56 protein-coding genes, 1 tRNA gene and 1 riboswitch (1 of these 58 running past the window's edge) are annotated in these 57,671 nt (G+C 46.2%); of the genes, 33 read left to right on the forward strand and 24 right to left on the reverse strand.

Annotated features, from left to right (window positions below; genetic code table 11):
- Positions 1–452: 452 nt before the first annotated feature.
- A complete protein-coding gene (locus tag AACT18_RS03480; protein ID WP_094143316.1) occupies positions 453–1,703 on the reverse strand; it encodes an HD-GYP domain-containing protein in 1,251 nt (416 codons plus the stop codon).
- Positions 1,704–1,951: 248 nt separating this feature from the next.
- A tRNA-Leu gene (locus AACT18_RS03485) sits at positions 1,952–2,036 on the reverse strand.
- Between the two features lie 153 nt (positions 2,037–2,189).
- On the opposite strand from AACT18_RS03485, the gene AACT18_RS03490 reads away from it, so the two are divergent.
- Positions 2,190–2,711 carry an RDD family protein gene (locus AACT18_RS03490; RefSeq protein WP_013855999.1) on the forward strand — a complete coding sequence of 174 codons (522 nt, stop codon included), beginning with the start codon at positions 2,190–2,192 and terminating at the stop codon, positions 2,709–2,711.
- 66 nt (positions 2,712–2,777) lie between these two features.
- On the opposite strand, the gene lptG is transcribed toward AACT18_RS03490, so the two are convergent.
- Positions 2,778–3,848: an LPS export ABC transporter permease LptG gene (gene lptG / locus AACT18_RS03495; protein ID WP_013855998.1), complete on the reverse strand. Its 1,071-nt coding sequence runs from the start codon at positions 3,846–3,848 to the stop codon at positions 2,778–2,780.
- Between the two features lie 3 nt (positions 3,849–3,851).
- A complete protein-coding gene (gene lptF / locus AACT18_RS03500) occupies positions 3,852–4,952 on the reverse strand; it encodes an LPS export ABC transporter permease LptF (RefSeq protein WP_013855997.1) in 1,101 nt (366 codons plus the stop codon).
- Positions 4,953–5,141: 189 nt separating this feature from the next.
- Here lptF and pepA point away from each other — a divergent pair, with 189 nt between their 5' ends.
- The 3 genes from pepA to AACT18_RS03515 all read left to right on the forward strand — a co-directional run bounded on the left by pepA (position 5,142) and on the right by AACT18_RS03515 (position 10,123).
- On the forward strand, positions 5,142–6,650 hold the full coding sequence (gene pepA / locus AACT18_RS03505; protein WP_010318842.1) for a leucyl aminopeptidase: 1,509 nt from the start codon (positions 5,142–5,144) through the stop codon (positions 6,648–6,650).
- Between the two features lie 67 nt (positions 6,651–6,717).
- Positions 6,718–7,167, forward strand: a complete 450-nt coding sequence (locus AACT18_RS03510; protein WP_017043380.1) for a DNA polymerase III subunit chi — start codon at positions 6,718–6,720, stop codon at positions 7,165–7,167.
- Positions 7,168–7,261: 94 nt separating this feature from the next.
- Complete coding sequence (locus tag AACT18_RS03515; RefSeq protein WP_094125736.1) at positions 7,262–10,123, forward strand: valine--tRNA ligase; 2,862 nt, start codon at positions 7,262–7,264, stop codon at positions 10,121–10,123.
- 66 nt (positions 10,124–10,189) lie between these two features.
- On the opposite strand, the gene AACT18_RS03520 is transcribed toward AACT18_RS03515, so the two are convergent.
- Both AACT18_RS03520 and AACT18_RS03525 read right to left on the reverse strand, forming a co-directional pair.
- Complete coding sequence (locus AACT18_RS03520) at positions 10,190–11,152, reverse strand: D-2-hydroxyacid dehydrogenase (RefSeq protein WP_094125737.1); 963 nt, start codon at positions 11,150–11,152, stop codon at positions 10,190–10,192.
- 29 nt (positions 11,153–11,181) lie between these two features.
- Positions 11,182–11,919, reverse strand: a complete 738-nt coding sequence (locus AACT18_RS03525) for an RluA family pseudouridine synthase (RefSeq protein WP_094125738.1) — start codon at positions 11,917–11,919, stop codon at positions 11,182–11,184.
- Between the two features lie 248 nt (positions 11,920–12,167).
- Here AACT18_RS03525 and AACT18_RS03530 point away from each other — a divergent pair, with 248 nt between their 5' ends.
- The gene (locus AACT18_RS03530; protein ID WP_094125739.1) at positions 12,168–13,439 is read left to right on the forward strand and encodes an NRAMP family divalent metal transporter; all 1,272 of its coding nucleotides are present in this window, start codon (positions 12,168–12,170) and stop codon (positions 13,437–13,439) included.
- A gap of 76 nt (positions 13,440–13,515) precedes the next feature.
- Here AACT18_RS03530 and rapA read toward each other — a convergent pair whose 3' ends face one another.
- A complete protein-coding gene (rapA, locus tag AACT18_RS03535; protein ID WP_013855992.1) occupies positions 13,516–16,425 on the reverse strand; it encodes an RNA polymerase-associated protein RapA in 2,910 nt (969 codons plus the stop codon).
- Positions 16,426–16,859: 434 nt separating this feature from the next.
- Between rapA and AACT18_RS03540 the strand changes: the two genes are divergently transcribed.
- From AACT18_RS03540 to AACT18_RS03570, 7 genes are all read left to right on the forward strand, one after another.
- The gene (locus AACT18_RS03540; RefSeq protein WP_026028555.1) at positions 16,860–18,236 is read left to right on the forward strand and encodes a PhoH family protein; all 1,377 of its coding nucleotides are present in this window, start codon (positions 16,860–16,862) and stop codon (positions 18,234–18,236) included.
- Positions 18,237–18,352: 116 nt separating this feature from the next.
- Positions 18,353–19,357 (forward strand): ornithine carbamoyltransferase, encoded by a 1,005-nt coding sequence (argF, locus tag AACT18_RS03545; protein ID WP_094125399.1) that lies wholly within the window; start codon positions 18,353–18,355, stop codon positions 19,355–19,357.
- Positions 19,358–19,815: 458 nt separating this feature from the next.
- Positions 19,816–20,745: an aspartate carbamoyltransferase gene (gene pyrB / locus AACT18_RS03550; RefSeq protein WP_094125400.1), complete on the forward strand. Its 930-nt coding sequence runs from the start codon at positions 19,816–19,818 to the stop codon at positions 20,743–20,745.
- A gap of 16 nt (positions 20,746–20,761) precedes the next feature.
- Positions 20,762–21,229 (forward strand): aspartate carbamoyltransferase regulatory subunit, encoded by a 468-nt coding sequence (gene pyrI, locus AACT18_RS03555; RefSeq protein ID WP_010318833.1) that lies wholly within the window; start codon positions 20,762–20,764, stop codon positions 21,227–21,229.
- A gap of 119 nt (positions 21,230–21,348) precedes the next feature.
- Positions 21,349–21,738: a RidA family protein gene (locus AACT18_RS03560; protein ID WP_047690458.1), complete on the forward strand. Its 390-nt coding sequence runs from the start codon at positions 21,349–21,351 to the stop codon at positions 21,736–21,738.
- 190 nt (positions 21,739–21,928) lie between these two features.
- The gene (locus AACT18_RS03565) at positions 21,929–22,480 is read left to right on the forward strand and encodes a heme NO-binding domain-containing protein (RefSeq protein ID WP_013855985.1); all 552 of its coding nucleotides are present in this window, start codon (positions 21,929–21,931) and stop codon (positions 22,478–22,480) included.
- Positions 22,473–23,420 (forward strand): sensor histidine kinase, encoded by a 948-nt coding sequence (locus tag AACT18_RS03570; protein WP_017047037.1) that lies wholly within the window; start codon positions 22,473–22,475, stop codon positions 23,418–23,420. Before AACT18_RS03565 ends, AACT18_RS03570 begins: the two co-directional genes overlap by 8 nt.
- An 8-nt stretch (positions 23,421–23,428) precedes the next feature.
- On the opposite strand, the gene AACT18_RS03575 is transcribed toward AACT18_RS03570, so the two are convergent.
- The 8 genes from AACT18_RS03575 to mlaF all read right to left on the reverse strand — a co-directional run bounded on the left by AACT18_RS03575 (position 23,429) and on the right by mlaF (position 28,866).
- Positions 23,429–24,175 (reverse strand): 1-acylglycerol-3-phosphate O-acyltransferase, encoded by a 747-nt coding sequence (locus AACT18_RS03575; protein WP_013855983.1) that lies wholly within the window; start codon positions 24,173–24,175, stop codon positions 23,429–23,431.
- A gap of 89 nt (positions 24,176–24,264) precedes the next feature.
- Positions 24,265–25,530 carry a UDP-N-acetylglucosamine 1-carboxyvinyltransferase gene (gene murA / locus AACT18_RS03580; protein ID WP_026029130.1) on the reverse strand — a complete coding sequence of 422 codons (1,266 nt, stop codon included), beginning with the start codon at positions 25,528–25,530 and terminating at the stop codon, positions 24,265–24,267.
- Positions 25,531–25,539: 9 nt separating this feature from the next.
- Entirely contained in the window at positions 25,540–25,794 is a 255-nt protein-coding gene (ibaG, locus tag AACT18_RS03585) for a BolA family iron metabolism protein IbaG (protein ID WP_013855981.1), read from the reverse strand.
- A 13-nt stretch (positions 25,795–25,807) separates the two neighbouring features.
- Entirely contained in the window at positions 25,808–26,116 is a 309-nt protein-coding gene (locus AACT18_RS03590; protein ID WP_010318828.1) for an STAS domain-containing protein, read from the reverse strand.
- Positions 26,113–26,751 carry a phospholipid-binding protein MlaC gene (gene mlaC / locus AACT18_RS03595; protein WP_094125405.1) on the reverse strand — a complete coding sequence of 213 codons (639 nt, stop codon included), beginning with the start codon at positions 26,749–26,751 and terminating at the stop codon, positions 26,113–26,115. The genes AACT18_RS03590 and mlaC overlap by 4 nt, the downstream gene beginning before the upstream one ends.
- Before the next feature lie 35 nt (positions 26,752–26,786).
- Positions 26,787–27,278, reverse strand: coding sequence for an outer membrane lipid asymmetry maintenance protein MlaD (gene mlaD / locus AACT18_RS03600; RefSeq protein ID WP_010318826.1), 492 nt, complete (start codon positions 27,276–27,278; stop codon positions 26,787–26,789).
- A gap of 2 nt (positions 27,279–27,280) precedes the next feature.
- Positions 27,281–28,072, reverse strand: a complete 792-nt coding sequence (gene mlaE / locus AACT18_RS03605; RefSeq protein ID WP_013855979.1) for a lipid asymmetry maintenance ABC transporter permease subunit MlaE — start codon at positions 28,070–28,072, stop codon at positions 27,281–27,283.
- Positions 28,069–28,866, reverse strand: coding sequence for a phospholipid ABC transporter ATP-binding protein MlaF (gene mlaF, locus AACT18_RS03610; RefSeq protein WP_026029128.1), 798 nt, complete (start codon positions 28,864–28,866; stop codon positions 28,069–28,071). Before mlaF ends, mlaE begins: the two co-directional genes overlap by 4 nt.
- Positions 28,867–29,137: 271 nt before the next feature.
- Here mlaF and AACT18_RS03615 point away from each other — a divergent pair, with 271 nt between their 5' ends.
- From AACT18_RS03615 to mgtE, 12 genes are all read left to right on the forward strand, one after another.
- Positions 29,138–30,103 (forward strand): calcium/sodium antiporter, encoded by a 966-nt coding sequence (locus tag AACT18_RS03615; RefSeq protein ID WP_017043395.1) that lies wholly within the window; start codon positions 29,138–29,140, stop codon positions 30,101–30,103.
- Positions 30,104–30,122: 19 nt separating this feature from the next.
- On the forward strand, positions 30,123–31,097 hold the full coding sequence (gene kdsD / locus AACT18_RS03620) for an arabinose-5-phosphate isomerase KdsD (protein ID WP_013855975.1): 975 nt from the start codon (positions 30,123–30,125) through the stop codon (positions 31,095–31,097).
- Positions 31,097–31,651, forward strand: a complete 555-nt coding sequence (kdsC, locus tag AACT18_RS03625) for a 3-deoxy-manno-octulosonate-8-phosphatase KdsC (protein WP_202599046.1) — start codon at positions 31,097–31,099, stop codon at positions 31,649–31,651. The genes kdsD and kdsC overlap by 1 nt, the downstream gene beginning before the upstream one ends.
- Positions 31,648–32,211: an LPS export ABC transporter periplasmic protein LptC gene (gene lptC, locus AACT18_RS03630; protein ID WP_017046456.1), complete on the forward strand. Its 564-nt coding sequence runs from the start codon at positions 31,648–31,650 to the stop codon at positions 32,209–32,211. The genes kdsC and lptC overlap by 4 nt, the downstream gene beginning before the upstream one ends.
- Complete coding sequence (gene lptA / locus AACT18_RS03635; RefSeq protein ID WP_017047032.1) at positions 32,192–32,692, forward strand: lipopolysaccharide transport periplasmic protein LptA; 501 nt, start codon at positions 32,192–32,194, stop codon at positions 32,690–32,692. The genes lptC and lptA overlap by 20 nt, the downstream gene beginning before the upstream one ends.
- A 2-nt stretch (positions 32,693–32,694) precedes the next feature.
- The gene (gene lptB, locus AACT18_RS03640) at positions 32,695–33,420 is read left to right on the forward strand and encodes an LPS export ABC transporter ATP-binding protein (RefSeq protein WP_094125401.1); all 726 of its coding nucleotides are present in this window, start codon (positions 32,695–32,697) and stop codon (positions 33,418–33,420) included.
- 51 nt (positions 33,421–33,471) lie between these two features.
- Positions 33,472–34,932: an RNA polymerase factor sigma-54 gene (locus AACT18_RS03645; protein ID WP_094125402.1), complete on the forward strand. Its 1,461-nt coding sequence runs from the start codon at positions 33,472–33,474 to the stop codon at positions 34,930–34,932.
- 25 nt (positions 34,933–34,957) lie between these two features.
- A complete protein-coding gene (gene hpf, locus AACT18_RS03650) occupies positions 34,958–35,245 on the forward strand; it encodes a ribosome hibernation promoting factor (RefSeq protein WP_013855969.1) in 288 nt (95 codons plus the stop codon).
- A gap of 2 nt (positions 35,246–35,247) precedes the next feature.
- Entirely contained in the window at positions 35,248–35,694 is a 447-nt protein-coding gene (gene ptsN, locus AACT18_RS03655) for a PTS IIA-like nitrogen regulatory protein PtsN (protein ID WP_013855968.1), read from the forward strand.
- 16 nt (positions 35,695–35,710) lie between these two features.
- A complete protein-coding gene (gene rapZ, locus AACT18_RS03660; RefSeq protein ID WP_010318814.1) occupies positions 35,711–36,568 on the forward strand; it encodes an RNase adapter RapZ in 858 nt (285 codons plus the stop codon).
- A gap of 10 nt (positions 36,569–36,578) precedes the next feature.
- Positions 36,579–36,857 carry an HPr family phosphocarrier protein gene (locus tag AACT18_RS03665; RefSeq protein WP_013855967.1) on the forward strand — a complete coding sequence of 93 codons (279 nt, stop codon included), beginning with the start codon at positions 36,579–36,581 and terminating at the stop codon, positions 36,855–36,857.
- Positions 36,858–37,008: 151 nt separating this feature from the next.
- Positions 37,009–38,364, forward strand: a complete 1,356-nt coding sequence (gene mgtE / locus AACT18_RS03670; RefSeq protein ID WP_013855966.1) for a magnesium transporter — start codon at positions 37,009–37,011, stop codon at positions 38,362–38,364.
- Between the two features lie 97 nt (positions 38,365–38,461).
- Here mgtE and pmbA read toward each other — a convergent pair whose 3' ends face one another.
- Positions 38,462–39,805: a metalloprotease PmbA gene (pmbA, locus tag AACT18_RS03675; RefSeq protein ID WP_010318811.1), complete on the reverse strand. Its 1,344-nt coding sequence runs from the start codon at positions 39,803–39,805 to the stop codon at positions 38,462–38,464.
- Between the two features lie 108 nt (positions 39,806–39,913).
- Between pmbA and yjgA the strand changes: the two genes are divergently transcribed.
- Entirely contained in the window at positions 39,914–40,441 is a 528-nt protein-coding gene (yjgA, locus tag AACT18_RS03680; protein ID WP_010318810.1) for a ribosome biogenesis factor YjgA, read from the forward strand.
- Between the two features lie 55 nt (positions 40,442–40,496).
- On the opposite strand, the gene thiQ is transcribed toward yjgA, so the two are convergent.
- The 5 genes from thiQ to mpl all read right to left on the reverse strand — a co-directional run bounded on the left by thiQ (position 40,497) and on the right by mpl (position 46,027).
- Positions 40,497–41,201 carry a thiamine ABC transporter ATP-binding protein gene (thiQ, locus tag AACT18_RS03685; RefSeq protein WP_013855963.1) on the reverse strand — a complete coding sequence of 235 codons (705 nt, stop codon included), beginning with the start codon at positions 41,199–41,201 and terminating at the stop codon, positions 40,497–40,499.
- Positions 41,195–42,790 (reverse strand): thiamine/thiamine pyrophosphate ABC transporter permease ThiP, encoded by a 1,596-nt coding sequence (gene thiP, locus AACT18_RS03690; protein WP_094125403.1) that lies wholly within the window; start codon positions 42,788–42,790, stop codon positions 41,195–41,197. The genes thiQ and thiP overlap by 7 nt, the downstream gene beginning before the upstream one ends.
- A gap of 13 nt (positions 42,791–42,803) precedes the next feature.
- Complete coding sequence (gene thiB / locus AACT18_RS03695) at positions 42,804–43,796, reverse strand: thiamine ABC transporter substrate binding subunit (RefSeq protein WP_094125404.1); 993 nt, start codon at positions 43,794–43,796, stop codon at positions 42,804–42,806.
- 66 nt (positions 43,797–43,862) lie between these two features.
- A riboswitch (TPP riboswitch) is annotated at positions 43,863–43,982 on the reverse strand.
- A 29-nt stretch (positions 43,983–44,011) separates the two neighbouring features.
- Positions 44,012–44,641, reverse strand: coding sequence for a flavin prenyltransferase UbiX (locus AACT18_RS03700; protein ID WP_013855960.1), 630 nt, complete (start codon positions 44,639–44,641; stop codon positions 44,012–44,014).
- Between the two features lie 27 nt (positions 44,642–44,668).
- Positions 44,669–46,027: a UDP-N-acetylmuramate:L-alanyl-gamma-D-glutamyl-meso-diaminopimelate ligase gene (gene mpl / locus AACT18_RS03705; protein ID WP_064625920.1), complete on the reverse strand. Its 1,359-nt coding sequence runs from the start codon at positions 46,025–46,027 to the stop codon at positions 44,669–44,671.
- 273 nt (positions 46,028–46,300) lie between these two features.
- Between mpl and fbp the strand changes: the two genes are divergently transcribed.
- Positions 46,301–47,311 (forward strand): class 1 fructose-bisphosphatase, encoded by a 1,011-nt coding sequence (gene fbp, locus AACT18_RS03710; RefSeq protein WP_013855958.1) that lies wholly within the window; start codon positions 46,301–46,303, stop codon positions 47,309–47,311.
- Between the two features lie 177 nt (positions 47,312–47,488).
- Complete coding sequence (gene ppa / locus AACT18_RS03715; protein WP_010318803.1) at positions 47,489–48,016, forward strand: inorganic diphosphatase; 528 nt, start codon at positions 47,489–47,491, stop codon at positions 48,014–48,016.
- Positions 48,017–48,250: 234 nt separating this feature from the next.
- Here the strand turns inward: ppa and AACT18_RS03720 are convergent, their stop codons facing one another.
- Genes AACT18_RS03720 through tamA form a run of 3 tightly spaced genes read right to left on the reverse strand, consistent with a single transcriptional unit; the run spans position 48,251 to position 54,115 of the window.
- Positions 48,251–48,598, reverse strand: coding sequence for a gamma-glutamylcyclotransferase family protein (locus AACT18_RS03720; protein WP_170899297.1), 348 nt, complete (start codon positions 48,596–48,598; stop codon positions 48,251–48,253).
- Between the two features lie 10 nt (positions 48,599–48,608).
- Positions 48,609–52,406 carry an autotransporter assembly complex protein TamB gene (gene tamB, locus AACT18_RS03725; RefSeq protein WP_094124714.1) on the reverse strand — a complete coding sequence of 1,266 codons (3,798 nt, stop codon included), beginning with the start codon at positions 52,404–52,406 and terminating at the stop codon, positions 48,609–48,611.
- The gene (tamA, locus tag AACT18_RS03730; protein ID WP_013855954.1) at positions 52,403–54,115 is read right to left on the reverse strand and encodes an autotransporter assembly complex protein TamA; all 1,713 of its coding nucleotides are present in this window, start codon (positions 54,113–54,115) and stop codon (positions 52,403–52,405) included. Before tamA ends, tamB begins: the two co-directional genes overlap by 4 nt.
- Positions 54,116–54,282: 167 nt before the next feature.
- Here tamA and msrA point away from each other — a divergent pair, with 167 nt between their 5' ends.
- The 6 genes from msrA to AACT18_RS03760 form a co-directional block, all read left to right on the forward strand.
- The gene (gene msrA / locus AACT18_RS03735) at positions 54,283–54,921 is read left to right on the forward strand and encodes a peptide-methionine (S)-S-oxide reductase MsrA (protein ID WP_088729165.1); all 639 of its coding nucleotides are present in this window, start codon (positions 54,283–54,285) and stop codon (positions 54,919–54,921) included.
- Positions 54,922–55,035: 114 nt separating this feature from the next.
- Positions 55,036–55,587 carry a YtfJ family protein gene (locus AACT18_RS03740; RefSeq protein ID WP_026027808.1) on the forward strand — a complete coding sequence of 184 codons (552 nt, stop codon included), beginning with the start codon at positions 55,036–55,038 and terminating at the stop codon, positions 55,585–55,587.
- Positions 55,588–55,727: 140 nt separating this feature from the next.
- Complete coding sequence (locus AACT18_RS03745) at positions 55,728–56,021, forward strand: DUF2607 family protein (RefSeq protein ID WP_081245139.1); 294 nt, start codon at positions 55,728–55,730, stop codon at positions 56,019–56,021.
- Between the two features lie 81 nt (positions 56,022–56,102).
- A complete protein-coding gene (zrgA, locus tag AACT18_RS03750; RefSeq protein ID WP_176428339.1) occupies positions 56,103–56,798 on the forward strand; it encodes a zinc uptake protein ZrgA in 696 nt (231 codons plus the stop codon).
- Positions 56,799–56,867: 69 nt separating this feature from the next.
- Positions 56,868–57,584, forward strand: coding sequence for an ABC transporter ATP-binding protein (locus AACT18_RS03755; protein WP_013855948.1), 717 nt, complete (start codon positions 56,868–56,870; stop codon positions 57,582–57,584).
- Positions 57,581–57,671 carry the beginning of an ABC transporter permease gene (locus AACT18_RS03760; RefSeq protein ID WP_017046979.1) on the forward strand. It continues 1,169 nt past the right edge of the window, so the window shows 91 of its 1,260 coding nt (coding positions 1–91); its start codon is at positions 57,581–57,583; the stop codon falls past the right edge of the window. Before AACT18_RS03755 ends, AACT18_RS03760 begins: the two co-directional genes overlap by 4 nt.

Below are 57,671 nucleotides of genomic sequence, written 5' to 3' on the forward strand. Positions count from 1 at the left end.
TTTTTGATTATCATCAACGAGTGCCCACACAGATTGATAGGTTTATATTGTTAAAGAGCGTTCTTCTCTGGCTTGCCGAGGCTTCCTTTGAAGAGGCGGCCATTCTAGCGAGATAATAAAAAGTGTCAAACACTTTATTAAATTATTTCGTCTTACCGATTTGACCTACTGATTGGCTGCTGGTTGGGCTTGAACCCTTACTGGCTGTGCCGTGTCAGTGAGGCGGCATTATAGGGAGAACGAAGATGAGTGCAAGCGGTTTTTAGAAAAAAGTACCTTCTGATAGCTCAAGTGAACAAAAAGACACCAAAGCGTTAAATATCGATTAATTAGCGACCTATTTCCCTCTCTAAATCTCCTTGTTATCACCAGAGCATTGAGGTGACACACTTCATATTGTGTGCTTTTCTTCGTCAATGAAAGCTCGCACTGAGGCAGTACAAAGAAGCATATTACTCATCACTATCGAAGAAATAAGAGATTCTAGAGCGTGGGTTAAGATAGTCTCGGATTTTATCCGGAAGTTTATGCGGAAGAATGGCATTAACAATTTTCAAATCTCGATCAGCTAAATCAATAATGGGCGCTTGGGTTCGCGGAACCGAAGGGTCGTAAATCAATACATTAGGATATAGTAAGTGGCTGGCGTTTACGGAGATGACTAACCCAACCATATTGTTAGAAAGCTGAACAACGGTTCCCGGAGGGAAAACGCCCATAAATTTAACCAATACGTTTAAGTTTTCGTTACTATATAAATGATTACAATGCTTATACATATAGGAAAGTGCAATATAAGGAATCTTCTGCTCTGCAACGATATTGGGATGACACAAATTATCAAATACATTCGCGACCGTAATGACCTGTGAAAGCTCATCAATAGCCGCTTCCTTTAAACCAAGCGGATACCCACTGCCGTCATTGAGTTCATGATGCTGTTCTATTACTCTCTTTGCACTTTCTGGAAAGCTATCGATATGACTCGCAATATCCAAACCATACTTAGTATGTAATTTGAGATAATTTTGTTCGGGCTCTGTCAGTGTTGTTTTCTTTCTAACAATCGCGGTGGGAACCTTAATTTTGCCTATATCATGAAACAGCGCAGCAAAAGCAAGTTCTTTGATTTTTTGAGCATCATACCCTTTCGCTTTTCCTATCATCATTGCAATGACCGAAACGTTGAGTGAATGAAAGTAGATGTCTTCAAACTCACTTTTGCCATTCATTAAATGCAGCGTAACGCTATCTTCACTCAGTAGCTTATCGACGATATCTTCAACCAAAATTGAAGCTTCATCTATCGCATCCTCTGGCCGATTGCGTATCTTGTTCATTACCGCACGCATACGGGATAGAGAACGCTCAAACTCTTTTTCACAGTTTAGAACTCGCCTACGATATGCGTTCAACTTTTCAATCCGTTTCTGCTTCTCTTCCCACAATTTTTTAGCCTCACTCTCCATCTCTGAAGATTCTTCTATGGCTTCCGGCTGCGTATTGACAGGTAAGGGTTGAGTATCGCTTTGCGCAGGATTGATATAAACATGTTGAATCCCCAAGTGTTTTATCAATTGAATCTGTTCTTGGGATTTAATCTTAAAGCTATTAAAAAGAAAGGGGTGTTCGTTCCACTTTACGGGCAACTTAATGTGCAGGCCAGGCTGCAATCTATCTACTGTGATTTTTATGCTTGCCACAATTTATATAACACCTTAAGTACTAAGTAGTTAATGAGTTTAAAAGAAGTCACCCAAAAGTTCATCAACTACATATTAGTAGTGTTGATATAAATGTGTATGGCTAGAAGCAAGAAATGTGCGCTGTTCAATATAGAAGTATGTGAAGGCTATCAAAAGAGTCCCATTCATCTAAGATAGTGGACTATTATTTCAAGGACAAAAACAACAAAGCCCCGACTTTCGTCGAGGCTTTGTTGTTTAAATTATGGTACCGGTGGGCGGACTTGAACCGCCACTCCCGAAGGAAACGGATTTTGAATCCGTCGTGTCTACCAATTTCACCACACCGGCATCTTGGGGATTGCCCTTTGATGATTGGCATTATACGTAAGAAAGTTATTGGCGCAATAACAAAATATTGAAATACAAATCGTTTGCCGATATTTTCGCCACAAACCTTCAAGCTGTACGTCTCTTCTCTTTTCAGATCCTCTTCGAGGCTATATGCTGCTGCAATTTCGCGAATACAAAAGATGTTTAGATATGATGAGTAACTCTATTTCTCTACCGCCTGCCGGATTACTACGCCGATTTGGTGCGCTCATTTACGATGCATTAATCATCATTGCTCTTGAGATGATGGCTGCTGGTGTTGTCGTTGCTATATTAGAAGCTCTCGTTGCGTTGAATGTGATGAGCTATGGCTCGTATGCAGATGTCAGCGACCTTCTCACTCGTCATCCCATTTGGAGCTATGTTTACACATTTTACCTTGCCGCTGTCTGGGTCTACTTCTTCGTCTTTTTCTGGACAAGAGCAGGCCAGACATTAGGGATGCGTGCTTGGCGACTTTTGATAATTAACGAACAAGATGGAAATTCAATCAGCGCCACGCAAGCTTTAATACGTTTGTTCACCTCAGGCTTTGGCTTGGCAAACCTCACCGTACCCTTTGATCAACAAAAAAGAGGGTTCCAAGATATTTGGGCCAAAACGAAAGTAGTGGTACTTCCTAAAGTTAATTGAGTCGGAATAACAAAAAGGAAGGTTTGCCCTTCCTTTTTGTTGATAGTTCTTACCTGTCATTTTTATTTAGAGTTTTCGTCTTAACAACATTACGGCAACGCTGAGAAACACCAAACTGGGTGCGACGGCACCAAACACTGGTGGGATACCATAAACAAGACTCAGTGGGCCGAAAAACTCACTGGAAATATAAAATGTAAAGCCTGCAATCACGCCTGACAAAATCCTTGCGCCCATAGTAACGCTGCGCAATGGCCCAAAAATAAACGATAATGCCATCAGCATCATCACAGCAATGGAAAAAGGTTGAGTGATTTTACGCCACAACGCTAGATCGTACCGTGAAGCATCTTGCTCCGACGTTTTTAAATAGCTGACATAATCATACAAGCCACTCAGTGACAACTCTTCAGGCTTGACCGTGACCACTGCTAGTTTGTCTGGAGCTAATGAAGTCGTCCAACGATATTCAGGTAATGTTTGCTTTGTTATCAATACATCATCGCGCATGTCGGTGATTTGAACATTTTTCATTACCCATTGATTGTCTTTATCGTAATCCACCTCTTCGGCAAAAAGGATGTTTTGCAAACTCTTATTGTTATCAAAGCGCCACATATTTAAGCCATAGAGTTTGTTGTCATCAATTTTACCAATAAAGATAAAATCATTCACATCGCGCGCCCACACACCGCTGCGCACTGAAACAATACTACCGCCAGAGAGAGAAAAAGCTCGCAGATCTCGCGCCATCTTCTGCGCTTGGGGTGCTCCCCATTGGCCAAGCAAGGTGACAATGATCATTAATGGCACTGCGGTTTTTAATACCGACATACCGATATTAAGCTTAGAAAACCCCGCAGCTTGCATGACAACGAGCTCAGAACTTGATGCCAACATACCTAACCCAATCAACGCACCGAGTAAGGCGGCCATAGGAAAAAACATCTCGATATCACGAGGAATGCTCAACACCACAAACAGTAAAGCTTGCAGTAAATCGTAGCTTCCTTCCCCGACTTTTCTCAATTGCTCAACATATTTGATAATGCCGGACAAACCAACAAAGGTCGCCAGCACTAACGAGGTTGTCGCAACAATAGTACGGCCGACGTATAAATCTAAAATCTTAAACACGCGTTATGCTGCCTTCTTTAGTCTTAGTTTATCTTTGAAGCGCCGCACTGGCACACTGTCCATGATATTCACTGAAATCGCCGCCAAAAGTAACGCAGCATTGATTGGCCACATACCGATCACCGTAGCAAGTGAGCCATCTTCAATGGCAGACTTGGTTGCGCTGATGGCCATAAAATAGGCCAAATAAATTAAGATTGCAGGTCCCATTTTCGCAAAGCGTCCTTGCCGAGGGTTAACCGCCGACAAAGGGACCACCAGCATGGTGAGTAACGGAATACAAATCACCAGAGAAATTCGCCATTGCAACTCAGCTTTCGCTCTTCGATCCGGGTTGGAAAGCAGATTGGATGTCGGTAACGCCTCCCAATCGCGTCCTTTGGGTTTAACTTCACGCTGGCCAATTAAACCTTCGTATTCGTCAAATTTTGTGATCATATAATCAACGCGTGTTGGCACGCCTTCATAGCGAATCCCGTCATACATGGTGATCATCTGACGGCCATCACTGAGCTCTTTAACATCACCAGAATTAGAGAACATCACACTCGGGAGTATCGAATCCTTTGGTGCAAGCTGCGCAACAAACACATTATGCAGTTTTTTGTTTTCAATATTTTCGATGAAAACCACCGAGGAACCATCCGGTGTGCGTTGAAATTGTCCTTTCTGTAGCAAATCAACGCTATTTTCTGCTGCAAGCTGCTCCATTAATTGTGCTTCTTTATCTTGGCTCCAAGGCGCCAACCAGAATGCGTTAAATGCTGCAGCACCTGAAGTGATCAAAGCCAAATAGAGTGCAGCACGGATCAAAAATTTATTGCCGATGCCAGTGGCATTCATCACCGTAATTTCGCTTTCTGCGTACAAACGTCCAAAAGTCAGTAAGATGCCGATATACAAACTCAAAGGCAGCATTAATAACCCCATTGCGGGCATATTTAAACTTACAATAGATAAGATCATTCGTGCTGGAATGTCACCATCGGAAGCTTCAGCCAAAACGCGAATAAATCGTTGGCTAAGAAACACGAGAAACAGTACGAAAAAGATCGCAAATTGGCTCTTGAGTGTCTCGCGGATCAAATATCTAACAATAATCACGCTGAAATTACCTATACAAAACTTGTTTTTTTGATTGAATCACTATAATTTCCCGTTGAACCTTTTATTTTTAAAATTTTCACTAACTGTTAGGCGTTCAATTAAAAGTAGATCCAAACTCGGATTCAACCACTAAGAGCGCATTATCTAACATTTAGTTCTATTTGTCTTCAGGATGTAGGAGTACGCATGGAGTTCAGTGTAAAAAGTGGCAGTCCAGAGAAACAACGTAGCGCATGTATCGTTGTTGGAGTGTTCGAACCACGCCGCCTTTCTCCAGTAGCAGAGCAGCTTGATAAAATCAGCGACGGCTATATTAGTTCACTACTTCGCCGTGGTGATCTCGAGGGTAAACCCGGCCAGATGCTACTGCTGCATCAAGTCCCTGGTGTTCTGTCTGAACGCGTTTTACTGGTAGGTTGTGGTAAAGAGCGCGAATTAGGCGAACGTCAGTACAAAGAAATCATTCAAAAAACCATCAGCACACTGAACGAAACGGGTTCAATGGAAGCCGTATGTTTTCTGACTGAACTACACGTTAAAGGCCGCGATACTTATTGGAAAGTACGCCAAGCGGTTGAAGCAACGAAAGATGGTCTGTACACCTTTGATCAATTCAAGAGCGTGAAACCGGAGACTCGCCGCCCACTGCGCAAACTTGTCTTTAACGTACCGACTCGCCGTGAGCTTAACTTAGGTGAGCGCGCGATTACACACGGCCTTGCGATTGCATCCGGTGTGAAAGCGTCGAAAGATCTTGGCAATATGCCACCCAACATTGCCAACCCAGCTTATCTTGCATCTCAAGCGCGCCGCTTAGCGGACGACTACGAGAGCGTCACCACCAAAATCATTGGTGAAGAAGAGATGGAAAAGTTGGGCATGACCTCTTATCTCGCCGTCGGTCGTGGCTCAAAAAATGAGTCGATGATGTCGGTCATTGAGTACAAAGGCAACCCAGATCCAGATGCAAAACCAATTGTGTTGGTGGGTAAAGGCCTAACGTTTGATTCCGGCGGTATTTCATTAAAACCAGGCGAAGGCATGGATGAAATGAAGTATGACATGTGCGGTGCGGCGTCAGTCTTTGGCGCAATGAAAGCATTGGCTAAATTGAAATTGCCATTAAATGTCGTGGGTATCTTAGCCGGTTGTGAAAACATGCCAGGCAGCAATGCCTATCGCCCTGGTGACATTCTCACGACTATGTCTGGCCAAACGGTTGAAGTACTCAATACCGATGCCGAAGGTCGCTTAGTTCTATGTGATGCACTCACTTACGTTGAGCGTTTTGAACCCGATTGCGTGGTAGATGTGGCAACACTAACTGGCGCTTGTGTGATTGCATTAGGTCACCACATCAGTGGCGTGGTTTCAAACCACAACCCATTAGCGCATGAATTGGTTAATGCTTCAGAACAAGCAAGCGATCGCGCATGGCGTCTACCAATGGCCGACGAGTACCATGAGCAGCTAAAGAGTCCATTTGCTGATATGGCAAACATCGGTGGTCGCCCTGGTGGTACGATTACCGCTGGCTGCTTCTTATCTAAATTTGCTAAGAAATATAACTGGGCGCATTTGGATATTGCTGGCACGGCATGGAAGTCAGGAGCAGCAAAAGGATCAACAGGTCGTCCCGTCTCATTGCTCGTCCAGTTCTTATTGAACCGCAGCGGCCAAGAGTCTGAGGAATAACCTCAAAATGTGAAAAGGGCCGCAAGGCCCTTTTTTGTTGATGAGCGATTAGATAGTAGGTGACAACATGCAGCGAGCCACCTTTTACATTGTGAACGAAGAAAGCCCTCAAGCAACGCTGGCAGGCTTTGAGCAATATGTCCTATTTCTGGCTCATCACTTCGCCAAACAAGGGGCAAAAATTTATCTGCATTGTGATGATAAAACTCACGCTGAACAGTTTGCTGAACATTTATGGCAAGTGCCTGCAGAACAGTTTGTCGCGCACAATCTGGTGGGTGAAGGTCCGAAATACTCAACTCATATCGAGATTGGCTACCCCAACGTCAAACCCAATTGGAATCGTCAACTGGTAATAAATGTGGCGGATAATCATACAACCTTTGCGAACGCCTTTGCTGAGGTGGTAGACTTCGTCCCCTGCGAAGAAAAAGCAAAGCAACGAGCACGCGAAAGGTATAAAATCTACCGTCAAGCTGGCTACCAATTGCAAACAATCGAGATCCAACATCCATAGGTCAAACCTTATAGTTAAGGCGATCTTTAACAAGATCCTTCACTTATGAAGTTTGACTAAGATTAACCATTCACAGTATCCATTTAAGAGCACTATGGAAAAGACATATAACCCAACAGCAATCGAACAAGCTCTGTATCAGACTTGGGAAGAGAACGGCTACTTTAAGCCTCACGGTGATACATCAAAAGAAGCGTACAGCATCATGATCCCACCGCCGAACGTCACTGGTAGCCTTCATATGGGTCACGCATTCCAAGACACCATTATGGATACTTTGATCCGCTGCGAACGCATGAAAGGCAAAAATACCTTATGGCAAGTGGGTACAGACCACGCCGGTATTGCTACCCAAATGGTGGTTGAACGTAAAATTGCTGCTGAAGAAGGCAAAACCAAGCATGACTACGGTCGCGAAGCGTTTATCGACAAAATTTGGGAATGGAAAGGCGAATCAGGTGGCACCATCACTAAACAGCTTCGCCGCCTTGGCGCATCGGTAGACTGGGATCGTGAACGATTCACTATGGATGCGGGCCTATCCAATGCCGTTCAAGAAGTGTTTGTTCGCCTTTACCAAGAAGATTTACTCTACCGTGGTAAACGTCTTGTGAACTGGGATCCAAAACTGCACACTGCAATTTCTGATCTAGAAGTAGAAAACAAAGACGTCAAAGGTCACATGTGGCACTTCCGTTACCCACTGGCTGACGGCGTAAAAACAGCAGACGGTAAAGACTACATTGTTGTTGCGACCACTCGTCCTGAAACCATGCTGGGTGACACAGGTGTAGCGGTTAACCCTGAAGATCCACGCTACCAAGCTCTGATCGGTAAAGAGATCATGCTGCCAATCGTCAATCGCCGCATTTCTATCGTGGGCGATGAGCACGCAGACATGGAAAAAGGCACAGGCTGTGTGAAGATCACCCCTGCTCACGATTTCAATGACTATGAAGTCGGTAAGCGCCACCAACTGCCGATGATCAACATTTTCACCTTTGATGCCAACATTCGTGACGCCGCCGAAGTGTTCAACACCAATGGTGAACCAAGTGACGCTTACAGCAGCGATCTTCCTGCTAAATACCAAGGCATGGAGCGCTTTGCGGCACGTAAAGCCATCGTAGCTGAATTTGAAGCTCTCGGCCTGCTTGAAGAAATCAAAGATCACGACCTCACCATTCCTTACGGTGACCGTGGTGGTGTGGTTATCGAACCGATGCTGACCGACCAATGGTACGTACGCACAGCGCCACTAGCGGAAGTCGCAACCAAAGCCGTTGAAGATGGCGAGATTCAATTTGTGCCTAAGCAGTACGAAAACATGTACTTCTCATGGATGCGTGACGTGCAAGATTGGTGTATCTCACGCCAACTTTGGTGGGGTCATCGTATTCCTGCTTGGTATGACAACGACGGCAACGTTTATGTCGGCCGTAACGAAGAAGAAGTGCGCGAACAAAACAACCTAGCACCAGTGGTGGTACTGCGCCAAGATGATGATGTATTGGACACTTGGTTCTCCTCTGCTCTTTGGACTTTTGGTACACAAGGCTGGCCAGAAAATACTGAGGCACTAAAAACATTCCACCCGTCTGACGTTCTTGTTACTGGTTTTGACATCATCTTCTTCTGGGTTGCACGCATGATCATGATGACCATGCACTTCTGTAAAGATGAGAATGGTAAACCACAAGTGCCATTTAAAACTGTTTATGTCACAGGCCTTATCCGTGATGAAAACGGCGACAAAATGTCAAAATCTAAAGGCAACGTGCTTGATCCTATCGACATGATCGATGGTATTGATCTTGAATCTCTGGTTGAAAAACGTTGTGGCAACATGATGCAGCCACAGCTTGCAGCCAAGATCGAGAAAAATACACGTAAAACCTTTGAAAATGGTATCGAACCTTATGGAACCGACGCACTGCGTTTCACGCTAGCAGCGATGGCTTCAACCGGTCGTGATATCAACTGGGACATGAAACGCCTAGAAGGTTACCGCAACTTCTGTAACAAACTCTGGAACGCGAGCCGTTACGTGTTGATGAATACCGAAGATCTTGATTGTGGCTTCAACGCAGGTAGCGAGCTTGAGTATTCGTTAGCCGATAAATGGATCGAATCTCAATTTGAATTGACGGCTAAAGAGTTCAACAACCATATCAACAACTTCCGTTTAGATATGGCGGCAAATACCCTTTACGAATTCATCTGGAACCAATTCTGCGACTGGTACTTAGAGCTGACTAAACCCGTATTATGGAAAGGCAGTGAAGCGCAGCAACGCGCAACGCGCCGTACATTAATTACGGTATTAGAGAAAACATTACGCCTCGCGCACCCAGTAATCCCGTATATCACTGAAACTATTTGGCAAAGCATTAAGCCATTAGTGGACGGCGTTGAAGGTAACACCATCATGCTGCAAGCGCTGCCTCAGTATGATGAAGCTAACTTCAACCAAGCAGCGCTGGATGATATCGAATGGGTGAAAGCCTTTATTACTAGCATTCGCAACCTACGTGCCGAGTACGATATCAACCCAGGCAAACCTCTTAACGTGATGCTAAAAGCCGCCAACAAGCAAGAAGTGGCACGTTTAGAAGCGAACAAAGCGGTACTGTTGTCACTGGCTAAACTGGAGGCACTACGCGTTCTTGAAGAGGGTGAAGAGACTCCTGCTTGTGCAACGGCGCTGGTTGGTCAATCTGAACTGATGATCCCAATGGCTGGTTTGATTGATAAAGATGCGGAGCTAGAGCGCTTAGCAAAAGAGATTGCTAAAACTCAAGGCGAAATCAAACGCATTGAAGGCAAACTCAATAACCAAGGGTTCGTCGCTAAAGCACCCGAAGCCGTTGTCGCTATCGAGCGTCAAAAGCTGAATGGCTATCAAGATACCTTGGTTAAACTGGAAGAACAGAAAGCGACCATAGCCGCGCTATAATCGCGATTGCGTTATCATTAAAAAGGTCGGTGTGAAAATACCGACCTTTTTTATTTATTCACGCCATCAGCAGACGCGATTTTTGTGCTCTCCACGCTCAAACGCGGCAATGTTATCCATCAAAATCGTTGCCAATTGTGAAATAGCTGAGTCACTACCCCATGCCACGTGCGGTGTGAGCAACAAATTTGGCAAATCCATATTGGCTAGTAAGGGATTTGTTTTATCCGCTGGTTCTCGACTGAATACATCCACTCCAGCGCCAGCAATTTGCCCAGATTTCAATGCTGTCACAAGTGCTTGCTCATCAACCAAACCACCACGGCCTGCGTTAATCAACAATGCATTAGGCTTCATCATCTTTAATTCGTTCTCACCTATCAGGTTTCGGGTTTGCTCGCTCAATGGGCAATGTAAACTCACAACATCCGCCTCCGCTAACATTTGTTCAAAGGGCATAAAACCTTGTCGGCATAACTTGGCCCCCTTTCGTTCAGAAAATATCACCTGCATGCCTATCGCTCGTGCTAACGTTGCAGTTGCCTGTCCGAGCGCGCCACTCCCCACAATACCAAGCGTTGAACCTGCAACATCCCCTATCGGATGAGTAAAAAAGCAAAATTGTTGATTGCGCTGCCACTCACCATTGGCAATATCTTGATGATAAGCAAACAAGTTACGCCTTAAGGCATAAATCATCCCAACTACATGTTCCGGAACAGAACGGGTGGCATAGCCTTGAACATTCACCAGTACGATGCCTGCTTCACGACAGTAATCGACATCGACATTATTGACGCCTGTGGCCGACACAGCAATCAAGCGCAATTTCGGACATTGTGAGAGTAGCGCCCTATCCAGCACCACTTTATTGGTGATTACGATATCGGCTTGAGATAGGCGATCGAGCGCTTGTTCGGCAGAAGTAAAGTCAAACTCAAGCCAATGATGAGCAAAAGGTAAGCTCGGCAATCGAATATAAGCAGGGATTGTGGCCCTATCGAGAAAGACAACCGTGGGTAGTGACATATTAGCTCCTTGTCGCCACCCACATCACACTAAGGTCGGGGCAACGTTTTGTAATCTGGTAATTTTCGCTCAGGATCAAAGTGTTGCAAAATTTGCTCTTGTGCTTCGGGATAAAAATCACAGCCGACAAAAATATTGCGCAGCCAATGACTCTTTGGGTGATAAAAACTGAGCTCTGCGGCATGCAGCGCTAAGCGATCGGAAAAATCTTGCGCTTCTTGCGGGGCATAAAACTCATCACCCACAATCGGATAACCCAAAGCTTGCATGTGAACACGTAATTGGTGCGAACGGCCAGTTACGGGAAGAAGACGTACAATTGTCGTTTTTTCTTCTCTTTTCGCTACTTGATATAAAGTTTTTGATGGTTTCCCATCTTCAAAGCAGACTTTCTGTTTAGGCCGATTTGGCCAATCGCAAATCAGGGGCAATTCAACCGCCCCCTCGTCAAGTTCCATTACGCCCCACACGCGAGCGTAATAAATTTTATGCGTTAAACGGTATTGAAACTGCTTTTTCAATGCCCCTTCCGCGTATTTATTTTTTGCCAGCACCATCAAGCCAGAAGTCGACATATCCAAACGATGCACAACTTGGATCTCTGGATATTGCTCAGCCAAACGACTCCACATACTGTCGTGATGCTCAGGCAAGCGTCCTGGAACCGACAGCAGACCTGAAGGTTTATTCACCGCGAGAATCTGATCATCTTCATAGACAATATCAATCCAAGGATCTGTGGGCGGCGTGTATTCAAGCATAGCCATCGAAGGTTTCTCCTAAAAAAATCGGCGCATTATAACAACCTCTCCGCCAAGCCAATAGAGAAGAGTCATCTTAGTTTCGTTAAATCACGAAATCGTCAGTAAGTTAGCCTTGCTTAGAAATATCACTTGAAATGTAACTTAAAATTGACAGATTAACTGGGTGTGATATTGATTGATGAGCTTGACATTAAAGTCAGCTTCAAAAGCAAAAATTATAAATAACACAACATCAAGTCTAAGGAACAAGAATGGAACACAGCGTCCCTTATCAATCGGCCAAACGTTTAACCCTGCCACAACTGCTTCGTTCACTCGGGCCGGGCATTATGATGGCAGCAGCAGCCGTCGGCGGCTCTCATCTCGTCGCGTCAACTCAAGCAGGTGCAATTTATGGCTGGCAACTCGCAGGCCTCATTTTGCTGGTCAACTTATTAAAATACCCCTTTTTTAAGGCTGGCATTCAATACACCATGGGGACAGGCAAAAGTTTAGTACAAGGCTATGCTCATCTCGGGCGCGCTTACTTATGGGTTTTTGCCCTCTTAAGCGTGGTATCGGCCATTATAAACACCGCCGCGTTACTGCTGTTTAGCGCCAGCTTACTGGCCTATTTTGTCCCTTTTGAGCTAGGCAATATTGTTCTTTCCGTGATTGTGCTGACCACTTGTTTGCTGATCCTTTTTGCAGGCCACTTTCGCGCGCTCGACTCACTTTCTAAAATTATTATGGCAGTACTGACAATCGCCACCTTACTCGCCGTGGTGATTGCCGTCGCAACCCCAGCGCAGATAGTGGTAGAAACCATTTCACCTTCACCTTGGACACTCGCCGCGATCGGTTTTTTGGTGGTGACAATGGGCTGGATGCCCGCACCCATTGAGATTTCGAGCATCACTTCGGTGTGGCTCAAGCGTCAATGCCAAGAGCAGCAAGTGACGCCGCAATCCGCACTATTTGATTTCAATGTGGGCTATATCGGTACTGCAATCTTGGCGATTGTATTTTTGGCGCTTGGTGCCTTAGTACTACACGGAACAGGCGTTGAGCTCTCTAAATCTGGCGTCGGCTTTTCGCATCAATTGGTCGGATTGTACGCTTCAACCATAGGTGAGTGGTCACGTTATTTAATTGCAGTGATCGCCTTTTTCTGTATTTTTGGCAGTACCATCACCGTCATTGATGGCTATTCACGAGTGATTGCAGAATCACAACGTCTTTTGCAAAACAAAGAGAGCCAAAGCCCACGTTGCTACCAAGCTTGGGTCCTCGTGGTATCGGCTTTAGCGCTGGCCATCATTGCCTTTTGGGCTTCTGCACTGATGCCAATGCTGAATTTTGCGATGATCATGGCATTTATGACCACGCCAATTTTTGCGCTGCTCAACTATATTCTGGTGACTAAAACACCTTTACCGGCTGAACTCGCAGTAGGAAAAAAACTCAAAGCACTGTCTATCGTAGGGCTTGTTTATCTGTTTGGCTTTTTAGCGCTATTTATTTGGTGGAAGTGGCTTATGTAACAGCAGATAAAACAAAGGCCTTATGAAAAAGGCCTTTATTGTTTTTAATGTCCGCCACAAGGGCCAAGTAAAGGGATCAGTTATGCGTCACAACGATTAAACGCAACGAATCCAGTTGGAATTGCGCTTTACCGATGTAACCGCTTAACTCGTTAATCTGCTCTTCAATCGCGCTGATCTCTTCATCACGAATGTTCGGGTTGACTGCTTTAAGCGCCAATAAGCGCTCCAGTTCACCGTTTAAGCTCGACTGCATCTCTTTCTGCGCTTGTTCACGAATCGCTTCAACACGGCTCACAACTTGGCTTTCACTGGCAGCAATTAAGCTATGCACATCATTTTGTACCGACGTAACGAGCTTGCTGGCCAAATGACGATTCACTGGGCTTAATTGGCGGTTGAAGCTTTCAAACTCAACTTGCGCGGAGAGATCATTACCACGCGCATCCATCATCAAACGGATCGGTGTTTGAGGAAGGAAGCGGCTGATACCACTGCGTTTTGGCGCTTGTGCATCCACCACATAGATCAACTCAAGTAGCAAAGTCCCAACAGGCAGAGCTTTATTTTTCAGCAGAGAAACCGCCGATGTTCCCACGCCTTCGCTCATCAGTAGGTCGATCCCGCCTTGAATCATCGGGTGTTCCCAACTGATGAAATTCATATCTTCACGCGATAATGCCGTATCACGATCAAAAGTGATGGTCGCTCCTTCATACGGCAAACCGGGGTAGCTTGGCACCATCATGTGCTCTGATGGTGTGACCACCAGCGCGTTTTCACCCCGATCATCTTGGTTTAAACCGATCGCATCAAATAAGCTCAAAGCGAAAGTAACCAAGTTAGTATCGCCATCCGTTGATGCTATACTTTCGACGATTTTCAATGCTTTTTCGCCACCGTTTGAATGCATTTCAAGCAATCGGTCACGCCCTTGTTCAAGCTGAGCCTTCAACGTTTTGTTGAGCGTTGCCGACTGTTCAATGATCTCATCCAACGTATCGATATTTCCCGAAGCCAGCATGTCAATCAGATCATCGGCATATTTATCATACACAGCGCGGCCTGTTGGGCAGGTTTCAGCAAATGCATTCAAGCCTTCATCAAACCAACGCGCCAAAATCGCTTGCGATGTGCCTTTAAGGTACGGCACATGGATATCGATATCACGGTGTTGACCAATACGATCCAAACGGCCAATGCGTTGCTCTAAAAGATCTGGGTTAAACGGCAGATCAAACATCACCAACTGGTTAGCAAATTGGAAGTTACGCCCTTCAGAGCCGATTTCACTACAGATAAGCACTTGCGCGCCACCCTCTTCTTGTGCGAAATAAGCGGCGGCTTTATCACGTTCTAAAATCGACATACCTTCATGAAAAACGGTGGCGCGAATGCCTTCACGCTCACGCAGTGCTTGCTCCAGTTGTAACGCGGTGCTAGCGCGAGAAGCGATCACTAAAATCTTTTCGCTGCGTTTTTCTTTCACTTTTTCAAGCAGCCAATTCACGCGAGAATCGAACTGCCACCAACTTGCATCATCGCCTTCAAACTCTTGGAAAATCTCTTCGGGGTAGAGCATTTTCATCGCGCGAGCCTGAGCACTGAGCTTACCGCCGATCATGCCAGCCACTCGCATCGAGGTGGTGTATTGCGCGGGGATTTCCATCGGCATCAAGTGCACATTACGCACAGGGAATCCTTTAATCGCAGCGCGGGTGTTTCTAAACAGCACGCGGCCAGTGCCATGGCGATCCATCAGATTATCAATCAGCTCTTGGCGAGCAGAGGCTTTGCTCTCTTCATCGGCATCGCTTTCAATAATGCGAAACAGCGGCTCAACATCTTGTTCTGAAAGTAGCTCAGTTATTTGGTTTTTGGCTTCGTTTTGCAACTTCTCACCCGAAAACAGGGCACTGACGGAATCGGCTACGGGCGCATATTGCTCTTCTTCTTCAACGAACGCCTCGTAATCGTAAAAACGATCGGGATCGAGCAAACGCAAACGCGCAAAGTGGCTTTCACGGCCCAATTGCTCCGGCGTTGCCGTTAGCAGCAATACCGCTGGGGTGTTTTGCGCTAGCCCTTCGACCACTTGGTATTCGCGGCTTGGTTTATCTTGGCTCCATTCTAGATGGTGCGCTTCATCCACCACCAATAGATCCCACTCCGCCTCAAGTGCTTGTTCAAAACGTTGACGACTTTTACGCAGAAAATCGAGCGAACAAAGCACATATTGCTGAGTATCAAAAGGGTTGTGTGCTTCAGCGAACGCTTCAACACAGCGCTCCTCATCAAAAATGGAGAAATGAAGATTAAAGCGACGCATCATCTCCACCAACCATTGGTGCTGCAAGGTTTCCGGCACCACAATCAAAATACGTTCCGCACGGCCAGAAAGCACTTGTTGATGAATGATCATCCCCGCTTCAATGGTTTTACCTAACCCCACTTCATCAGCTAATAACACGCGGGGCGCATGGCGACGGCCAACCTCATGTGCGATATAAAGCTGATGAGGAATCAGGCCCGCGCGCATGCCACATAAACCACGCATTGGGCTTTTGTGTTGTTGATATTGGTTAGTCAGGGCGCGATAACGCAACACAAAGTTATCCATGCGATCAATTTGACCTGCGAACAATTTATCTTGCGGTTTGTTGAAACGGATTTGGTGGCTTAAGAAAATTTCACGTAGCGCCACGCCGCTTTCATCGTTGTCTTCGCGCGTGCCGAGATAAGTGAGTAGTCCTTGTTCTTCAACAACTTGCTCAACGCGTAGCGACCAGCCTTCTTGGCTTTCAACCACATCGCCGCTATTGAACGTCACTCGTGTTACCGGGGCGTCACTGCGTGCATAAACGCGGTTTTCTTCTGATGCAGCAAACATCAAGGTCACAGTACGCGCATCAAGCGCTACCACAGTACCTAAACCAAGATCACTTTCTGTATCGCTTATCCAGCGTTGCCCCAAAGCAAAACTCATGAATCGACTACCTTATTTATTTGGAATGGATTGTATCGATCTGCTACCACGTGAAGGCAACTCCTAATTATGATTGTTGTTGGAGTGTGGTGCAGAAAAAGGTCGCTAATCTTACTTGATGGCGTGATACAGGTCACGTGTAAAGCGAAGGATAACCAAGATTTTTTTCTTCAACTTTTGGTTGACATCAAACTGTAAGAAATCGGTGGCATTTGTAGTAAACAAGGTTGCTATACTTGTTGTAACGATGCTTGCTTTGCCAGTCAAAAGGATGACTCTGGCACGAAGCATGCAGACCAAACAGACAATGAGTATCAACACAGGCTTGCAGTAAGTCATCGAGCAATCGAGTCACTACCGGCATCCATTGATCGATAACCTCTACTTGCTGGCATCTTTTGTTAAGCACGCTGCACAGCAGCAAGGAGACGCTTATGGGCGATACCGATCGGAAACTGTTTGTACTTGATACCAACATCCTGCTTCATGAACCTTTAGCCATATACTCCTTCCAAGAGCATGACGTGGTCATTCCGATGACCGTTCTTGAAGAACTTGACCGGATCAAAGACAGTAAACGCGATGTTGCACGAGATGCGCGGGTCGCAATTCGTGCTTTAGAGCACTTATTCCACGATGCCACCCCAGACGAAATTACCGAAGGTATTCCATTTTCTAAAGAGGCCAGCAAGACGGGAACTATCTCGATCCTTGCCGACTTTGAGTTGCAAGAAACCGTCAAAGCCTTTGCTGACAAAGCTGGCGACAACCGTATCCTCAATGCTGTTCTTTACCTGCAAGCGAAACGAGCGCCACGCGCTGTGGTTCTCATCACCAAAGACATCAACATGCGATTGCGCGCTAAAGGTGCAGGCGTGCGCTATGTTGAGGATTACCGCACAGACCAACTGATTGATGATGTGCAGTACCTGACCAAAGGCTTCCAAGTTCGTGAAGGAAACTTTTGGAACAACGTCGATGAAGTTGAGAGTAGAACCGTCGGCGGAAAAGCCTTCCATACGCTAGATAAGGCGCCGTTTGACCCGACCTTTATTAATCAATATGTCATTGATGAAGAAAGCGATTTTTCGGCGCGCGTGCATGAAATCAACACAGACAGAATTACGCTGCTTGATATTGGCCGCGAGAGAATGATGCACCGCAAAGCGTGGGACATCACCCCGAAAAATATCTACCAAGCGATGGCTCTTGATGCCTTGCTTGATCCAAGCATTGATTTGGTGATTTTAACCGGAGCCGCTGGTAGCGGGAAAACGCTGCTCGCGATGGCCGCCGCTCTTGAACAAACCATTGAGAAGAAGATGTTCGATAAGATTATCGTCACCCGTAACACGCCAGATATCGGAGAATCGATCGGCTTCTTACCCGGAACAGAGGAAGAGAAAATGATGCCGTGGCTGGCGGCGGTTACGGATACATTAGAAGCCTTGCACAAAAACGATCACTGCACCGAAGGTTCACTCAAATACATCTGCGATAAAGCCAATATCCAGTTTAAATCGATCAACTTTATGCGTGGGCGCTCAATCCAAAATGCCTTTGTGCTACTCGATGAGTGTCAAAATTTAACCGCTTCTCAAATCAAAACTATCATCACGCGCTGTGGTGAGGGCACTAAAATTGTCTGTTCTGGTAACTTAGCGCAGATTGATTCCCACTACTTAACCCCGGTGACCTCGGGTTTGACCTACATGGTTGAGCGCTTTAAAAACTTCGAAGGCAGCGCCAACATTCACTTAAACGGCGTCGTTCGCAGCCGCTTGGCCGAATTCGCTGAAGAGAATTTATAGTCACATTAGGCGAGATATTATTAATATCTCGCCTTTATTTTAAAATAATTATTCACAAATTTAGCATTTATATGTTTTACTAAGGCCATTCATCATTCACCGTTTAGGACTGGGATATGGCTTTCAATTTACGCAACCGCAACTTTCTCAAACTGCTCGATTTCACGCCGAAAGAGATCCAATTTCTGCTCGATCTCTCTGCTGATCTCAAAAAAGCGAAATACGCCGGATCAGAACAGAAAAGATTAGCGGGTAAAAATATTGCGCTGATTTTTGAGAAAGCCTCAACACGGACGCGATGTGCATTTGAAGTGGCCGCGTTTGATCAAGGCGCTCAAGTCTCTTACATCGGGCCATCAGGGTCGCAAATTGGTCATAAAGAGTCGATGAAAGACACCGCGCGCGTACTCGGAAGAATGTACGATGGCATCCAATATCGCGGTTTTGGACAAGAAATTGTCGAAGAGCTTGGCGCACATGCTGGCGTTCCTGTATGGAACGGGCTCACCAACGAGTTCCACCCAACACAGATTTTAGCTGACTTTTTAACCATGATTGAGCATGGCCGTGGTAAACAGTTGCACCAAGTGTCACTAGCTTATCTAGGCGATGCACGCAATAACATGGGCAATTCACTGATGGTGGGCGCAGCAAAAATGGGCATGGATATTCGCCTCGTCGCACCCAAACAGTTTTGGCCAGAAGCATCACTCGTCACCACTTGCCAAAAAATTGCCGAGCAGACGGGAGCCAAAATCACGCTCACTGAAAATGTACAAGAAGGCGTGCAAGGATGCGATTTTCTCTATACCGACGTTTGGGTTTCCATGGGAGAATCAGCCAGTGCATGGGATGAACGCGTGGCCTTAATGACGCCTTACCAAATCAATATGAATGTGATTAAGCAAACTGGTAATCCACAGGTAAAATTTATGCACTGCTTGCCTGCGTTTCATAACGACGAAACCACTGTAGGTAAAGAGGTGGCGGAAAAATATGGTATGAAAGGTTTGGAAGTCACCGAAGAGGTGTTTGAGTCTGAATATTCGATTGTGTTTGATGAAGCTGAAAACCGCATGCACACCATCAAAGCTGTGATGGTCGCGACTCTCGGCGCTTAAAAAACAAGGCAACAATGGATCGAAGCCCGATGAACTTACATGAGTAAGTGATTCGGGTGAGTGAAAGCAGCTAACGCAGCGACAGTGCCAAAGCGACTTTTAATCCTCAAAATCATTGGTGCTGTCGCAAGGCGGCAAGAGAACGAAGCCCGATGAGCTTACATGAGTAAGTGATTTGGGTGAGTGAATGCAGCTAACGCAGCGACGGTGCCAATGATGAAGAGGATTGTGAGGTAATCGCTTGCGCTCACACAACGAAAGCGTATAATTCCCAGCAATTTGTCTGAGGGGTAGCCATGAAAACGGACGTTGTTATTCACATCTACAACGCAATTCGATTCAATGTAGGTCAGCGTGCTGACTTACTGGGCGCGTTATTTTTCCCCCCTCTTGATTTTTAAAGCCTCCCTATTGGGGGGCTTTTTTATGGCTACTAGAAAATTATAGGGAAGACGACCATGGTGAATTCGCTTTATCAAAAGCACATTATTTCGATTCCGGAGCTCTCTCGTGACGAGCTGGAATTGATTGTGAAAACCGCAGGCCAACTCAAAGCGGAACCAAAACCAGAGCTGATTAAGCACAAAGTGGTGGCAAGCTGCTTTTTTGAGCCGTCGACTCGTACTCGTTTGTCTTTTGAAACTGCTATTCAACGCATCGGCGGCAGCGTGATTGGCTTTGATAATGGTGGCAATACGTCACTGGCGAAAAAAGGCGAAACATTGGCCGATTCAGTACAAGTGATCTCCTCTTATGTGGATGCGTTTGTGATGCGCCACCCCCAAGAAGGCGCAGCGCGTTTAGCCTCTGAATTTTCAAACGGCGTTCCTGTGATTAACGCTGGCGACGGCGCTAACCAACACCCAACTCAAACACTGCTTGATTTGTTCACCATTGCCGAAACACAAGGCCGTTTAGATAACATTAATATTGCCTTTGTTGGCGACTTGAAATATGGCCGTACCGTCCATTCTTTAACCCAAGCTTTGGCTAAATTTAACCACATTCGCTTCTTCTTTGTTGCGCCGGATGCGCTGGCTATGCCTGACTATATTTGCGAAGAGTTAGATGATGCAGGCATTGAGTACAGCCTGCACACCGATATGGAAAGCGTTATTCCACAGTTAGATATTCTGTATATGACGCGCGTCCAAAAAGAGCGCTTTGATGAATCAGAGTACGCGCACATTAAATCGGCGTACATTTTGACAGCCGCCATGCTTGAAGGTGCGCACGATAACTTAAAAGTGCTGCATCCGCTTCCGCGCGTGGATGAAATCACCGTCGATGTGGACAAAACGAAGCACGCTTACTTCTTCCAACAAGCAGAAAACGGGGTCTACGCCCGTGAAGCTTTGCTGGCGCTTGTGTTAAACGAAACCCTGTAATAAAGGAGCCCCAACCATGACTAAAGAGACTCAATTGCAGGTTGAAGCGATTAAAAACGGCACGGTTATCGACCACATTCCTGCGCAAATCGGTATTAAAGTATTAAAGTTATTCGATATGCACAATTCTCATCAACGTGTCACGATTGGCTTAAATTTACCCTCTTCCGCGCTGGGCGCAAAAGATCTGCTGAAGATTGAAAATGTGTTCATTAATGAAGCCCAAGCCAATAAATTAGCACTTTATGCACCGCATGCGACTGTCAACCAAATCGAAAACTACCAAGTGGTGAAAAAGCTAGCGTTGACACTGCCTGAGCAGATCAATGATGTTTTTGCCTGCCCAAACAGCAACTGTATTTCCCACAATGAACCGGTCGAAAGCAGCTTTAAGGTTTTCGAAAAGAAAAACGATATTCGTTTGAAATGTAAGTATTGTGAGAAAGTTTACTCACGTGAGATTGTGACCGAACGCGAGTCATAATTAACCCCATTTAAGTCTATCGATGCCTCACTTTAGTGGGGCATTTTGCACTTTACCTGCCGTTTCTTTAAAGGCAAACTGACGCCTACCCTTCCCATAAAAACAGATGGAACACAATCATGACTAAAGTACTTCATACCGAATCCGCTCCTGCCGCAATTGGCCCTTATGTACAAGGTGTCGATCTTGGCAATATGGTGCTAACTTCAGGGCAAATTCCAGTCAACCCAGTCACCGGCGAAGTGTCAGCAGATATCGCAGTGCAGGCTCGTCAATCTCTCGACAACGTAAAAGCCGTGGTGGAATCTTCTGGCTTAACAGTTTCTGACATCGTAAAAATGACTGTATTTGTTAAAGATCTGAATGATTTTGGCACGGTGAATGAAGTCTACGGTAAGTTTTTTGATGAACATAACGTGTCAAACTACCCAGCGCGTTCATGCGTAGAAGTCGCTCGCTTACCCAAAGATGTGGGTATTGAAATTGAAGCGATTGCGGTACGTAAGTAAGCATTGTTCATAATCAGCACAGTTTAAGCACCACCAGCATGCCACTCTGACGTGAATGTGCTTTTTCAAACCTCGAACCCCGTTCGAGGTTTTTGTTTAATCCAAAAAATCAATTTTTACACCTCATACTTGCTACTTTAGGGTTAGTCACCAACACTTATCGTACTTTTGAACCGTTCGAGGTCGTGAGATGCAAGGGATTATCTATACCGTTCTTTCTGATTTAGTCATCGAAAAATTTGGCGCACTGTTTTGGGATCAAATGCTGGAGGATTTAAAACCTAGCTCTCAAGGCATCTACACCGCTGGAGAGCAATACTCCGATGACGAACTGCTTGCAATGGTGGCTTATTTGAGCGAGCAGAAAAACATCCCCACCGATGATTTAGTCCGGCTTTATGGGCAATACCTATTTTCTCGCCTGTACAACAGCCTTCCTGAAAATTATCCAAATAAAAACAACTTATTAGAGTTTTTGATTTCGGTCGATCAAGTGATCCATAAAGAAGTGAAGCGGCTCTACCCTGATGCCTATTTGCCGCAATTTCAATGTAAAAGCGAGGGCGATCGATTAACCATGTATTACACCTCGAAAAGAAAATTGTGCGCTGCGGCAGAAGGACTCATCATCGGCGCTTCAGAACAATTTGGTGAAGAAGTCGAAATCGAGCAGCCCCAATGCATGCATCATGGTGCTTCATTTTGTGAAATTGTTGTCACCTTTAAGGGTAAACATGAGTGAAATAGAGCAATACCAACGCATTTATGAGCGTGAGCGTCAGGCTCGTTTGCTGGCAGAGCGGTTACTGCAAGAAAAAAGCCGCGAGCTCTACGATAAAATTTTAGAGCTGCAAGAGACTCTAGATCAACTTCATAGCGCGCAAGCACAGCTTGTACAATCAGAAAAAATGGCCTCCGTCGGTCTGTTGGCGGCTGGCGTTGCTCACGAGATCAATAACCCAATCGGTTTTTGTCTGAGTAATTTAAATACGCTGCGTGATTACTCTCACGCCTATATAGGAATTGTCGCTTTGGTAGCACAGCACAAAGCCGAAATTGCTAACACGGATTTCTACCGCAATTATCAAGATTATTATCAACGCCATGATATTGGTTTTGTCGAAAGTGATTTAACTGACATGCTTCAAGAGACTTCGGGTGGATTGCTCCGCGTAAAAGATATTGTCACTAGCCTACAAAGCGTTTCTCACTCCAGTGATGGCCGATTTGTCGAGTGTGAGTTAAATTCGTGTATTGAATCAACACTACACATGGTCTGGAACCAATTTAAATATACGATGGAGGTCGAGCAGCGGTTGGATGAAGCTTTGCCGAAAATCAATGGGATATCAGCAGAGCTACAACAAGTGTTTATGAACCTATTTATTAACGCCTCTCACGCTTGCGAAGCACAAGGAAAGTTAACGATTAGCACAGATTCTGTGGTCGAAAAAGGGAAACGCTGGGTGAGGGTGACAGTGGCAGATAATGGGCATGGCATGAATCAAGACATCATCAACAAGGTGTTTGATCCTTTCTTCACCACCAAACCTGTCGGCGTAGGGACGGGTTTGGGTTTATCGATTTCATACAGTATTGTTGAAAAGCATGGTGGGAAAATGCAGGTCGAATCTGAAGTGGGACAAGGCACCACCTTCATACTTCTTTTTCCCACCATTTAGTAAAGCGGTTACTGACTGCGTGATGTGACTTTCTTACCATCAAGCATCGCGACCTCTTCATCCAGCTGCGCTAATTTGGCCATCATCTGCTCACGGCATAATGTCGCTAATTCCCGTAAATTTTCTTTTCCATATCCTTCAATACTGATCGGTGGCAGCATCTCAACAATCACATGACCATTGTCCCAACGGTTAAGCTTAATATCATTAGTTGAGCTGCAAACGATGGGGATAATCGGTACACCTGCGCCAATTGCCGCATGAAATGCACCCATTTTAAAGGGCAGCATGCCACGGCCACGCGAGCGAGTACCTTCTGGAAACATCCACACAGACACATCACTGGTTTTTATGCTATCGACAACTTGATCAATGGTGCCTTTGGCTTTGTTGCGATTGGATCTATCAATTAAAATATTCCCTGCTAACCAATACAACTGACCAAACACAGGTGTCCAAACTAAACTTTTTTTCCCTACTGTCACGACTTTCGGCGTTACCGCCGCAGCAACAGTACACAGATCCCAGTTATTTTGATGATTCGCAATGTAGATGTGCTGGCCGCGTTGATAAGCATCTTCAGGGATACGCAGTTCTAATTTAATACCCATCAATTTTGACATGCGGGCGAATAAACGCCCAAACGTAAATACATGTTTGGGATTACGTGGGCTAAGTAAACAGTAGCCACATCCAAAAACAAACATCACAATGGCAAACAGTGCGACTGCCAATAGACGCAAAAGAGCAATCATTTCAGTTCTCCATGGAACAAAGATAAAAAATGAGCAAGGATAAAAAAGCCGAAACCCAGAGATTTCGGCTCCATTGCATGAGCGAGAGTTCAACTGCTGACTTGAATGCGCTCAATATTAGCGCCAAGAGCCGACAGTTTATCTTCAATTCTTTCGTAACCGCGATCGATATGGTAGATGCGATCAACGATGGTTTCACCTTTTGCGATACAACCAGCAATCACTAGGCTGGCTGAGGCACGTAGATCGGTCGCCATCACCTGCGCGCCACTCAACGATTCCACATCACCACAAATCACGGTATTCCCTTCAATCTCCGCTTTTGCTCCCATACGCATCAGTTCAGGAACGTGCATAAAACGGTTTTCAAAGATGGTTTCAGTGATCTTGCCACCACCTTTTGCCATCATATTGAGTAGGGTAAATTGTGCTTGCATATCGGTTGGAAAGCCAGGATGAGGCGCAGTGCGAATCGAAACCGCCTTAAGCTCTTTTCCGGTCATATCAAGGCTTATCCAGCCCTCACCCGTTTCAATCTCAGCGCCCGCTTCTTCCAGTTTTGCTAACACGGCCTCTAACAAATGCGAGTGAGTGTTGTGGCAAACAATTTTTCCGCGAGAAACAGCCGCCGCGACTAAAAACGTGCCCGTTTCAATGCGATCAGCCACAACAGCGTGTTTACCACCACCCAAACGTTCAACACCTTCAATGGTAATGGTATCGGTGCCTGCACCGGACACTTTTGCACCCAGCTTATTCAAAAACAGTGCGGTATCGACAATTTCAGGCTCACGCGCAGCGTTGTCGAGCACGGTTGTGCCTTCGGCAAGGGTTGCGGCGCACATAATGGTAATGGTGGCACCCACGCTCACTTTATCCATGACGATGTGTGCACCTTGTAGACGACCTTCGACACTGGCTTTCACGTAGCCATCTTCTAAGGTGATGGTGGCACCAAGCTGCTCTAAACCATGGATATGCAGATCGACAGGACGAGCGCCAATGGCACAACCTCCAGGTAGCGAAACTTGGCCATAACCAAAACGAGCCACTAATGGACCGAGAGCCCAAATAGAAGCACGCATGGTTTTGACTAAATCATACGGCGCGCAATATTCATCAATTTGACTAGGATCGACATGAACTGAGCCATTACGTTCGACTTTAGCGCCTAAACGTTTGAGCAGTTCCATTGTGGTATCAATATCGCGAAGGTGTGGCACATTGGCCACTTCTACTGGCTCAGAGGCCAAAATAGACGCAAATAAAATAGGCAGTGCAGCGTTTTTGGCACCTGAAATGGTCACTTCACCTTGAAGAGGTTGTGTTGACCCAATAACTCGAAACTTTTCCATCAATAAACCTTACAGCGACATCAACTTTTTATCACGAGCCCACTCTGTTGGTGTGAACGCTTTAATAGAAAGGGCATGAATGTCGTTTCTTTGAATGTACTCCATCAGTGGAGCATAAATAAGTTGTTGTTTTTTAACGCGACTCATCCCTGCAAAACAAGCATCAACAGCGATAACTTCATAGTGGCTACCTTCACCTTTGACGTGGATCTCTTCAAGGTTTAGTGCTTGTTCTAATAACTGTTGTACTTTTGCGCTATCCACAATGTTCCCCTGCTTAATTCTTTATATGTTGAGCCATTAAACGATCAATGTTGCTCAATTGGAATAGTGTGCGCAGTTGCTCTGGCACGAAACTGAGCATTATATGACAGTTTCGTTTTTTTGCATGCTCTATTAGGTGGATTAACATCACCATTCCGGCAGAGTCTATGCGCTCAACGTTTTTCAGTTCAATCTCAAACTGTGTACTCACCGGGTTCCATTTTTGGATAAACGCCCATAAATCAGGCACATGCTCTCTGTCTAATGCGCCCGACAAAGCCGCAATCGGCATATCAGTTTGATGCCACTGCGGATGAATCATTGCGCTTTACCTTCAAAACGGATCGGCTGATCCGCCAATTGTTGCAGTTCATTGGCAACCGCTAAGATGCCATCTTGGCGAATTTTACCGCTCCATTCAGATTGCTTACTGGAGAGCAAACTCACTCCTTCTGCAATCATATCAAAGACTTGCCATTCGCCATTTTTCTCTTTGCGCAATTTAAACTCAAGTTTGATGTTAGGTCGTGGCGTATCAATAATATCCACCTTCACGCTGGTAATGCGTTTATCATCCGACACCGCCTGTTCAGGCTCGAACTCAATAATTTGGTTACTGTATTGAGTCAATACTTGCGCATATGCACTGACAAGATAGGCACGAAATGCGGTGATGAAAGTGGCGACATCTTCACGCTTGGCCCCTTTTAAGTTTGGCCCCAATAACTTCAGTGCCGCATACTGCTCATTGACGTAAGGCATCAGTTCTTGTTCCACGATCTCTTTCAAATATTCAGGATGGTGGTGAATCGCTTCTTGTTCGGCTTTCAAACGAGTAAATGCCGTTTCAGACACCTGCTTCATCATGGTATAGGGCTGGGTTTTATCCACATTGGCCGCTTGCACAAACATGGAGGCAAAGAGGGTAAATACAAAAATCAACGTCCGTTTAAACACTGTTTTTATAAACTCTGTTGTTATAAACACTGTTGTTACTCCTTACCTTTTTCTTGTGAGCCACCACCGACGCTATACAGCACTTGGCCAATCAAATCTTCTAATACGAGGGCGGATTTTGTGTCTTCAATTAAGTCGCCCTCTTTTAACATCTGTTCATCTTCAAAGACAAAACCGGGCACAAGCCCAATGTACTGCTCGCCAATCAATCCAGAAGTTAGAATTTGCACACTCGACGTTTCTGGAAATTGATCATATTGACTGTTAATAGCCATAGTAACCACAGGCAGCAAACTCTCTCTATCGAGTTTAATCTCGGCCACTCGCCCAACGACTACACCACCCACTTTGACTGGCGAGCGCACTTTTAAACTACCGATATTGTCAAATTCAGCTTTCAATTGGTAAGTATGGTTGGAACCCAACCCTTTTACGTCAGCGACCTGAAAAATCATCACCAGAATTGCGCAAATTCCAGCAAGGACAAAGCTACCGACCCAAAGTTCTATTTTTCGTGTTTGCTGCATGATTAATTCCCAAACATCAATGCGGTGAGTACAAAGTCTAGCCCTAATACAGCTAAAGATGAATGCACTACGGTTCTTGTGGTGGCACGGCTAATACCTTCCGAGGTTGGAATAGCATCGTAACCGTTAAACAGTGCAATCCAAGTCACTGTGATGGCAAACATCACGCACTTGATCATACTGTTGCCAATATCTTGTCCTAGCTCTACCGATGACTGCATCGCAGACCAAAAACTGCCGTGATCAATCCCTTTCCAATCCACGCCAACAAGCTGGCCTCCCCAAATGCCGACCGCCATAAAAATCATCGCTAGCAACGGCATTGATATTAGCCCAGCCCAAAAGCGAGGAGCGATAATACGTTTGAGCGGATCAACCGCCATCATCTCTAAACTGGAAAGCTGCTCGGTGGCTTTCATCAGGCCGATCTCAGCGGTAAGTGCAGAACCAGCACGCCCAGCAAACAGTAGCGCAGTCACCACGGGCCCAAGTTCACGCAATAAAGAGAGCGCGACCATCTGCCCAAGGCTACCTTCCGCGCCGTAATCGACCAAAATCACATAGCCTTGCAGGCTCAACACCATGCCAATGAACAAACCAGAAACGACAATAATCGCCAGCGACTGAACACCAACACTGTAGAGCTGCTTCACTAACAATGGAAAATTCTGAATAGGCCGTGGGCGGCTCACTAATGCGCCAAACAGCATCAAGCTAGCTTTGCCAAAGGCTTGGCAAAATTCGAGCGTACGGCGACCGAGCCCTTCAATCCAGTCAGTCAATGTAGACATCATGAGAATAAATCCTTTTCTAGGCTTTGCGCTGGAAAGCGAAATGGTACTGGGCCATCAGCCTCGCCTTGTAAAAATTGTTGTACGCGAGGATCGCTATTTTGATAAAGATCGTTTGGCGTTCCTTTGGCAATCACTTTGCCGTCAGCCAGCAAATAAACCCAATCGGCAATGCTCATCACTTCAGGAACATCATGAGAGACCACTATCGAGGTCACCCCTAAAGCTTGATTCAAATTGCGGATCAATTCCACCAGCACGCCCATGGTGATCGGGTCTTGCCCCACAAACGGCTCATCATACATGATCAGTTCCGGATCCAGCGCAATCGCGCGCGCTAATGCAGCCCTTCTTGCCATGCCACCGGATAATTCGCTCGGCATGAGCAAGGCGGCACCGCGCAGACCAACCGCTTCTAATTTTAGTAAAACTAATGTCTTAATCAGCGATTCATCTAATTGAGTGTGTTCACGTAAAGGGAAAGCCACATTATCGAACACATTTAAATCGGTAAATAACGCGCCCGACTGAAACAACATGCTCATTTTTTTACGAGCTTGATACAGCTTTTTGCGACTGAGCATCGGGATGTTTTGTTTGTCGAACCAAATCTCACCTTGTTCAGGAAACAGTTGTCCGCCAATAAGACGTAGCAAAGTGGTTTTACCAATACCCGATGGCCCCATAATGGCGGTAATTTTTCCTTGCGGAACACTGAGACTCACGTCATCGAAAATCTTCCGTCCTGAACGGGAGAAGGTTAAATTCTTGATTGTGACAAGATCGTTGATTGGCATCATGAGTGTTTCACTATTGTTGTCCGCCCCAAAATGATGGGCAATCATAAGCATAACGTTCTAAAATTAAAAGCACTGTTCAATTACATCCTAAAGTAAAGCATCATCTTTCGCCAAAACAATCTTCCGGTCATTTATTGATGGATAGCTAACTAAACCATGAATTGAACGTAATTAATTGGATCTTCAGCTTCCCTTTTCGCAACCAACACGTCAAAATTAGCGGTTAATTGCATCATTTTTTCACTCATTTCATTAATTAGGTATAATCATGATCGAAGCGGTAGCGTTTCTCATTGTAGGTTTGGTGTTTTTAGTCTGGAGCGCTGACAAGTTAGTCTTTGGTTCTGCCGCGCTTGCTCGCAACTTCGGCATCTCGCCATTAGTGATCGGCATGACTATTTTAGCAATGGGATCATCAGCACCAGAGATGATGGTATCGGCAACGGCCGCTTTGGATGGGAAAACCGATACTGCTGTCGGTAACGTGCTCGGTTCTAACATCGCTAACATTGCTTTGATCTTGGGTATTACAGCACTCATCAAACCGCTTTCCGTCAGTTCTGCGGTACTCCGCCGTGAACTGCCGCTGATGATTGCGGTCACACTACTTGCTGGTGCGTTATTGTGGGATAACCACTTAGGATTCTATGAAGGTGTGTTGCTGTTTGCACTTTTCGCCGTGTTTATCATCGCGATGCTCCGCATTAGCCGTAACGAGCAAAAACATGGTGACGCGCTGCTTACCGAGCAGGAATCTGAAATACCGCAGGGCGTGAGCAACGCAAAAGCGGCTATTTGGGTAGTGATTGGGCTTATCATTCTGCCGATTGCTGCCAGCGTGTTAGTCGATAACGCCGTCATTATCGCTAAGTTTTTTGGCATGAGCGACTTGGTAATTGGCTTGACGATCATCGCTGTTGGGACCAGCTTGCCAGAATTGGCCGCCTCACTCACAAGTGTGTTGAAAGGCGAAGATGATATGGCTGTGGGCAACATTATTGGCTCGAACGTATTCAATATTCTTGCCGTAATGGGCTTACCCGGCATTCTTAATCCATCGATACTCAGTGAGCATGCGATGGGACGCGATTTTTGGGTAATGCTTGGCGTATCTCTGCTACTGGTTGCCATGGCTTTAGGGAAATCGCGTAGTATTAACCGCATTGAGGGAGGCGTGCTCTTCCTCGCTTTTATCGGATACCAAGCTTATCTACTTATGAATATGACCGCTTAACCCAAACTCGGAGTATCGAATGTCGAATCAGTTTGATTATCGCAGTGTTGCACAGCAAGTTCTCGCCACCGAAATGGCGGCTTTACAGCAGCTAGAGCAATACTTTGACGACTCATTTTGCCAAGCGTGTGAAATGATCATTGCCAATGATCACGGCAAAGTGGTGGTGATGGGTATGGGTAAATCAGGTCATATCGGTAAAAAAATTGCCGCGACCTTAGCCAGTACTGGCACTTCGGCATTTTTCGTACATCCAGGAGAAGCGGCGCACGGTGATCTTGGTATGATCGAGCGTGGCGACATCGTAATTGCTATTTCAAACTCTGGCGAATCCTCGGAAATTTTATCACTGTTTACTGTGCTAAAACGGCTCAATATTCGCATCATCAGCATGACAGGCAACCCGTCATCGAATATGGCAAAGTTGGCCGATCTTCATTTGCAAATCACAGTCCCACAAGAGGCATGCCCGCTTGGCCTTGCGCCAACCTCCAGCACCACCGCAACGCTAGTGATGGGCGATGCGTTAGCCGTCGCACTCTTGCAAGCACGCGGCTTTACCGCTGAAGATTTTGCGCTGTCTCATCCCGGTGGGGCTTTAGGTCGAAAATTGTTGCTCAAGCTCTCTGATATCATGCACATTGGCGATGCATTACCAACAGTGCAACCAAATGCATTGATCCGCGATGCCTTACTTGAGATCAGTCAAAAAGGCTTGGGGATGACCGCGGTAGTAGACAGCAACATGCAGCTTATTGGCATCTTTACTGATGGCGATTTACGCCGCATCTTAGACAAACGAATCGATATTCACAGCGCAGCAATCAGCGAGGTGATGACGCAAAACCCAACGGTAGCAAACCCTAACATGCTCGCGGTCGAAGGGTTAAACCTAATGCAAGATAAACGAATCAATGGCTTGATGCTGTGCGAAAATGGCACATTGGTCGGTGCATTAAACATGCACGATTTGCTCAAAGCAGGAGTGATGTGATGACCATGATTGATACACTCTACGGCCCGGTCTCACCGCCTATTCTCGACATAGCTAAGCAGATAAAACTGCTGATCTGCGATGTGGATGGCGTCTTCTCTGATGGCTTAGTTTATATGGGCAATCAAGGCGAAGAGCTAAAAACCTTCCACACTCGAGATGGCTACGGCATAAAATCATTGATGAATGCTGGCATTGAAGTGGCGATCATTACAGGTAGGCAGTCAAAAATTGTCGAAAACCGTATGGCCGTATTAGGCATTACACTGGTTTATCAAGGTCAGGATGACAAGGTCAAAGCCTATAACGACATTTGTCGCCAGCTCAATATTGCCCCAGAACACACAGGGTATATCGGTGATGACTTGATTGATTGGCCGGTAATGGAAAAAGTCGCGCTGAAAGTCTGTGTCGCGGATGGTCACCCGCTATTAGTTAAACGCGCAAACTACGTGACCCATATAAAAGGTGGGCATGGCGCTGTACGCGAAGTGTGTGATTTGATTTTGCAAGCTCGCGGTGAGTTAGATGTGCACAAAGGCTTAAGTGTATGAGTTTATCTCGTGTCCTCTATGTGATACTGATTTTTATCGCATCGTGGTCAGCCTATTACTTGTTCGATAAAGAACAAAATACCGATATACAAGTTGCTCCGAACTTGGAGTTACCGTCGTTTAGTGGAAAAAATCTCGACAACACCACCTATAACGAGCAAGGTATCCGCAGCTACATCATTCAATCGACGCATCTGGATCATTACGCAAAAAGTGGCGACACCATTTTCGAGTACCCGATACTCAAAGTCTTCCGTGATGGTATTTTGCAAGAGTGGGAGATTACCGCTAAACGCGGCGTACTCGATGAAGAGCAAGTACTCACACTGTATGACGACGTACTGGCAAAAAACCTATTAGCAGATTCTAGTTTTGATACGCTTTCAACCATTAAGATGAGCATTCAACTCAATAATCGCGATTTTTGGGCCGATAATCAGGTCGATTTGGTTGGGCCACAATTCGAAACACAAGGACAAGCGATGAAAGGCAACTTTGCCGACAATACCGCTATTCTTTATAACCATGTGCAAGGTAGATATGAAACTCTCACACCTTAGTCTTATTGCTTGTTTAGCGATTTCTGGTCACGTATCCGCGTTGTCTACCGACAGTGCTCAGCAGATTTATCTGAATGCAGACAGCCAACTGCTCGACATGAAAAGCAACCAAATGACACTCCTTGGTAATGTCAATCTCAAACAAGGCAGTATCAATATCAACGCCGACAAAGTGATTGTAACCCGTGATGCGAAAGATGGCTCCATTCAAGAAATTGAAGGATATGGCAACCTCGCCACTTTTTCGCAATTAACCGACGATGGCAAAACCTTGTATGGTGAGGCGAAAGAGCTCTATTACAAATTGGCCGAAGATCAGTTGACGATGATCGATCAAGCCATGTTGTCACAAGACGATAGCATCATCCGTGGTACGAAAATTCGTTACAAAATTTCGTCACAGAAACTGATGGCTGATGGTAACTCTAACGAGCGAGTATCGACCGTGCTTCAGCCGCAAGCCACTACGACACAAGAATAATTATGGCCACACTTAAAGCAGAACATTTAGCGAAAAGCTATAAAAAGCGCAAAGTCGTCTCTGACGTCAGCTTGCAAGTAGAATCGGGGCAGATTGTTGGCTTACTCGGCCCTAACGGCGCAGGAAAAACCACATCGTTTTACATGATCGTCGGTCTTGTCGCTCGTGATGAAGGTAAGATCAGCATTGATGATCACGACATCAGCATTTTACCCATGCACAGTCGCTCACGCTTGGGGATCGGCTACTTACCTCAAGAAGCGTCTATTTTTCGAAAATTATCGGTCGAAGATAACATCATGGCGGTACTTGAAACCCGTGAATCGATGACCCGTGAAGAGCGCCAAGATAAACTCGAAGATCTACTAGAAGAATTTCACATTCAACATATCCGCCATAGTGCGGGGATGGCGCTATCGGGTGGTGAACGTCGTAGAGTTGAAATTGCCCGCGCTCTTGCCGCAAACCCACAATTTATTTTGCTTGATGAACCCTTTGCAGGGGTCGACCCCATTTCCGTTATCGACATTAAAAAGATCATCCAACACCTGCGAGATCGTGGCTTAGGCGTTTTAATCACAGACCACAACGTTCGAGAAACATTGGACGTCTGTGAAAAAGCCTATATTGTAAGCCAGGGTCGTTTGATCGCAGAAGGTACACCACATGACGTGCTCAATAATGAAGAGGTAAAACAAGTTTATCTCGGTGAACAATTCCGTCTATGATTAAGTAGAGAGTGACATCAATTCTAAAAATAATAAGGTAACTGGCACTGAATGAAACCCTCATTACAACTGAAGCTCGGCCAACAATTAGCGATGACACCGCAGTTACAACAAGCCATTCGTTTGTTGCAACTCTCCACATTGGAACTCCAGCAAGAGATCCAAGAGGCTCTAGAGTCTAATCCATTATTGGATGTTGAAGATGCCTATGAAGAGAATGCCACCGCCGATGTTCATAGCATCAATGAGGAGAAAGAAACCAGTGCTGAGGTGTTAGATATTGAGCCACAAGACAGCTCTGACTTAATTGAAAAATCCGAAATCAGCAGCGAGCTTGAGATCGACACCACATGGGATGATGTCTACAGCGCGAACACAGGCAGCACAGGGATCGCCCTTGATGATGACATGCCCGTGTACCAAGGTGAAACAACGCAAACCCTGCAAGATTATCTACTGTGGCAATTAGATCTCACACCGTTTAGCGACACCGACCGCAGCATTGCTCTTGCCTTGATTGACGCCATCGATGACTACGGTTATCTCACCGTTTCTTTGGATGATATTTTAGAAAGCTTTGCCGATGAAAATATCGAGCTTGATGAAATTGAAGCCGTTCGTAAACGTGTTCAGCAGTTTGATCCCCTCGGTGTGGCTTCAGTCAACCTTCAAGACTGCCTGCTTTTACAATTAGCGACCTACCCTGCCAGTACCCCTTGGTTAGAAGAAGCTAAACAGCTGCTGATCCAACACATTGATCTGCTCGGCAACCGTGACTACAAGTTGATCATCAAAGAAACCAAGTTAAAAGAAGAAGATCTGCGAGAGGTATTGCAGCTCATTCAACAACTTGACCCAAGACCGGGAAATAACATTTCAACCGAGCACGCCGAATACGTTGTGCCTGACGTGTCTGTTTACAAAGATCACGGCAAATGGGTGGTCACAATAAACCCAGATAGCGTACCAAAACTTAAGATAAATCAACAGTATGCAGCATTAGGCAAAGGTAACAGTGCCGATAGCAACTACATTCGCAGCAATTTGCAAGAAGCAAAATGGCTTATTAAGAGTTTAGAAAGTAGAAACGAGACACTGCTCAAAGTTGCCAAGTGTATTGTTGAACATCAACGTGATTTCTTTGAGTATGGTGAAGAGGCGATGAAGCCAATGGTACTCAATGACGTTGCTTTAGCGGTAGAAATGCATGAATCCACCATATCAAGGGTGACAACGCAGAAGTACATGCATACTCCGCGTGGTATTTTCGAATTGAAATACTTCTTCTCCAGCCATGTCAGTACCGACAGCGGGGGAGAGTGTTCATCGACTGCAATACGAGCACTGATTAAAAAACTGGTGGCCGCTGAAAATACAGCCAAACCATTAAGTGACAGTAAAATTGCAGATCTACTGGCTGACCAAGGGATTCAGGTAGCTAGACGGACGATAGCTAAATACCGTGAATCGTTGGGCATTGCTCCATCGAGTCAGCGCAAACGCCTACTGTAAGGCACAAAATAGAGAAGGAAAGTCTATGCAAATCAACATTAATGCCCATCACATTGATCTGACCGATTCAATGCAAGACTATGTAAACTCGAAGTTTCAAAAACTTGAGCGATTTTTTGACCATATCAATAACGTACAGGTTGTTTTACGTGTTGAAAAAGTACAACAGATCGCTGAAGCTACGCTCCACATAAATCAAGGTGATATCCACGCCGTAGCCGACAATGAAAATATGTATGCTGCCATTGATAGTTTAGTGGATAAACTCGTAAGACAACTCAACAAGCATAAAGAAAAGCTAAGTAGTCATTAATCATGCAATTAAGCGAAGTACTCTCATTGGACTGCACGAAAAGTGCGGTCCAATGCACCAGTAAAAAAAGAGCCCTAGAAATCATTAGCGAAATCGCTGCTGAATATTCAGGTCAAAATTCAACCGAGCTGTTTGAATGCATGCTCAGCCGAGAAAAAATGGGCAGTACTGGTATTGGTAATGGCATCGCCATTCCTCATGCAAGAATGACCAACAGTGATCGTGCCATTGCCGTTTTGCTGCAGTGTGAAGAACCGATTGAGTTTGATGCTATTGATAATCGACCTGTCGATCTACTATTTGCGTTGCTCGTTCCTGAAGAGCAGTGCAAAGAGCATTTAAAAACGCTCGCTTGTATGGCCGAGCGCCTCAATGACAAACAAGTTTTAAAACAGCTTCGAAGTGCACAAAGCGATCAAGAGCTGTACGACATCATGACTAACCAATAACCACCGAGCCGAAACTATGCGTTTAATCGTTGTGAGTGGTCAATCAGGCGCAGGGAAAAGCGTTGCTTTACGAGTACTGGAGGATCTCGGCTACTATTGTGTCGATAACCTTCCCGTCAACTTGTTGGATGCGTTTATTCAATCAGTCCAAGGCAGCAAACAAAATGTCGCAGTGAGCATTGATATCCGTAACTTGCCCCAAGAGCCTAGTTTGGTTGCGGATGTTTTAGAGCAGCTAAAACAGAATAACGATGTTAGTGTGCTGTTTCTCGATGCCAGTAAAGAGACACTACTCAAGCGCTACAGCGAAACGCGTCGTATCCATCCTCTCTCATTAAACGCCGATAAACCTTCACTTGCGCAAGCGATTGAATTGGAAAAGTCGCTGCTTGCGCCGCTCAAAGAGCAAGCCGATTTAGTGCTCGATAGCAGTAATCAATCGCTGCATGAGTTGAGCGAAACCGTACGCATGCGAATTGAAGGACGTGAGCGCAAAGATCTGGTGATGGTCTTTCAGTCTTTTGGCTTCAAATATGGACTACCCAGCGATGCAGACTACGTGTTTGATGTGCGTTTTTTACCCAACCCACACTGGGAACCCGATCTTCGCCCATTAACTGGCCTGGATGCACCAATTAAGTCGTTTCTTGAACGCCATAGTGAAGTAATTGAACTTAAACAACAAATTCAAAAGTTTGTTGAATACTGGCTGCCGATGCTCGAAAAAAACAACCGTAGTTATCTCACAATTGCGATTGGTTGCACCGGTGGTAAGCACCGCTCCGTTTACCTGACTCAACAGCTTGGCGAGTACTTTGCTCAATTGGGTCACCAAGTACAGATACGCCATACATCATTAGAAAAACAGCAATAGGAGCGATGGTATGCCACTATTAAGTAAAACGGTTTTAATCCAAAATCGCTTGGGCCTTCATGCTCGTGCAGCCGTTAAGCTGGTTGAACTGTCGCAATCTTTTGATGCGGTGGTCACCATTCAAAGTGAAGAAGGAAAAGAAGCCACTGCAGATAGTGTAATGGGTTTATTGATGCTCGAATCCGCACAAGGTCAATACATCACCATCAATGCTGAAGGCTCACAAGCAGAGCCTGCTTTGCAAGCGGTTAGTTCGCTGATTGAACATAAATTCGATGAAGACGAGTAAGCACAAGGCTTACACTCCACTCTCCCACAGACAGCGCATGCGCGCCCCTGATAGTCAAAATAAATTCAGTGCTTAATAAGAACTTATTAAATAAGGCCTAGAATTAAGTTACTATTCAACACATTGTAAGAATCCTAAGTAGGGGGAAACCATGGCCGAGCAAATTGAATTTGATCAAGCTCACCTAACCCTCCAAGAAGTCAGCGAAGCTTTAGAAAATGGTCGTTTTGTCCATGTCCGTCGCCAATTGCAGGACATGGAGCCAGAAGATATTGCTCACCTCTTAGAAGCCTCTCCACGTAAAAGCCGGGAGGTGTTATGGCAACTCACCGACCCAGAAGACTACGGTGAAATCCTTGATGAGCTCAACGAAGACGTCAAAGATGCCCTAGTTTCCAAAATGGCACCCGAAAAACTGGCAGAAGCGACCGAAGGCATGGACACCGATGACGTGGCCTATGTACTGCGTAGCTTGCCAGATGACGTGTCACGCGAAGTGCTTTCGCAGATGGACAGCGCTGATCGCCAGCGCGTTGAAACCGCGCTCTCCTATTCAGAGGAAACAGCCGGCGGGATCATGAATACCGACGTGATCACCATTCGTGGTGACGTTGATATTGACGTGGTTTTACGCTATTTACGCATGCGCGGCGATCTGCCCGAAGCAACCGATGCACTTTACGTGATTGACGATGAAAGTAAGCTGATTGGGCATCTCTCACTCACCACTCTGCTGACCACACAACCAGATATTCCAGTGAGTGAAGTGATGGATGATGCCGATGAGGCGATTTTAGTCACCACCAGCGACTCAGATGTTGCCAGCCTGTTTGAACGACGCAACTGGGTGTCCGCGCCTGTGGTGGATGAAAACCAGCACTTGGTCGGTCGTATCACCATTGATGACGTCGTTGACATCATTCGTGAAGATGCCGAACACTCAATGATGAGTATGGCTGGTATGAACGATGACGAAGATACCTTTGCGCCGGTAGTCAAATCCGCACGTAAACGGACCATCTGGCTTGGGGCAAATGTTTTGGCCGCCCTCGCCGCTGCTTCTGTTTCCAACATGTTTGAAGCAACACTGGATCAAATGGCCGCCATTGCCGTGCTAATGACCATAGTGCCCTCAATGGGTGGTGTCGCAGGTAACCAAACCGTGGCCTTGGTCATTCGTGGTTTAGCCTTAGGACATATCGGTGACAGTAACCAACGTGAATTGCTATTCAAAGAAGCCGCGATCGGTTTTTTAAATGGCATCATGTGGGCCACCATCATTGGCGGCATTGTGGTGGCATGGAAAGGCAATTGGATGCTTGGCGGCATCATTTCCGCAGCAATGATGGCCAACCTACTCATTGCCGGGATCGCCGGCGTCACCATCCCAATTTTACTGAAAAAAATGAAAATCGACCCGGCTCTTGCTGGCGGAATGGCGTTAACAACCGTCACCGATGTGGTTGGGCTTTCGGTCTTTCTCGGCTTGGCGACCATTTTGATGTAGCCCTATTTTGATGTAACCCTATAGTGATACATACCCAAACCACCCATAAAAAAAGCTTGGTTGTTATACCAAGCTTTTTCATATTCAGCTTAAGCGATTATTCGCCCGCAATTTTCATCGATTCAAGTAAAATAGACCCAGTTTGGATTTGCGAGCGTGTTTCGACATCACTCCCTACCGCCACCATTTGCTGGAACATATCTTTCAAATTACCCGCGATAGTAATCTCAGATACAGGGTATTGAATCACACCGTTTTCAACCCAGAAACCAGCGGCGCCACGCGAATAATCACCTGTCACTGCATTAACACCTTGGCCCATCACTTCAGTGACTAACAAACCTGTACCCAACGCTTTGAGCATCTGCTCAAAATTTTGCCCTGTGGATTGAACATACCAGTTATGGATGCCACCCGCGTGACCAGTTGGAGTCATCTTCATTTTACGAGCGGCATAGCTGCTCAGAAGATAAGTCGAGAGCACGCCATCAGTAATGATTTGGCGGTCTTGAGTAAATACCCCTTCACTATCAAATGGGCTTGATGCCAACGCACGTAATACATGGGGTTTTTCGGCAATATTGAACCAATCGGGTAAAATTTTCTCGCCTAACTTATCAAGTAAAAAGGAAGATTTACGATACAAGCTGCCACCACTGATCGCCATCACCAAATGGCCAATCAAACCTGTCGCTACATCTGCGGCAAACATCACCGGAACTTTGCCCGTCTTCAGTTTTTTTGCATCTAAACGGCTGATGGTTTTTTCTGCAGCTTGTTGCCCGACCAGCTCTGGCGACCATAAATCGTCGCGGTGACGTGCAACGGTATAGCTATAATCACGCTCCATCTCACCATTTTTACCCTCACCGATCACGCAGCAGCTAATACTATGACGGCTAGAGGCATAACTCGCGAGCAAACCATGGCTATTACCATACACTTTCACACCGTAATGGCTGTCATAACTTGCGCCATCACTTTGTTTGATCTTGTTGCTGTAAGCTAACGCTTTCTCTTCTGCAGCAATGGCAATTTTAGCGGCCATGTCCGGGTTAGGTTCATCCGGATGGAAGAGATCTAAATCAGGAATATTTCGCACCATTAACTCTTTAGGTGCAGGGCCTGCATAAGGATCTTCAGAAGTGTAAAGCGCAATATCAAGCGCTGCAGCGACCGTCTGCGCAATTGCTTTTTCACTGAGATCTGACGTCGACGCACTGCCTTTACGTTGCCCACGATACACAGTGATGCCTAATGCCCCATCACTGTTAAATTCTACGTTTTCAACTTCACACATTCGCGTCGAAACACTCAGGCCGGTACTTTTGGTGATCGCCACTTCGGCAGCATCAGAACTGAGCGCAGCCATCTCTAATGCCTTAGCAACCGCCGCTTCAAGTTCGATGCGCTGCTGAGCAACTTGTTGTTTTACGTCCATATCTCATCAATTATTAGCAAACAATGTCATTAGGATAACAAGAATTTCGCTTTCTCCCCACGATTCTTGCTAAAATAGCTGACATACATAACTCAATAGATGAAGAAAATGGCGCGTAAGAATCAAAAAGCTCCTTGGGAAGAAGAAGAGGAGATCATTTGGGTTAGCAAAACCGAAATGAAAAACGACATGACTGAGCTACAAAAACTGGGTGAAGAGTTGGTTGCTCTGAAGCCGTCTCAGTTAGCAAAAATTCCGATGTCTGAAGATTTGATGGATGCCATCAAAGATGCTCAGCGTTTTAGCATGGAAGCCAGACGCCGCCAACTGCAATACATTGGAAAAATGATGCGTACCATCGATGCCGAACCGATTCAAGCGGCATTGGATAAACTGCGTAACAAGCATTCACAAAATACCGCCATGCTGCATAAGCTCGAACAGATGCGTGATCGTATTGTGGAGAAAGGTGACAGCGCGATTGAAGATGCGATGGCACTCTATCCAGAGATGGATCGTCAACGTCTGCGCCAATTAGCGCGTCAAGCAAATAAAGAGAAAGCCAACAGCAAACCACCAAGAGCATCACGAGAGATTTTCCAAGTGCTCAGAGAGCATAACGATAAGTCAGTTTAACCTGTCATAATGCTGATTAGACGCAAAAACCTCACCGAAACGTGTGAGGTTTTTTTTATTCCCCTGCACGCACAAAATCACTGAGCTGCGCGTCTGCGTGTTGCGCGGAAAGTGCCTCAATGCGATCACTCACTAACACATGTCCTTGAGCCATAAACGCAAAATGGCTCGCAATCGCTTTGGCATCACTGATATGGTGCGTCACCATCACTACAGTGATCTCTCTTTCTGCGGCTAACTGCTTAACCAAAAGCAGCATCTCTTCTCTGAGTAGCGGATCCAAGGCGGAAAAAGGCTCATCCAGCAGCCAGATAGGATGTGGTTGTACAAAACAGCGCGCCAGAGCAACTCGTTGACGCTGCCCCCCTGAGAGCTGCTCAGGCAAGCGATCAAGTAGCGCAGCCAAACCCACTTGCTGCGCGGCACACTCAACCAATGCCTTTTGCGAAGTGGTTAATTTCAGCCCCGGATGTAACCCAAGGCTAATATTTTCACGCACAGTGAGATGGGCAAAAAGATTGTGCTCTTGAAACAGCATCGAAAAAGGACGCAAGTGTGGCTCCTGCCCAAGTAAGGATTGCCCTTGCACTTGGATATCGCCGCTTTTCGGTGCAATAAAGCCCGCAACTAAGCTCAGTAAAGTCGACTTGCCCGCGCCACTTGGCCCCATCAAAGAGAGAATCGCCCCTCGCGGTACAGAGAGCGAAAATTCAAACCACTCCTGTTGATACTCATAGTGTACGGCCTTGAGTTCTAACATTGCTTTACCTTTGAATATGAGTGAAATAACCGCTCAATGAGGGCAAAACAACCCACACTGAGTAGCAACAGCGTAAGGGAAACCACCGCCGCCGCTTGCATTTGGTAACTGCCCAGCAGTTGGAACAGGTAAAGCGGTAAGGTTCTAAACTCTTGGCTACCAAATAGAGCAATCGCACTTAAATCCCCCATTGAGAGCAAAAAGCTGATCGCAAAGGCATGCGCTAAGGGTTTACGCAACGCACGCAGCTCAATCACTTGCAAACGCTGCCACCCTTTAATGCCAAGGCTGGCACATAACCATTGATATTGCTGCGCGATATGCAGCATAGGTTGCGCCAATGTTTTCAACACATATGGCAATGCCATTAAGCCATTGACGAAAAAAACCACCCAATACGCTAGGCTAAATGCATCGGTCCAGATACGCAGCAACAGAAAAAGCCCGGTGCTGATCACAAGCCCAGGCGTGACCAAAATAATCGCGCCAATCAACTCTAGTTGGTCCGCCTTACGGTTGTGCTGCTGCAGGCGCCAAGCGCGAGTCGTGATGAGTATGGCAACCCCAGCCGAAACAGCAACCACGCTTGCCAATAACGCCACTTGCAGTGAAGCCCAAAGCGCACGCCAGAATTGTTCATCGCTCAAGACGTGAAAAAGCTGCGAATTTAAACCACTCAAGATGACCATCACCAGCGGCGGAAGTACTAACAGCAAGGCAAGGAAGATCCATGCGCCGTCCCAACATTGCGCTTTTCGATTGTCTCGACTAACCACATAATCACTCGCTTGACGCCCTGTTGTGATGGCTAACGGCTTCGCTAAGCGTGAAATAGACAGAGATAACATTCCGCATAACAACATCTGCCACAGCGCAAGCAGCGCGCCGGCTTGTAAATCAAAATCAAATTTGATCGCCTGATAAATCGCCAGCTCAATCGTGGTTGATTTAGGACCGCCGCCAAGTGCCATCACAGTGGCAAAACTGGTAAAACAGAGCATGAACACCAAACCACAGACATGAGGAAGCTGCTGACGCAAACGCGGCCATTCAACCCAACGAAATTTGTGCCAATGACTCATGCCAAGATGCGCGCATAACTTATGTTGTTCAGCCGGGATCGACTCTAACGCTTGCAGCAATAAACGGCTGGCATACGGGAGATTAAAAAACAGATGCGCCAGTAAAATACCGTTTAATCCGTAAATGGAAAACGGCAGTTTGCTATCAAACCACGCGAGCAGCGAGGCGAGCAGACCGCTATTACCATAAATGGCCAACAAACCAAATACGCCCACCAGCACCGGAAGCACTAAGGTCGTTGCAAACAATTTGATCAGCAGTGCACGTCCGCAAAATCGACGACGGTAAAGTGCGTGAGCAACAGGAACCGCGAAACCAACACTGAGCAGCATCGACAAGCTGGCTTGGTAAAAACTAAATTGAGTAACATGGCGATAATACGGGTCTTGCCATACGTGCATCACATTTAAGCTGGGTGCTTGTAACAGTAACGCCACCAACGCACTGATGACAAGGGTCGCGACAAGCATCGCAACCCCAATGCCTATTTTAGGAATAGCATTCAAACTTTATCGAACCTTAAAACGTTAAGGCGGTTTGCCACTCACGGATCCACGCTTTACGCATCTCAGACACCTCTTGTGCGCTAAAGGTAAGCGCCTTTGGTGGCACAACCAGCGTTTCAAAACCTTTCGGTAGCGCGACAGACGTCACAGGATACATCCAGTTTCCGGTTGGCATCACCGACTGAAATTGATCACTTAAAATAAAGTGCATGAACTCATCGGCCAATTTGCCGTTATCACTGTGTTTTACTTTCGCAGCGACTTCCACTTGCATGTAGTGTCCTTCGGCAAAATCGGCAGCCGCGTACTTAGCGTCATTTTCCGCAATCAAATGATAAGCTGGAGAGGTGGTGTAAGAGAGCACCAGATCGGACTCACCTTTTAGAAACATCGCATAGGCTTCTGACCAACCTTTGGTGACTGTCACCGTCTTATTGGCGAGCTGTTGCCATGCTAAATTGGCTTTCTCACCATAGACAGATTTCATCCACAGCAGTAAGCCTTGACCGGGTGTTGAAGTTCGCGGATCTTGATAAATCACTTTAAGATCATCGCGCTTTTCTACCAACTCTTTTAAGCTTTTTGGTGGGTTTGCTAATTTCTCTTTATTGTAAACAAAGGCAAAATAGCCGTAATCATAAGGAACAAATGTTTCATCACTCCAACCACCGGGTAGCGTGACTTGGCCCGTCTCGACATTATGATCTGCCAATAAGCCAGTCTGTTTGGCCTCGGCCATTAAGTTGTTATCTAAACCGAGTACGATGTCTGCTTTACTGTTATTACCTTCAAGACGCAAACGGTTTAGGATCGATACCCCATCATCGAGTGCCACAAACTGAAGCTCGCAAGCGCATTGTGCTTCGAATGCTTTTTCAATCGCCGGTCCCGGGCCCCATTCTGATGCGAACGAGTCATAGGTATAAACGGTAAGGATATTGTCAGCGGCATGCGCTGAAAAAGAGGTGATGGTGGCAAGTGCAATGGTATTAAGAGTGGTGTTCAACTGGTCGCTCTCCTTGGTTGAGCGGCACAGGCTTGAGGAGGATGAGAATATTCCATTATTCCTATTCTGAGATCCTAACCCAATTCCTACGCCAGCATTATCTGGTTCAGGTTTACGGGTCCCAAGCTCACGCTTGATCTCAGCAGCATTCATTGAGATGAATGATTTGCTCCCCGTTGAGTGAGGTGGATTGTAATTGGAATTAACGCAATAAGCTACACCGTTGGGCGTGAGTCATATCCCCAACGCGGCACAAGCCCTTGTTCAACGCCTAAATGGTCCAAAATACGCGCTACCATAAAATCGACCAAGTCTTCAATTGACTGCGGCTGATGATAAAAACCGGGGGCTGCGGGCATAATGGTGACGCCCATTTGCGACAACTTGAGCATGTTTTCTAAATGTAAGGTGGAAAACGGAGTTTCGCGCACCACTAACACCAGTTGGCCACGCTCTTTCATCACTACATCGGCAGCACGTTCGATCAAATTATCGGACATGCCATGGGCAATCGCCGCAACGCTGCCTGCCGAACATGGGCACACCACCATCTGTTTTGGCGCAGCAGAGCCCGAAGCCACTGGAGAGAACCACTCTTCTTTGCCGCACACGACAAGCTGTGAGGCATCGCAGTGTAAATGTTCCACCAACGCTGCTTTGGCTGCCTCAGTCCCACTGGGCAACTTCAAACCGTGCTCGGTTGCAAGCACAACGCGCGCGGCCGAAGAGATCAGCAGATACACTCGGTAATCTGCAGCCAATAAACACTCCAACAGACGAAGTCCGTAAGGAGCACCTGAAGCGCCAGTAAAGGCTAAAGTGATGGCTTTCTGTTGTGTTGTCATAACTCTCTATTTCGTTTGTCGCTGGCATTACATGGCTTGATTTAATGCAAGTAGAAGCTTGTTATGAATACCTTCAAAGCCACCATTGCTCATCACCAAAATGTGATCGCCCGGCTGGGCTTCCTGCGCAATTTGCGCGACGAAAGCATCAATATCATCATTCACTTGCGCTGGTTGTGAGCATTGATCAGCTACATCCTGCACCGACCAAGCAAGATTGTTCGGCTGATAGAGATAAACTGAATCGGCTTGCTGTAATGACGCCGCTAAAGTTTGCTTATGTACACCCAACTTCATCGTAGCCGAACGAGGCTCTAAAACCGCGATAATTTTCTGATCGCCTACCTTGTTACGTAAACCACCCAAAGTAAGTTCAATGGCCGTTGGATGATGAGCAAAATCGTCATACAACGTAATACCGTTCACTTCGCCTTTGAGCTCTAAACGACGTTTGGTATTGATAAATTTGCCCAAAGCTTGACAGGCTAAATCTGGAGTGACCCCCACGTGACGCGCCGCGCCAATCGCCATTAAGGCGTTATCGACATTATGATCGCCAACCAAATCCCAAGTTACGCGCCCCACGCGTTCATTGTCAAAGAACACATCAAATTGCGAACCATCACGCGTGATTTTTTCAGCTTTCCACTGCGCTTGCTCACCGGTAAACTCGGTTTCGCTCCAGCAGCCACGTGCGAGAACATCCGCTAATGCACGCTCTTTTTGCGGAGCAAAAATACGACCATTGCCCGGAACAGTACGCACTAGATGATGAAATTGGCGCTTAATCGCTTCAAGATCGTCAAAAATGTCCGCATGATCAAACTCTAAGTTGTTCAACACTAAAGTGCGTGGGTGATAATGGACAAACTTAGAACGCTTATCGAAAAAAGCGCTGTCATATTCATCGGCTTCAACCACAAAAAACATGCTTTCGCCCAAACGCGCAGAAATACCAAAGTTGCCAAGTACGCCTCCCACCAAAAAGCCCGGTTGGTAACCGCAATCTTCTAAGATCCACGCCAACATGCTCGACGTGGTGGTTTTACCGTGTGTACCAGCCACCGCAAGGACCCAGCGGTCATGCAACAGGAACTCTTGCAACCATTGCGGGCCAGAGGTGTAACGCAAGTTGTGGTTCAGCACATATTCAACACACGGATTGCCGCGACTCATGGCGTTGCCAATCACCACCAAATCAGGCTTGGGCTCTAATTGGGCAGGGTCAAAGCCTTCGATAATCTCGATACCTTGAGACTCCAATAACGTACTCATCGGTGGGTAAACGTTGGCGTCGCTGCCGGTAACTTTATGACCTAATTGCCGCGCTAAAACGGCAACACCGCCCATAAACGTACCGCAAATCCCAAGAATGTGAATATGCATAAATCCTAGCCTCGCACATGGCGTTGTGAGTGATTGTCTCCATTATCACCATCCATTTAAGAAAAGCGAGCATGTTTGCAACTTCTAAAAAGTCGACAAACAAATTGAGATCTCAATCTGTTACTTCATTACCATTAAAAAGATCTAAGCCCTAAAATCGCAGTGTTACCCAAACGTTATCAAATGGGTGCCTCGTTTCGGCCGACATCCCAACAAGAGGATGCGTTGTGAAACAATCACTCCCCCCCTATATAGCTATGTTAAGGAAATAACATGTCTGAGATTCGCACTCTTGGCGAGTTTATTGTTGAGAAACAACATGACTTCCCCCACGCAAGCGGTGATCTTTCATCTCTGTTGTCCTCTATTCGTCTTGCGGCAAAAATTGTTAATAGAGAAATCAACAAAGCAGGCCTTGCTGATATTACCGGTGCAGTTGGTACGGATAATATTCAAGGCGAAGAACAACAAAAACTCGATGTGTACGCCAACGAAAAATTTAAAGCGGCGCTTGAAGCGCGCGATCAAGTATGTGGTGTCGCCAGTGAAGAAGAAGATGAAGCGGTTGCGTTCAGCAAAGAGCTCAACAAAAATGCAAAATACGTGGTGTTGATGGACCCGCTGGACGGCTCATCCAACATCGATGTCAATGTCTCTGTCGGCACGATTTTTTCTATTTATCGCCGCGTATCGCCAGTCGGCACGCCACCAACACAAGAAGACTTCTTACAACCCGGTAATAAACAGGTTGCGGCTGGTTATGTTATTTACGGCTCTTCAACCATGTTGGTGTATACCACTGGCAACGGCGTGAATGGCTTTACTTATGACCCGTCACTCGGCACCTTCTATCTTTCACACCCCAATATGATGACCTTCGATGATGGTAAAATTTACTCCATCAATGAAGGTAACTACATCCGCTTCCCAACTGGCGTCAAAAAATACATTAAATACTGCCAAGAGAATGTGCCTGAAGATAATCGCCCTTACACGTCACGTTACATTGGTTCGCTAGTGGCGGATTTTCACCGTAACCTGCTCAAAGGTGGGATTTATCTATACCCAAGCACGCAAAGCCATCCAAACGGCAAGCTGCGTCTATTGTATGAATGCAATCCTATGGCGTTTTTGATTGAACAAGCAGGCGGTATTGCTTCTGACGGTGTCAATCGCGTGTTGGATATTAAGCCGACAGAACTGCATCAACGTGTGCCATTCTTCTGCGGTTCAAAAAATATGGTCCATAAATTGGAAGAGTTCTTGGAACTCAATCGCGATTAAATCAGCTCAATGAGCGCCTAACTCTAGGCGCTTTTTTTATCGATAAATATGAGGCAAGACTCTCTTTTTACGGTTTACACCGTTTCCTATTTACCGCTAAAGTTGCAACACAAGCGTTTACGTTCTGTTAATCAACCCAAAACAATTCAAGTCCAGCGACGAAAAAGGAAATGCTAAATGAGCTTAAACAACGTTCCGGCAGGAAAATCACTGCCTGATGATATTTACGTGGTGATTGAAATTCCAGCCAACGCCGACCCAATCAAATACGAAGTCGACAAAGAATCTGGCGCGGTATTTGTGGACCGTTTCATGTCTTCACCTATGTTCTACCCATGCAACTACGGTTATGTGAATCACACCTTATCGCTCGATGGCGATCCTGTCGATGTGTTGGTGCCCACCCCTTACCCGCTCATGCCAGGCTCGGTGATTCGCTGCCGCCCAGTTGGCGTATTGAAGATGACCGATGAGTCTGGTGAAGATGCCAAAGTGGTGGCGGTTCCTCACTCCAAGCTCACCAAAGAGTACGACCACATTCAAGACGTAAATGACCTGCCAGCACTACTGAAAGCGCAAATTACACAGTTCTTTGAACGCTATAAAGAGCTTGAAGCGGGCAAATGGGTCAAAGTCGATGGATGGGAAGATGCCGCTGCCGCGCGAGCTGAAATCCTGACTTCATTTGAACGCGCCCAAAAATAGCCACCATAATTAAACAGTCACGATAGTTATATACCCAAACAACTTGGAGTTGCAGGTAGGCGGCAAGTGAGTGAGTCCCCATGAGCATAGGCAAACTATGTGATTGGGGTGAACGAACGTAGCCAACACCGCTGCAGCTTCAAGTAGGAAGGGTATAAGTGTCGTTATAAATAAAAAGCCACATCCTGCTAATATGCGGTGTGGCTTTTTTATTTCCATTTTCAACGCCGTTCGTTAAACCCGTTGGCACCAGTCTCCAGAATTAATCACAGCAGTAAGACGGCTGTGATCTTGATAGAGATAAATCCACGCACGGCCAAATGGGGTTTCGATCGTTTCACGGCGATATTCGATGGGAATATCTTCTAAAAGATCGAGTTTTGCTAGTGTTTGCTCATCCACTCGATATACCTCACCAACTATCGATTGCTGTCCCTGAGCCAAGCCAGGATATGGACCTAGATCATACAGCGCATAGTCAGCTGGCGTGTAGAACGATCCTAACATTTCGCTTGTCTCAAGCAGATGCGCATTACTTTCACCACGGCGTAATGTGCCGTAGACAAAAACCAGATGTTGCATATGACTGTCCCTAGTTAAATTCAAACTGATACAAAAGATCCACCGCGCTATCTAAGCCGGATACCGCTTCAACGTACAAATCCCTCATCAAGCGGTAACGCACGGTAAATTCGCCCACCGAGCTGAAAATACCAACACCATATTTCACTTGTAGCCCCGGTAAAATATAGCCGCTTACCGTCACTTGTGAATCATCACCGGAACCGGCCGTATCCAATTGCAGATCTTGCACACCGAAGGCTTGACCAATTTCGCCCACCACCTTACCGCTTTGTGCCAAGCTCAAACCAATTAGTGCAGTGGTCATCGCATTGCCACCCGCCTCGCCATCAATATTCTGACCACGAAGTAGGTAAGAAAGTGCATTGGCTTGTGGCATCGCGGGTTCTGAAAAAATGGAGACTACGGGTTCATCGGCAGAGCCGGTCACTTTTACCCCTGCAATCACGCCATCTTGTGTGTTATCTGGGTTGCGCACCGCTTTAATCGAAACATAAGGTTGATCAACCGGTCCATTCATTAAAATTTTGCCTTCTTGGATCAGCAAATCTTGTCCAAAGGATCGATACGAACCATTTTGGATATTTACCTCTCCAGTAATAAAAGGGCCTTTATCCTTTTGCGCCACATTGAGGCGGCCAATCAAGCCGCCTTGCAAACCAAAGGCACTGAGCCGGAAATCATCACCAATCGAGATGTTTACATTCGTTTCAACGTTAAATGGCATGGCGCTTTGCTCGCTGACAGGCTGTAAAGCTGCGTCCAATATCACTTGATCTTTGGAGACACCAATCGCGCTCGGAGGCAACTCTTCTACCACGATACGTCCCCAAGGCAGGTTAATATTCCCCGTCACGGTTGCCAGCTGAGGCTCCAATGTGATGCTCATGTCTGGGATAACTTTAATCTTGACGATAGGCGGCAGATCCACCAATAGCTCATCGGCCAACACACGCAGGTTGGCACGCCACTGCTCCATTTTCTGCCAGTCGGCATCCCCCTTGATACTCAACTCGCCATCCGCAGTTTGAATCGCAGCATTGAGCAAGGCTTGGTAACCATTAAAGTCCATCGCCACTCGGCCCGAGGTAACATCCAGCGGCGAAATATCGCCTTTGACGACAATGTCATCCACCACCACGCTGCCTATCACTTTCGGGTGCAACATCGGCCCACTGAAGGCAAGTTGACTGCTAATCTTCGATTTCGCTTGGCTATAATCCCCAAGCAGCGGCTGTAGAAAATCAATATTAAAAGTGGAAAGCGTTAATGCGCCATCCATCATTTTTTCTTTTGCCATTAGATCCGCAATGGTGATTTGCCCCGACAGATCGCCATTATCGGTCACATCCACTAGCCAACGAGCAAACAGCTTGTTCTGTTCAAGCGTACTTTCAATAGTGACGCTATCCCAACCTAAAGTAATGGCTTGGTCGATGTGCTGCGTGACTGCACCTTGGCTTAAGCTGAGTGACACTTTCGCTTGAGGCGCAGTATTGGGCGCCCATTGAGCTGTGAGACTGACATCGGCTTGGCCTTTAAGTTGAGTCTCTTGCGGTAAAAACATTGCGATTTGCTGAAAATCAAAATGGTTGAGAGAAAGCTCGGCCGCGCCACTTTGCCCCACAGTCGCATCTTTATCTAAGCAGAGCGATGCTCCCTCTTGCTGCCAACAATGCGCGGCAATCGTAGCTTGTTGTTTCTCGATATTAACCGCAACAGGTGTCGCTTGGTTTAATAGCCACGGCCCTTGTTCTGTGGACAGTTGTACTCGTTCCAGCGCACCTTGCCACTGCATCGTCGGCTTATCTTCAAAAGATCCGCTGATCGCCAAGCTGGTTGAAATCAGATTTGAAATGACGTCTAAGCTCAGTTGATGCTGCGCCTGCGTGCCTGAAAAACGCAAGTCCACACTATCAACTAACTGCTGCTGGTAGCTCAACTGGCTCGCCTGCAATTTCACTTCGGCTTGTGGCACAGGAAGTGGCGTAACATCACCAGTTAAAGTCACCTGCTTTAAGGTCGCTTGTTGCTGCCAAGCAAGATCATTTGCATTGAGGCGCAGCTTGATTTGTGGCTGCTGTAAATCACCACGCAGATAAATATCGCCAATCACTTTGCCGTGCAAATCAGGAACACTTTTCACCAGATCAGCAAAATCAACCGATAAGCCCATACGCCACTCTTTATCCAGCTCACCTTTGGCCGTAATCTGGTTGGGTCCATGGGCTAACGTTAAGCCGCTGGTCGACACAGTAAAAGCGCCTTTCCCTGTCATATCTGATGCGTTTAATTGACCTTCAATATTCAGTGGGTAGCCACGCAACACACCCTCAATATCCAAAATAGGCAGCGCAACGTTCCAACCGCCCTGCTCGGTCAGCTCACCCGTGGTTTCGAGCTTACCGCTGATCACGCCTTCGGCTTGCGGCCACTGTAATCCCGGCTGAATCTGTTCTAAATTCAGCGCCGCTTGCCAGTGAATTGGGGCTTGCCAGTTGGCCATCACTTGGCCAGCAATTTGCCCCCCTAAGGTGTCGATTAGCAAAGAATCTAAGTTGATTTGCTGTAAAGTGCCTTTACCAGCAACATCCAGCGTCACATCGGGCAGATCTTTACCTTGCAATTGGCCATTGAGCGCCACGCTATATCCGTCGAGTGAGCCTTGAGTTTTTAAACTCGGCACGCGAACAAAATAGTCTCCTTGCCCAATCAATGGCCACTGTGCTTGAACATCATCCAACGAAATATCAAACGGGATCTCAGGTTGCAGTAGCGCCAATTGCGCATTTAAGTTTGCTTGCGCAAGCCCGCCCAATTTCGCGTTGAGCGTTAAATCACCCAAGCTACCCGAAGCCTCTAGCGCCAGTGTTTGCCCCTGAGCTTCGGCCACTTTGAGCGTGCTTTTTAAAGAGAGATTGAGCGGATAGTCTCCCTTCAACTGCGCATCAGCTTTTAGGTTGGCAATCAATTGTGGCAGCTCAAGCTCAAGTGATTTTAATGAAACACTGCTCTGATAAGCATTGGCGACCAAACCAAGATGCTTGACAACCAAAGGCTCAGCTTGCTGAAGAGTAAACTGATTGATATCAAAACGCTCCACTTCCAATTGCAGCGGAATGATCACTTCTGGCAAGGTGATGGGCGTTTTCACCGCAGGTGCCGCCGTCGATGATACGGTTGTGGATGGAGTGGATTTAGATTGTGCGCTTGAGGCTGAATCGACATCTTCATTGGTCGCAAGCTTCAGTTGAATATCGCTCCAACTGGTTTTGCCAATCCGTAAGCGATTACCTTGAAATGAGGCATGAGTAGAAAATTGCTTCCATGCCAGCGTATTACCCAAAATATCCAGCTGAATATCATTGAGCTCCACACGGCCAACCTTAATTGGCACCGGTGTAGAGATTGACGTAATGGGATCAGAGGCAGACGAAGGCTCACCTTGCGTCGAAGGGGGAAGCTCTGGCAGTGCCAGCCTTAATCCACTGATCGCAAGTTCATTTAAGCAAATTGAAGGCTCCAATAAGCAGCTAGCACTTATGGCTAATGTCACGCGCTGCACATCGAGATCGAGCTTTAATGCTTCATCGGAAAAGGTGACTTGGTTGAGCGTGAAACGTGGAAAAATTGCACCTTGAGCGCTGGCAACCTGCAGTTGTGGCAGCGCTTTTTGTGCTCCCCACAACAGACCGTTAAGCCCTGTATTGGTAAACAACAAGGCTGCGAGTGCAATAAATACCGCGCCCAACAAGGTGAATAAAATCGCCGATGCCCATTTGGTTATCTTCAACATCACTTTGGTCATAGTTCAGGCCCCAAGGTGAAATGCAGCTGAAATTCATCGCCGGGATTAGCGTCAAGCCCCCATGCAAAATCTAAGCGGATCGGTCCAACCGGAGAAGCCCAGCGAATCCCGGCTCCCACACCGGTTTTCCAATCCGGTGAGTCATTAAAGGCATCGCCGTAATCGACAAACAGTGCGCCCCACCAATTTCCAACCAAGCGATATTGATACTCCAACGAACTGGTGGCGATGTATTTGGCCCCAGTCAGTGCGCCGCTGGCATCTTTAGGTGAGATAGATTGATAGCTATACCCTCGTAAATTGTTATCGCCACCAGCAAAGAAGCGCAGAGAAGGCGAGAGTTTGTCAAACTCTTCACTGAAGTTTGCGCCGCCGTCTAAACGCAATAAACCACGGTGGTTTTGCCCAGCGCTGCGTATCCAAGCCGTGCCCGCCAACAACCGCACCACACGCGTTTCAGAGACGAAATTTGGATCGCCATACTCAAGTGTGATGCTCTGTTTATCGCCCCACATCGGCATTGAACCACCACGAACACGCGTACGAGAATAGGTCGCTCCCGGTAATACAAACTGGCCGACATCGCTTTGCAAACCTTGTTCGTAGTTTTCTATCAAATAACGAACGAATAGGGTTCGATGCCAACCACCATCACGCAGCCAGTGGCGTTCAAACGATAAGTTAGACTCCAAACTCTTCGTATCACGGTTATCGACATTCTTCATTCCATACTGAATTCGATAATATTCACGCCGCACATCTTCTAGCGGTATTTTGTAGCCAGCGGTAATGGTCTGCTCTGGGGCAGAAAGGGAGAAGCTGCTATCAAAACTGTGGCCGAGGCTGTTAACCCAAGGTTTCTTCCACTTGAATGAACCACGCACTCCCACATCCGTTGAGTAACCTAAACCGGTTTCAAGCTGATTTCGAGCTTGCGGTGCAAGGGAAACCTTCATCGGCAGTTCGCGACCGTTCTCCAGTTGGCTAAGATCGGGTTCAACAAAAACAGAGGAAAACCAATCGGTATTGGATAAGTTTTGGTTATATTCCCCTACCTTGGAAACAAGGTAAGGATCATTGGTTTTATAGGGCTGAAGCGAGCGAACTCGCTGATCTTCAATTTGGCTGCCAGTAATGAGCGAAGGACCAAAATGGTAACGAATACCACTGTTAAAATGAAGGCGTACGAAAGCTTCATTCAACTCTGGCGCAACTTCCAAACGGCTTAATTCAAAATTCCCGTTAAAATAACCTTTTTGCAACGCTAAGTTACGGATACCCGATTTCAAAGCATCGTACTGGCCATGATTAACCGCCGCGCCCACTTTAAGGGCATTGCGGTTAATGAGATTGGCAAAATCAGCATCAGATTCAGCTTCCCCGCTAATCACCACATCCATCTCTTTAATGGTTGTTAGCGGTCCAGGATTGATATTGACCATCAGCTCTTGCTCATCGCTCACCACCACAAACTCAAATTGAGGATGGTAGTAACCCAGCGCGACAAGCGCTTCCGTCATGCTTTTCTCTAAACGAGATTGAAAACGAAGATGCGTTGAATAGTCGCTCTCTGGAATCGACGATAAATAGGCTTCAACGTTGTTTTCTAATTCACCCTCTAAACCATTAATGGTTAACGCCACCTTGGCATACGCCGAAGTGGAAATAAGTAGCATCGTGAATAGAACTGGTAATGATTTTCGTCTCATGCTTAATTAAAGGAACAGTTGAGTAAACAGATCGTTAATGGATGGAAATCATACCGCCAATAGCAAGCTCCGTCTGTATGAAATCAGTCAATTATTCGGGCTGAATGTGAAACAGTGACTCAACAACAATAAATAAAGCCAAAAATCGGTACATAAAAGGAAAGCTCATGCTCAATAAACAAACAATGGTCAGCGCACAAACAGCACTGAAAGGACGAGAAACCCCTATGTCAGTGGAGGAAATTCATTACGTTAACCACAGCAACATCACTGAGCAGCCTAATGAGCATCAGCAACAAATAGTGATTGGTATGGGCTGTTTTTGGGGCGCTGAACGCTTATTTTGGCAACTCGATGGTGTGGTGTCGACTTCAGTAGGCTATGCCGGCGGCTTTACCCCAAACCCAACTTACGAAGAAGTATGCAGTGGTGAAACTGGCCATACTGAAGTGGTACGCGTAATCTTTGATCCACAGCGCTTACCATTAGAAAAGCTATTAAGTCATTTTTGGGAAAAGCACGATCCGACCCAAGGCATGCGTCAAGGTAACGATAAAGGCACTCAGTATCGCTCCGCTATCTATACCTATTCAGAACAACAACAGCAAATAGCACAAGCCTCAAAGCAGCGATACCAGCAGGCGTTGTCAGCCAGTCAACGAGCCTTAATTACCACCGAAATTGCACCCGCTGGTCCTTACTACTACGCCGAAAGCTATCATCAACAATATTTAGCTAAAAATCCGAATGGTTATTGTGGGTTAGGAGGAACAGGCATCTGCTTCCCACCCCAGCTCAGCGAATAAAGCCTGTAGAATTGAGGCTTTGTTAGAATTTTGTTAACCGCTTAATGGCCTCTTTTCGTGGTTTTATTGATTCTATGCTATACCTTTGTTGCTCAACTAAAAGGGACCCCTACAATGAAAAGTAAACGAGTGATCGCCATTCTAATGGCCTGCTGTCCAGCGCTTGCCATGGCACACAACATTACCCAAGGTCAGCAAGTTGCTGATGTTTCAGTGGAAAAATATGGTGAAATCATCCTACAAGATGATAAAACGGCCTTTCAAACTTGGGATACCAGCCAACTGCTAGGCAAAGTGCGCGTCATTCAAGCCATTGCTGGTCGCAGCAGTGCTAAAGCGTTAAATGCACCATTGATGGCTGCCATTACGGCCGCACAATTTCCCGCAGAAAGTTATCAAACCACCTCGATCATCAACCAAGATGATGCGATTTGGGGCACAGGATCGTTTGTCAAATCTTCCGCTCAAGACAGCAAGAAAGAGTTTCCGTGGTCTTCCATGGTGCTAGATGAAGCGGGAAATGTAGCCAAAGCGTGGGATTTAAAAGAGGAATCATCAGCGATCATCGTTCAAGATAAGCAAGGTAAGGTACTGTTTGTTAAGGAAGGTGCATTGAGTGATGAGGAAATTCAAACGGTTTTAGGCTTGATCAAACAGAATTTATAATAACCTTAGGTGGCCGATAACACGGCTGCCTTTGCTAAACATATCGTGGTGAAAGGTGCTTTTATAAAAATAAGAGTACGCTTTATTCTCACAATATTGTTATATTATAACAATTATCATTTTACTACTGTATTGGTTTGATGTTTACCCGTCTACGTTGCCCCCATTACCGAGCTCAAAGCATTGCATTATGTGCCATGCTGCTGATGCTATGGTTGAATGTCGCTTATGTAGATCATCACCTCGATACTAATCCTGCGCATCACGCGCAGCATCATTGCCAACTTTTTTCTGGCTTTCAAAATGGTCTAAGCAGTGCGCTGCCTATCCTTCCTGCCGTTTGTGGCAGCGAAATTCGATCATCAGTAGAGAAAACTCAGCGTCGCCCCTCAGTTCATTACGCTTATCTTGCTCGCTCACCTCCTCACTTTTAGACGTCTTATCTAGTTATTTATGATTTGTTACCCAAAGCCAACGCGCTAAGGGCTATTTTGATGTTTAAAAGGAATCACCCAATGTTTATCCAACGTAAACTCGCTCTCTCTATCGGCCTAATTTTAAGCACGCCAGCACTGGCAAATGAAGAGTTTCGCCAACATGAGGCTCATGTACATGGCCACGTCGAGTTCAATATTGCTCAAGATGGGCAAGATTTACTGATTGAAATCACCGCCCCCGGCGCTGATGTAGTCGGCTTTGAACATGCACCACAAAATGATGAACAACAACAGCGCTTAAATAAAGTCCTTGAGCAGTTCAGCCACGCCGATGGCATTTTCCAACTGCCCGCTCCGGCCAAGTGTCATTTAGAAGAAAGTCGTATCGCGCATACGTTAAATGGTGAGCACCACGACCACGACCACGACCACGACCACGACCACGACCACGACCACGACCACGACCACGACCACGACCACGACCACGACCACGACCATCATGAAAAACATGATGATAAACATCAAGATAAAGATGCTCAACACGCAAACCATGACCATAAAAAAGATGTGCATGATGAAGGCGAGCACAGTGGTCACGGTGAATTCACGATTCAGTACCAATATCACTGCGATAACATGCCGCAATTGCAGTACCTCGACACGCAATGGTTTAACTTGTTCCCAAATACCCAAACTATCTCTGCCAATGTACTGACGGACAAAGCACAATCTGCCTCTGAGTTGAAAACAAACAGCACTCGCATTACGTTTTAAGGCGTATAAGCAACAACCTGGAGTAAGCACATACTTACTCTAGGTTCACTGTCGTTAAAGGAATTCACAATGAGTGATTTGCATATTCTATCGCTGACGTCTGTCATTGAATTGAAAGAGGTCGAATTTCGTTGGCCGAATAGCTCACAACCAGCCTTATCTATCCAAGATCTTTGTGTAAAACGTGGAGAGCACCTTTTTATTAAAGGGCCAAGTGGTTGTGGCAAATCGACCTTACTGAGCTTACTGACTGGGATCAACCAAGCACAACGAGGGGAGGTCTCTATTTTAGGCACCAACCTGTCGACGTTAACTTCCCGTCAACGGGATCGTTTTCGAGCCGATCACATTGGCTACATTTTCCAACAATTTAATTTATTGCCTTATCTCTCAGTGATTGAAAACGTTACGCTACCTTGCCATTTTTCCAGCACTCGCAAGCAGAATGTGGCAGGCGATCTGATTGAGAAAGCAAAACAGTTACTCACTCGCCTACATCTTGCACCTGAACTACTGACTAAACCGGTTATCGAACTGAGTATTGGCCAGCAGCAGCGTGTCGCGGCGGCGAGAGCACTGATTGGCGAACCCAAGCTGATCATCGCTGATGAGCCAACCTCGGCGCTGGATCACGACAATCGACTCGCGTTTATCGAACTGCTATTGGAAGAGGCGAATCGGGCAGGTTCAACACTGGTGTTTGTGAGCCACGATCCCACCTTAGAAGCTTTATTTGACCGCGCAGTTTACCTCCCTCAATTGAATCAGGCAGGAGTGACAGCATGAATGTAATTACCAATCTGGCGTGGAAAAGCGTACTTAACCGCAAAACCACAGCGCTACTCTCCATTCTGACGGTTGCCATTTCAGTCA

Origin of the sequence: Vibrio sp. V04_P4A5T148 (assembly GCF_963875605.1) — a bacterium.
Taxonomy (GTDB): Bacteria; Pseudomonadota; Gammaproteobacteria; order Enterobacterales; family Vibrionaceae; genus Vibrio; species Vibrio anguillarum.

Excerpts from the sequence above, each read along its gene's own strand:
- AACT18_RS03490 (WP_013855999.1), top strand. The coding sequence starts at position 2,190 with ATGCTGCTGCAATTTCGCGAATACAAAAGATGTTTAGATATGATGAGT.
- pepA (WP_010318842.1), top strand. The coding sequence starts at position 5,142 with ATGGAGTTCAGTGTAAAAAGTGGCAGTCCAGAGAAACAACGTAGCGCA.
- AACT18_RS03510 (WP_017043380.1), top strand. The coding sequence starts at position 6,718 with ATGCAGCGAGCCACCTTTTACATTGTGAACGAAGAAAGCCCTCAAGCA.
- AACT18_RS03515 (WP_094125736.1), top strand. The coding sequence starts at position 7,262 with ATGGAAAAGACATATAACCCAACAGCAATCGAACAAGCTCTGTATCAG.
- AACT18_RS03520 (WP_094125737.1), bottom strand. The coding sequence starts at position 11,152 with ATGTCACTACCCACGGTTGTCTTTCTCGATAGGGCCACAATCCCTGCT.
- AACT18_RS03525 (WP_094125738.1), bottom strand. The coding sequence starts at position 11,919 with ATGGCTATGCTTGAATACACGCCGCCCACAGATCCTTGGATTGATATT.
- AACT18_RS03530 (WP_094125739.1), top strand. The coding sequence starts at position 12,168 with ATGGAACACAGCGTCCCTTATCAATCGGCCAAACGTTTAACCCTGCCA.
- rapA (WP_013855992.1), bottom strand. The coding sequence starts at position 16,425 with ATGAGTTTTGCTTTGGGGCAACGCTGGATAAGCGATACAGAAAGTGAT.
- AACT18_RS03540 (WP_026028555.1), top strand. The coding sequence starts at position 16,860 with ATGGGCGATACCGATCGGAAACTGTTTGTACTTGATACCAACATCCTG.
- argF (WP_094125399.1), top strand. The coding sequence starts at position 18,353 with ATGGCTTTCAATTTACGCAACCGCAACTTTCTCAAACTGCTCGATTTC.
- pyrB (WP_094125400.1), top strand. The coding sequence starts at position 19,816 with ATGGTGAATTCGCTTTATCAAAAGCACATTATTTCGATTCCGGAGCTC.
- pyrI (WP_010318833.1), top strand. The coding sequence starts at position 20,762 with ATGACTAAAGAGACTCAATTGCAGGTTGAAGCGATTAAAAACGGCACG.
- AACT18_RS03560 (WP_047690458.1), top strand. The coding sequence starts at position 21,349 with ATGACTAAAGTACTTCATACCGAATCCGCTCCTGCCGCAATTGGCCCT.
- AACT18_RS03565 (WP_013855985.1), top strand. The coding sequence starts at position 21,929 with ATGCAAGGGATTATCTATACCGTTCTTTCTGATTTAGTCATCGAAAAA.
- AACT18_RS03570 (WP_017047037.1), top strand. The coding sequence starts at position 22,473 with ATGAGTGAAATAGAGCAATACCAACGCATTTATGAGCGTGAGCGTCAG.
- AACT18_RS03575 (WP_013855983.1), bottom strand. The coding sequence starts at position 24,175 with ATGATTGCTCTTTTGCGTCTATTGGCAGTCGCACTGTTTGCCATTGTG.
- murA (WP_026029130.1), bottom strand. The coding sequence starts at position 25,530 with ATGGAAAAGTTTCGAGTTATTGGGTCAACACAACCTCTTCAAGGTGAA.
- AACT18_RS03590 (WP_010318828.1), bottom strand. The coding sequence starts at position 26,116 with ATGATTCATCCGCAGTGGCATCAAACTGATATGCCGATTGCGGCTTTG.
- mlaD (WP_010318826.1), bottom strand. The coding sequence starts at position 27,278 with ATGCAGCAAACACGAAAAATAGAACTTTGGGTCGGTAGCTTTGTCCTT.
- mlaE (WP_013855979.1), bottom strand. The coding sequence starts at position 28,072 with ATGATGTCTACATTGACTGACTGGATTGAAGGGCTCGGTCGCCGTACG.
- mlaF (WP_026029128.1), bottom strand. The coding sequence starts at position 28,866 with ATGCCAATCAACGATCTTGTCACAATCAAGAATTTAACCTTCTCCCGT.
- AACT18_RS03615 (WP_017043395.1), top strand. The coding sequence starts at position 29,138 with ATGATCGAAGCGGTAGCGTTTCTCATTGTAGGTTTGGTGTTTTTAGTC.
- kdsD (WP_013855975.1), top strand. The coding sequence starts at position 30,123 with ATGTCGAATCAGTTTGATTATCGCAGTGTTGCACAGCAAGTTCTCGCC.
- kdsC (WP_202599046.1), top strand. The coding sequence starts at position 31,097 with ATGACCATGATTGATACACTCTACGGCCCGGTCTCACCGCCTATTCTC.
- lptC (WP_017046456.1), top strand. The coding sequence starts at position 31,648 with ATGAGTTTATCTCGTGTCCTCTATGTGATACTGATTTTTATCGCATCG.
- lptA (WP_017047032.1), top strand. The coding sequence starts at position 32,192 with ATGAAACTCTCACACCTTAGTCTTATTGCTTGTTTAGCGATTTCTGGT.
- lptB (WP_094125401.1), top strand. The coding sequence starts at position 32,695 with ATGGCCACACTTAAAGCAGAACATTTAGCGAAAAGCTATAAAAAGCGC.
- AACT18_RS03645 (WP_094125402.1), top strand. The coding sequence starts at position 33,472 with ATGAAACCCTCATTACAACTGAAGCTCGGCCAACAATTAGCGATGACA.
- hpf (WP_013855969.1), top strand. The coding sequence starts at position 34,958 with ATGCAAATCAACATTAATGCCCATCACATTGATCTGACCGATTCAATG.
- ptsN (WP_013855968.1), top strand. The coding sequence starts at position 35,248 with ATGCAATTAAGCGAAGTACTCTCATTGGACTGCACGAAAAGTGCGGTC.
- rapZ (WP_010318814.1), top strand. The coding sequence starts at position 35,711 with ATGCGTTTAATCGTTGTGAGTGGTCAATCAGGCGCAGGGAAAAGCGTT.
- AACT18_RS03665 (WP_013855967.1), top strand. The coding sequence starts at position 36,579 with ATGCCACTATTAAGTAAAACGGTTTTAATCCAAAATCGCTTGGGCCTT.
- mgtE (WP_013855966.1), top strand. The coding sequence starts at position 37,009 with ATGGCCGAGCAAATTGAATTTGATCAAGCTCACCTAACCCTCCAAGAA.
- pmbA (WP_010318811.1), bottom strand. The coding sequence starts at position 39,805 with ATGGACGTAAAACAACAAGTTGCTCAGCAGCGCATCGAACTTGAAGCG.
- yjgA (WP_010318810.1), top strand. The coding sequence starts at position 39,914 with ATGGCGCGTAAGAATCAAAAAGCTCCTTGGGAAGAAGAAGAGGAGATC.
- thiQ (WP_013855963.1), bottom strand. The coding sequence starts at position 41,201 with ATGTTAGAACTCAAGGCCGTACACTATGAGTATCAACAGGAGTGGTTT.
- AACT18_RS03700 (WP_013855960.1), bottom strand. The coding sequence starts at position 44,641 with ATGACAACACAACAGAAAGCCATCACTTTAGCCTTTACTGGCGCTTCA.
- mpl (WP_064625920.1), bottom strand. The coding sequence starts at position 46,027 with ATGCATATTCACATTCTTGGGATTTGCGGTACGTTTATGGGCGGTGTT.
- fbp (WP_013855958.1), top strand. The coding sequence starts at position 46,301 with ATGTCTGAGATTCGCACTCTTGGCGAGTTTATTGTTGAGAAACAACAT.
- ppa (WP_010318803.1), top strand. The coding sequence starts at position 47,489 with ATGAGCTTAAACAACGTTCCGGCAGGAAAATCACTGCCTGATGATATT.
- AACT18_RS03720 (WP_170899297.1), bottom strand. The coding sequence starts at position 48,598 with ATGCAACATCTGGTTTTTGTCTACGGCACATTACGCCGTGGTGAAAGT.
- tamB (WP_094124714.1), bottom strand. The coding sequence starts at position 52,406 with ATGACCAAAGTGATGTTGAAGATAACCAAATGGGCATCGGCGATTTTA.
- tamA (WP_013855954.1), bottom strand. The coding sequence starts at position 54,115 with ATGAGACGAAAATCATTACCAGTTCTATTCACGATGCTACTTATTTCC.
- msrA (WP_088729165.1), top strand. The coding sequence starts at position 54,283 with ATGCTCAATAAACAAACAATGGTCAGCGCACAAACAGCACTGAAAGGA.
- AACT18_RS03740 (WP_026027808.1), top strand. The coding sequence starts at position 55,036 with ATGAAAAGTAAACGAGTGATCGCCATTCTAATGGCCTGCTGTCCAGCG.
- AACT18_RS03745 (WP_081245139.1), top strand. The coding sequence starts at position 55,728 with ATGTTTACCCGTCTACGTTGCCCCCATTACCGAGCTCAAAGCATTGCA.
- zrgA (WP_176428339.1), top strand. The coding sequence starts at position 56,103 with ATGTTTATCCAACGTAAACTCGCTCTCTCTATCGGCCTAATTTTAAGC.
- AACT18_RS03755 (WP_013855948.1), top strand. The coding sequence starts at position 56,868 with ATGAGTGATTTGCATATTCTATCGCTGACGTCTGTCATTGAATTGAAA.